This is a genomic window from Pseudomonas farris, from assembly GCF_019145235.1.
In the GTDB taxonomy this organism is placed as follows: Bacteria; Pseudomonadota; Gammaproteobacteria; order Pseudomonadales; family Pseudomonadaceae; genus Aquipseudomonas; species Aquipseudomonas farris.
The window spans coordinates 112941-170611 of sequence record NZ_JAHSTV010000012.1 but is presented as its reverse complement, the minus strand read 5'-3'; the positions used below and the strand labels follow the sequence as shown (position 1 = coordinate 170611).

Annotated in this window: 49 protein-coding genes and 3 pseudogenes (2 of these 52 cut by a window edge); 22 read left to right on the top strand and 30 right to left on the bottom strand. The window is 59.0% G+C overall.

Annotated elements, in window-relative coordinates:
* The 5 genes from KVG95_RS24135 to KVG95_RS24115 all read right to left on the bottom strand — a co-directional run.
* Positions 1 to 964, bottom strand: partial view of an ion channel gene (locus tag KVG95_RS24135; protein ID WP_217858211.1) — the 5' portion only. Its footprint begins 71 nt before the window's first position; 964 of the gene's 1035 nt are visible here — the first part of the coding sequence; it begins with the start codon at positions 962 to 964; its stop codon lies beyond the left edge, outside the window.
* 69 nt (positions 965 to 1033) lie between these two features.
* Positions 1034 to 1597 carry a rhomboid family intramembrane serine protease gene (locus KVG95_RS24130; RefSeq protein WP_217858210.1) on the bottom strand — a complete coding sequence of 188 codons (564 nt, stop codon included), beginning with the start codon at positions 1595 to 1597 and terminating at the stop codon, positions 1034 to 1036.
* A gap of 195 nt (positions 1598 to 1792) precedes the next feature.
* Entirely contained in the window at positions 1793 to 2491 is a 699-nt protein-coding gene (locus tag KVG95_RS24125) for a PspA/IM30 family protein (RefSeq protein WP_123720583.1), read from the bottom strand.
* Between the two features lie 24 nt (positions 2492 to 2515).
* On the bottom strand, positions 2516 to 3097 hold the full coding sequence (locus KVG95_RS24120) for a YjfI family protein (protein ID WP_030131197.1): 582 nt from the start codon (positions 3095 to 3097) through the stop codon (positions 2516 to 2518).
* A 332-nt stretch (positions 3098 to 3429) separates the two neighbouring features.
* Entirely contained in the window at positions 3430 to 3978 is a 549-nt protein-coding gene (locus KVG95_RS24115; protein ID WP_217858209.1) for a cysteine hydrolase family protein, read from the bottom strand.
* A 102-nt stretch (positions 3979 to 4080) separates the two neighbouring features.
* On the opposite strand from KVG95_RS24115, the pseudogene KVG95_RS24110 reads away from it, so the two are divergent.
* The 3 genes and pseudogenes from KVG95_RS24110 to KVG95_RS24100 all read left to right on the top strand — a co-directional run bounded on the left by KVG95_RS24110 (position 4081) and on the right by KVG95_RS24100 (position 7247).
* Positions 4081 to 5081: pseudogene (locus KVG95_RS24110) on the top strand (GlxA family transcriptional regulator).
* Between the two features lie 308 nt (positions 5082 to 5389).
* Positions 5390 to 6499 carry a DUF3182 family protein gene (locus KVG95_RS24105; protein ID WP_217858208.1) on the top strand — a complete coding sequence of 370 codons (1110 nt, stop codon included), beginning with the start codon at positions 5390 to 5392 and terminating at the stop codon, positions 6497 to 6499.
* Positions 6489 to 7247, top strand: a complete 759-nt coding sequence (locus KVG95_RS24100; protein ID WP_052967059.1) for an alpha/beta hydrolase family protein — start codon at positions 6489 to 6491, stop codon at positions 7245 to 7247. The genes KVG95_RS24105 and KVG95_RS24100 overlap by 11 nt, the downstream gene beginning before the upstream one ends.
* A 128-nt stretch (positions 7248 to 7375) precedes the next feature.
* On the opposite strand, the gene KVG95_RS24095 is transcribed toward KVG95_RS24100, so the two are convergent.
* From KVG95_RS24095 to KVG95_RS24075, 5 genes and pseudogenes are all read right to left on the bottom strand, one after another.
* A complete protein-coding gene (locus tag KVG95_RS24095) occupies positions 7376 to 8362 on the bottom strand; it encodes a lysylphosphatidylglycerol synthase domain-containing protein (RefSeq protein WP_217858207.1) in 987 nt (328 codons plus the stop codon).
* The gene (clsB, locus tag KVG95_RS24090; RefSeq protein WP_217858206.1) at positions 8359 to 9645 is read right to left on the bottom strand and encodes a cardiolipin synthase ClsB; all 1287 of its coding nucleotides are present in this window, start codon (positions 9643 to 9645) and stop codon (positions 8359 to 8361) included. The genes KVG95_RS24095 and clsB overlap by 4 nt, the downstream gene beginning before the upstream one ends.
* Complete coding sequence (locus KVG95_RS24085) at positions 9642 to 10439, bottom strand: endonuclease/exonuclease/phosphatase family protein (RefSeq protein WP_123720577.1); 798 nt, start codon at positions 10437 to 10439, stop codon at positions 9642 to 9644. Before KVG95_RS24085 ends, clsB begins: the two co-directional genes overlap by 4 nt.
* A pseudogene (locus KVG95_RS24080) lies at positions 10436 to 11363 on the bottom strand (DUF72 domain-containing protein). Before KVG95_RS24080 ends, KVG95_RS24085 begins: the two are co-directional and overlap by 4 nt.
* Positions 11364 to 11574: 211 nt before the next feature.
* Complete coding sequence (locus KVG95_RS24075; RefSeq protein WP_217858205.1) at positions 11575 to 12786, bottom strand: MFS transporter; 1212 nt, start codon at positions 12784 to 12786, stop codon at positions 11575 to 11577.
* A 290-nt stretch (positions 12787 to 13076) separates the two neighbouring features.
* Here KVG95_RS24075 and KVG95_RS24070 point away from each other — a divergent pair, with 290 nt between their 5' ends.
* Complete coding sequence (locus tag KVG95_RS24070; protein WP_217858204.1) at positions 13077 to 15197, top strand: mechanosensitive ion channel family protein; 2121 nt, start codon at positions 13077 to 13079, stop codon at positions 15195 to 15197.
* Positions 15198 to 15332: 135 nt separating this feature from the next.
* Here the strand turns inward: KVG95_RS24070 and KVG95_RS24065 are convergent, their stop codons facing one another.
* The gene (locus KVG95_RS24065) at positions 15333 to 19649 is read right to left on the bottom strand and encodes an Lhr family helicase (protein ID WP_217858203.1); all 4317 of its coding nucleotides are present in this window, start codon (positions 19647 to 19649) and stop codon (positions 15333 to 15335) included.
* Between the two features lie 325 nt (positions 19650 to 19974).
* Between KVG95_RS24065 and KVG95_RS24060 the strand changes: the two genes are divergently transcribed.
* A complete protein-coding gene (locus KVG95_RS24060) occupies positions 19975 to 20859 on the top strand; it encodes a sugar nucleotide-binding protein (protein ID WP_217858202.1) in 885 nt (294 codons plus the stop codon).
* Positions 20852 to 21781: an NAD-dependent epimerase/dehydratase family protein gene (locus tag KVG95_RS24055; RefSeq protein WP_217858201.1), complete on the top strand. Its 930-nt coding sequence runs from the start codon at positions 20852 to 20854 to the stop codon at positions 21779 to 21781. The genes KVG95_RS24060 and KVG95_RS24055 overlap by 8 nt, the downstream gene beginning before the upstream one ends.
* A gap of 100 nt (positions 21782 to 21881) precedes the next feature.
* On the opposite strand, the gene KVG95_RS24050 is transcribed toward KVG95_RS24055, so the two are convergent.
* The 5 genes from KVG95_RS24050 to KVG95_RS24030 form a co-directional block, all read right to left on the bottom strand.
* Positions 21882 to 22580 (bottom strand): OmpW/AlkL family protein, encoded by a 699-nt coding sequence (locus KVG95_RS24050; protein WP_217858200.1) that lies wholly within the window; start codon positions 22578 to 22580, stop codon positions 21882 to 21884.
* Positions 22581 to 22827: 247 nt separating this feature from the next.
* Positions 22828 to 23346: a DUF3299 domain-containing protein gene (locus tag KVG95_RS24045; protein WP_217858227.1), complete on the bottom strand. Its 519-nt coding sequence runs from the start codon at positions 23344 to 23346 to the stop codon at positions 22828 to 22830.
* 11 nt (positions 23347 to 23357) lie between these two features.
* The gene (locus KVG95_RS24040) at positions 23358 to 24623 is read right to left on the bottom strand and encodes an ABC transporter permease (RefSeq protein ID WP_052967068.1); all 1266 of its coding nucleotides are present in this window, start codon (positions 24621 to 24623) and stop codon (positions 23358 to 23360) included.
* A 1-nt stretch (position 24624) separates the two neighbouring features.
* Complete coding sequence (locus tag KVG95_RS24035) at positions 24625 to 25335, bottom strand: ABC transporter ATP-binding protein (protein ID WP_052967069.1); 711 nt, start codon at positions 25333 to 25335, stop codon at positions 24625 to 24627.
* Between the two features lie 134 nt (positions 25336 to 25469).
* A complete protein-coding gene (locus tag KVG95_RS24030; RefSeq protein WP_217858199.1) occupies positions 25470 to 26063 on the bottom strand; it encodes a DUF2796 domain-containing protein in 594 nt (197 codons plus the stop codon).
* A 135-nt stretch (positions 26064 to 26198) separates the two neighbouring features.
* On the opposite strand from KVG95_RS24030, the gene KVG95_RS24025 reads away from it, so the two are divergent.
* Entirely contained in the window at positions 26199 to 26546 is a 348-nt protein-coding gene (locus KVG95_RS24025; RefSeq protein ID WP_217858198.1) for a hypothetical protein, read from the top strand.
* Positions 26547 to 26665: 119 nt separating this feature from the next.
* Here KVG95_RS24025 and trxA read toward each other — a convergent pair whose 3' ends face one another.
* From trxA to KVG95_RS24010, 3 genes are all read right to left on the bottom strand, one after another.
* The gene (gene trxA, locus KVG95_RS24020; RefSeq protein WP_038981342.1) at positions 26666 to 27538 is read right to left on the bottom strand and encodes a thioredoxin; all 873 of its coding nucleotides are present in this window, start codon (positions 27536 to 27538) and stop codon (positions 26666 to 26668) included.
* A gap of 176 nt (positions 27539 to 27714) precedes the next feature.
* Positions 27715 to 28371 (bottom strand): class I SAM-dependent methyltransferase, encoded by a 657-nt coding sequence (locus KVG95_RS24015; RefSeq protein WP_217858197.1) that lies wholly within the window; start codon positions 28369 to 28371, stop codon positions 27715 to 27717.
* Positions 28368 to 28832: a YbaY family lipoprotein gene (locus KVG95_RS24010; protein WP_123359061.1), complete on the bottom strand. Its 465-nt coding sequence runs from the start codon at positions 28830 to 28832 to the stop codon at positions 28368 to 28370. Before KVG95_RS24010 ends, KVG95_RS24015 begins: the two co-directional genes overlap by 4 nt.
* 117 nt (positions 28833 to 28949) lie before the next feature.
* Between KVG95_RS24010 and nrdR the strand changes: the two genes are divergently transcribed.
* From nrdR to KVG95_RS23950, 12 genes are all read left to right on the top strand, one after another.
* A complete protein-coding gene (gene nrdR / locus KVG95_RS24005; RefSeq protein ID WP_007906838.1) occupies positions 28950 to 29414 on the top strand; it encodes a transcriptional regulator NrdR in 465 nt (154 codons plus the stop codon).
* The gene (gene ribD / locus KVG95_RS24000) at positions 29411 to 30544 is read left to right on the top strand and encodes a bifunctional diaminohydroxyphosphoribosylaminopyrimidine deaminase/5-amino-6-(5-phosphoribosylamino)uracil reductase RibD (RefSeq protein ID WP_217858196.1); all 1134 of its coding nucleotides are present in this window, start codon (positions 29411 to 29413) and stop codon (positions 30542 to 30544) included. Before nrdR ends, ribD begins: the two co-directional genes overlap by 4 nt.
* 47 nt (positions 30545 to 30591) lie before the next feature.
* Positions 30592 to 31257, top strand: coding sequence for a riboflavin synthase (locus KVG95_RS23995; protein ID WP_050681909.1), 666 nt, complete (start codon positions 30592 to 30594; stop codon positions 31255 to 31257).
* A 31-nt stretch (positions 31258 to 31288) separates the two neighbouring features.
* Positions 31289 to 32380 carry a bifunctional 3,4-dihydroxy-2-butanone-4-phosphate synthase/GTP cyclohydrolase II gene (gene ribBA, locus KVG95_RS23990; protein WP_217858195.1) on the top strand — a complete coding sequence of 364 codons (1092 nt, stop codon included), beginning with the start codon at positions 31289 to 31291 and terminating at the stop codon, positions 32378 to 32380.
* 91 nt (positions 32381 to 32471) lie between these two features.
* Positions 32472 to 32948, top strand: coding sequence for a 6,7-dimethyl-8-ribityllumazine synthase (gene ribH, locus KVG95_RS23985; protein WP_003228649.1), 477 nt, complete (start codon positions 32472 to 32474; stop codon positions 32946 to 32948).
* The gene (gene nusB, locus KVG95_RS23980) at positions 32945 to 33445 is read left to right on the top strand and encodes a transcription antitermination factor NusB (RefSeq protein ID WP_038981348.1); all 501 of its coding nucleotides are present in this window, start codon (positions 32945 to 32947) and stop codon (positions 33443 to 33445) included. Before ribH ends, nusB begins: the two co-directional genes overlap by 4 nt.
* Positions 33446 to 33463: 18 nt before the next feature.
* Positions 33464 to 34429 carry a thiamine-phosphate kinase gene (thiL, locus tag KVG95_RS23975; RefSeq protein WP_217858194.1) on the top strand — a complete coding sequence of 322 codons (966 nt, stop codon included), beginning with the start codon at positions 33464 to 33466 and terminating at the stop codon, positions 34427 to 34429.
* A complete protein-coding gene (locus KVG95_RS23970; RefSeq protein ID WP_008073949.1) occupies positions 34426 to 34929 on the top strand; it encodes a phosphatidylglycerophosphatase A family protein in 504 nt (167 codons plus the stop codon). The genes thiL and KVG95_RS23970 overlap by 4 nt, the downstream gene beginning before the upstream one ends.
* Before the next feature lie 23 nt (positions 34930 to 34952).
* Positions 34953 to 35690, top strand: a complete 738-nt coding sequence (locus KVG95_RS23965; protein ID WP_217858193.1) for a substrate-binding periplasmic protein — start codon at positions 34953 to 34955, stop codon at positions 35688 to 35690.
* Between the two features lie 234 nt (positions 35691 to 35924).
* Positions 35925 to 36542 carry a GTP cyclohydrolase II gene (ribA, locus tag KVG95_RS23960; protein ID WP_217858192.1) on the top strand — a complete coding sequence of 206 codons (618 nt, stop codon included), beginning with the start codon at positions 35925 to 35927 and terminating at the stop codon, positions 36540 to 36542.
* Entirely contained in the window at positions 36539 to 36958 is a 420-nt protein-coding gene (locus KVG95_RS23955) for an MFS transporter (protein WP_217858191.1), read from the top strand. The genes ribA and KVG95_RS23955 overlap by 4 nt, the downstream gene beginning before the upstream one ends.
* A complete protein-coding gene (locus tag KVG95_RS23950; protein WP_217858190.1) occupies positions 36958 to 37758 on the top strand; it encodes a cobalamin-binding protein in 801 nt (266 codons plus the stop codon). The genes KVG95_RS23955 and KVG95_RS23950 overlap by 1 nt, the downstream gene beginning before the upstream one ends.
* 137 nt (positions 37759 to 37895) lie before the next feature.
* Here the strand turns inward: KVG95_RS23950 and KVG95_RS23945 are convergent, their stop codons facing one another.
* The 6 genes from KVG95_RS23945 to KVG95_RS23920 form a co-directional block, all read right to left on the bottom strand.
* On the bottom strand, positions 37896 to 39779 hold the full coding sequence (locus tag KVG95_RS23945) for a TonB-dependent receptor domain-containing protein (RefSeq protein ID WP_217858189.1): 1884 nt from the start codon (positions 39777 to 39779) through the stop codon (positions 37896 to 37898).
* Between the two features lie 168 nt (positions 39780 to 39947).
* Positions 39948 to 41846, bottom strand: a complete 1899-nt coding sequence (gene dxs / locus KVG95_RS23940; protein ID WP_217858188.1) for a 1-deoxy-D-xylulose-5-phosphate synthase — start codon at positions 41844 to 41846, stop codon at positions 39948 to 39950.
* A gap of 91 nt (positions 41847 to 41937) precedes the next feature.
* A complete protein-coding gene (ispA, locus tag KVG95_RS23935) occupies positions 41938 to 42825 on the bottom strand; it encodes a (2E,6E)-farnesyl diphosphate synthase (RefSeq protein ID WP_217858187.1) in 888 nt (295 codons plus the stop codon).
* Positions 42822 to 43064 (bottom strand): exodeoxyribonuclease VII small subunit, encoded by a 243-nt coding sequence (locus tag KVG95_RS23930; protein WP_007894317.1) that lies wholly within the window; start codon positions 43062 to 43064, stop codon positions 42822 to 42824. Before KVG95_RS23930 ends, ispA begins: the two co-directional genes overlap by 4 nt.
* A gap of 360 nt (positions 43065 to 43424) precedes the next feature.
* A complete protein-coding gene (locus KVG95_RS23925) occupies positions 43425 to 44570 on the bottom strand; it encodes a Fic family protein (protein WP_201062049.1) in 1146 nt (381 codons plus the stop codon).
* A 193-nt stretch (positions 44571 to 44763) separates the two neighbouring features.
* Entirely contained in the window at positions 44764 to 45042 is a 279-nt protein-coding gene (locus KVG95_RS23920) for a hypothetical protein (RefSeq protein ID WP_217858186.1), read from the bottom strand.
* A gap of 52 nt (positions 45043 to 45094) precedes the next feature.
* On the opposite strand from KVG95_RS23920, the gene KVG95_RS23915 reads away from it, so the two are divergent.
* From KVG95_RS23915 to KVG95_RS23905, 3 genes and pseudogenes are all read left to right on the top strand, one after another.
* Positions 45095 to 47329 (top strand): McrB family protein, encoded by a 2235-nt coding sequence (locus KVG95_RS23915; RefSeq protein ID WP_217858185.1) that lies wholly within the window; start codon positions 45095 to 45097, stop codon positions 47327 to 47329.
* 1 nt (position 47330) lies between these two features.
* The gene (gene mcrC, locus KVG95_RS23910; protein WP_217858184.1) at positions 47331 to 48455 is read left to right on the top strand and encodes a 5-methylcytosine-specific restriction endonuclease system specificity protein McrC; all 1125 of its coding nucleotides are present in this window, start codon (positions 47331 to 47333) and stop codon (positions 48453 to 48455) included.
* Between the two features lie 1191 nt (positions 48456 to 49646).
* Positions 49647 to 50625, top strand: a pseudogene (locus KVG95_RS23905) (integrase domain-containing protein).
* Between the two features lie 319 nt (positions 50626 to 50944).
* On the opposite strand, the gene KVG95_RS23900 reads toward KVG95_RS23905, so the two are convergent.
* From KVG95_RS23900 to KVG95_RS23880, 5 genes are all read right to left on the bottom strand, one after another.
* Positions 50945 to 54679 (bottom strand): helicase-related protein, encoded by a 3735-nt coding sequence (locus KVG95_RS23900; RefSeq protein ID WP_225923288.1) that lies wholly within the window; start codon positions 54677 to 54679, stop codon positions 50945 to 50947.
* A gap of 180 nt (positions 54680 to 54859) precedes the next feature.
* Complete coding sequence (gene tnpC, locus KVG95_RS23895) at positions 54860 to 56407, bottom strand: IS66 family transposase (RefSeq protein WP_217858182.1); 1548 nt, start codon at positions 56405 to 56407, stop codon at positions 54860 to 54862.
* Between the two features lie 81 nt (positions 56408 to 56488).
* Positions 56489 to 56824: an IS66 family insertion sequence element accessory protein TnpB gene (tnpB, locus tag KVG95_RS29920; protein WP_058392002.1), complete on the bottom strand. Its 336-nt coding sequence runs from the start codon at positions 56822 to 56824 to the stop codon at positions 56489 to 56491.
* Positions 56821 to 57153: an IS66-like element accessory protein TnpA gene (gene tnpA, locus KVG95_RS23885; protein ID WP_225923287.1), complete on the bottom strand. Its 333-nt coding sequence runs from the start codon at positions 57151 to 57153 to the stop codon at positions 56821 to 56823. The genes tnpB and tnpA overlap by 4 nt, the downstream gene beginning before the upstream one ends.
* Positions 57154 to 57195: 42 nt before the next feature.
* A protein-coding gene (locus KVG95_RS23880) for a DEAD/DEAH box helicase (protein WP_217858180.1) crosses the window boundary here: on the bottom strand, positions 57196 to 57671 show its 3' end. It continues 1972 nt past the right edge of the window; only the last 476 of its 2448 coding nucleotides appear in the window; its start codon lies beyond the right edge, outside the window — the gene reads right to left on this strand; its stop codon occupies positions 57196 to 57198.

The following is a 57671-nucleotide window of genomic DNA, read 5'->3' as shown; positions in this document are numbered from 1 at the left end:
GGGTGGCGCCGGGCGGGTTGATCGAAGGCTGTCGGGCGCCTTTGGCGCGGTAGCCGATCAGGGTCGCGTTGTGGCGCTCTTTCATCTGTGCGTACAGATCGCCGAACGTTGCTTCAAAAGTATCGGGCAGTCTCATCAGGTATTGGGTAGCGCCTTGACCCACGCACAGCAATTCATTGATGACCACTGATGAGCCCGGATCCTGAGAGGCACGCACCAACATCTCGATGGCCATGCTCGAGGTGCATTCCAGGCTGGGCGCGTAGGCGCTGGCGAGCGCAGCGATTTCACTTTCATTGAAGTGGGCGACCACATGCCCGACAGGGCTCAGTCGATTGACCGCCAGCACGGTGGCCAGGGTCAGATCGTCTGAATGGGTTCGCACCAGGACGCGTTCGGCACCGGGAACGCCGGCCCGCAGCAAAAGCGCGGCAGAGGACAGGCTTTCGCCTTTGATAAAGTCTGCTTTGCCCGGCATGGGATTTTCTTCGAGGTCGCAATCGCAAATGACGATCAGGTTGTCATTGGAGGTTTCGTCCTGCAGCAATAATTCAATGACCCGCTCGCTGGACGCGCCTTCCCAGCCGATGAGAACAGTGTGGCCGACCTTACCGGTGAAATCGCCTTTGCCCTTCATGCCTTTTCTCCATACATCGATGACACTGCTGGTGGTTTTGCCGATGGCTGCCGTCAGCAGCGCAATGCCCCCGAGCATGACCCAGGTAGCCACGAAAATTCGTCCCGCCGATGTCTGTGGCGCGAGATCGCCATAGCCGACGGTGAGCGTGGTGGTGAGATAGAAGTAGGTAAACGTGGCGGGGGCGGTGAGGTGTTGTTCGCCCAGAAGCACCAGGCCGATATAGGCCGTGCTCAGGTGTATGCCCAGCGCAATGGCCAGGCCTGCCCAGCCGAACCGATGGAAGAAGGACGAAGCGTACGTGCGCAATAAAAGGAAAATCGACATTACATCCCTGACTCCATGGGGCTCATTCCTGACGATGTAATCGCTCTGGCGTCTGAGTGCTCAGTGCGGTTACCGGGCGGCATTAAACCTGCTGCGCGGCGTAGATAACAGTACCTTGGCTGCAATAAATCCGGCGATCGCACCAAAGATGTGCCCTTCGAAGGACATGCCTTGGCGAGGAAAGAAGCCAAAAATCAGGCCGCCATAGAGCAGGACCACGACACTGGCCGTGATCAGGTTACTCCAGCTCCTCTGGAACCAGGCGCGCGACAGGAGGTACGCCCACAGCCCGAATACCCATCCACTGGCACCAATGTGTACGCCTGCAAATCCGAACAGCCAGACCAGCGAACCGCCCAATAGAATGATGATGGCGCTGACGGCCATGAACCGGCCGAGCCCTTCGACAATGACCAGGGTGCCGAGGATCAAAAAGGCAATCAGGTTGGTACTCAGATGCGCAAAGGACCCGTGCAAGAAAGGCGAGGTGATGATACCGACCAGTCCCTGCAGTGTTCTCGGCACTAGGCCGAAGGCAATAAGGCTGTAGCCAGTCGCCGCATTGAGCAGTTGCAACGCGACCATGAAGAGGGTCACGCCTGCGATTGTCTTGAACCCCTTCAGGGCATCCATCCGTGACCTCGACTCGAAGGGCAGTGAATGCCCGTTACTTAAGCGCAACCCATGTGGGAGCGGGCTTGCTCGCGAAGGCAGTGTGTCAGGCAACATTGATGTCGACTGACACTCCCTCTTCGCGAGCAAGCCCGCTCCCACAGGTTCCGCAGCTCGGCATCAGGGAAAAAAATGCCCTTCCTGCTGCGCTGTTGCTTACTCAGCCGATTTTTTCTTCAGGCGTTCCAGAATCGCATTGGCGCTGCCTTCGTTCGGCGTGATGCCGGCTTCGCGCAGCTTGCGCTCCAGGTCGGTGCCGGTCGACGCATCGGCCAGTTGGTCCTGAGCTTCCAGTTCAGCGGCGCGTTGCTGCTGTTTGGCTTGCAGGCGGTTCAGCGTACCGACGGCGGTTTCCAGCTTGCCGTTGGCGCCGCCACTGGCGATCGAAGCACTGACCTGGGCTTTCTGTACGCTTTCACGCGCCTTGGCCATGTCCACTTGCTGACGCAGGCTTTTGATGCGGCTTTCAGCCTTGGTGATGTCTTTACGCATGTTGTCCGCGTAACCGCCGAATTCGGTGGCCTGCTTTTGCTCGACATCCAGTTCGTTGGTCAGGGTAGAAATGGCTTCGGCCACTTCCAGTGCCAGGTCTTCGCGATTGGCCTGGATCGCGGCCAGGGCCTTGGATTCCAGGTCCTTGATCTTGGCGTTGTGCTCGCTGACGCGATCAGCCGACAGTTTGTGCTTGGCCATGATGGTGACCAGCTCACGCTTGGCGTTGGCCAGCGCGCTGTCAGCATCACGAATTTCCTGGTCGAGGATGCGCAGGGCCTGTTGGTCGACGATCGATTCGCCGACTTCGTTGGCACCGCCACGCAGCGCGGTGAACAATTTGCTCCAGATGGACTGAGTCATTGGATATTTCCTGTTCCCGAAAAATTAGATGAAGAAACGTTCAAAGGCTTCGCTGGCGCGCTGGACGTTGTCGACGAGGGTTTTGACCTCGGTCACGACGTTGGTCAGGCTGGAGTCGGAGCTCAGTGCGCCGAACATGTTGTAAACGACCTGCCCGTTGGGCATCGACTCGATACCGATCGAGGACAGCGGGAACATTTCCCGGCTACGCAGAACGGCGTCATTGAATGCCGGTACGTCGTTGATGGACTCGACATCGACCAGAACGGTATCCACGATGACCTGATCGCCAACCACCGCGATGTAAATCGGCAAGCCACCGAAATCGTTCATTTCCAGCTTGATGCTGGACTCGGAGCCTTGAACGAGGGAGAGGGTGATGTCGTTCGAAACCACTTCGTCGAGGGCCTGAAGGGCGCTGTAGAGGCGATCGATATTCCAGTTATTACCTGCGCTCATGTAATTCTCCGACATGAATGAGCCAGCCAGAATCGGTTGGCGTAGCTGTTTCTCCATCTGCTTGAGCAGGCTTCGGTTTTCGGGAAGCACCCAAGTCTCGTGTTTCACATACCCGGCGGCACCCAGGCCCGCGCGCATCTGCTTCATGTAGAAGCTGGATGGTTTTTTTGCGGACGGTTTCGAGCGCTCTCCCTTTTGGCTCGCTGAATCGGTGGCAGATCCGGTAGGCGGATCTGATGGAGAGCTGCTTTTCATGATGCTGACCCCGTTGTGAAAAACTCACGCGTGAGAAACACTACAGGCAATTTTTGCGGACCTCAATAGCTCACGCGTGAGATTTTTTCGACTGTTGCACAGGTGTATGACGATAGAAGGTCATGTGGGAGCGGGCTTGCTCGCGAAGGCGGCGGCACAGTCAACATTGATGTTGCCTGATACACCGCTTTTGCAAGCAAGCCCGCTCCCACAGGTTCCTCATCTTAATCAGCCAGAAAATCGTCAGTGGACACCACACTTGCATAAGCAAAACCCAAGGCCGACATGAAGGCGGCGTGAACGTGGTCGGCCGGGACGGTGATGCCGTTGAATTCCAGGTCTCGGGTGGCGCAGGCGTCGTGAATCACCGTGACGGTGTAGCCCAAGTCGGCCGCGGCGCGGGTGATGCCGTCGATGCACATGTGACTCATGCTCCCGACCACCACCAAGTGCTCGATGCCTTGCTGGTCGAGGATGGCTTCCAGTTCGGTCTCGCGGAACGAGTTGACGAAATGTTTGAGCACCACCGGTTCGTCAGCGCGGTTGAGGACTTTGGGGTGCAGCTTCGCGCCGTCGGAGCCCGGCGCGAAGAACGGTGCGGCGTCGGAGGTGAATTCGTGGCGGATGTGCACCACCTGATCGCCGGCCTCGCGAAATGCCTGAATCAACCGTGCGGCGTTGTCCGCTGCGGCGTCGGCGCCCACCAGCGGCCACTTGCCCTGAGGGAAGTAGTCGTTTTGGATATCGACTACGATGAGTGCTTGCTTGGCCATGACTGTTTCCTCGAAGTGTGTGTTGGGTGTGGAATTAAGTATTGGCGCTGGCCCTCCGTTCGAGGATTGGCCGCACCGACAATAGAAGGGGGAAAACTGACAATGGGTGTAGAAAGGGCAGTCGCCGAACTGGGAGTGCTGATCTATCCCGGTGCGCAGATGGCGGCGGTGCATGGGCTGACGGACCTGTTCGGCGTGGCCAACCGGATCGCCGCCGAGCATCAGGCGGCGCAGCTGCCGTTGCTGCGGGTCAGTCACTGGCAGGTCGATAGCGATCAAGTGCCCGAGCGGGTCTATGACACTCATCCTGGCCCGGCCGGCGCATTGGTCGCCGTGTTGATCCCGCCCTCGATCGGAGGTTTTTCCGAGCGACAGGCGCCCCAAGAGCTGATTCGCTGGATTCGTCAGCAGCACGCCAACGGTGCGACCCTCGGCGGGGTCTGCGTGGGTTCTATACTGTTGGCCGAAAGCGGCCTGCTCGATGGCCGTAGCGCGACTACCCACTGGACCTCGGCCAAGGCTTTCGCCGAGCGTTATCCGGCGATCAAGCTCAAGGCCGATACGCCCATTGTCGACGATGGCGACCTGATCACCACCGCCGGGTTGATGGCCTGGTCAGAGCTGGGATTGCGATTGGTGAACCGCTTGCTCGGGCCGAGCATTGCCACTGGCACGGCACGGCGCGGTTTCTGGTGGTGGAACACAGCGACAGCGCGAGTGCGTGCGGCAGTAATTTTTCACCGATTCTCAACCATGGCGATGCGTCGATTCTCAAGGTCCAGCATTGGCTGCAAAGCACTGGGGCGACCGATGTCTCGTTGACGGCAATGGCCGAGCGGGCGGGGCTGGAAGAACGCACTTTCCTGCGGCGTTTTCGTGCTGCAACCGGGTTGAAACCCACCGAGTACTGCCAGCACCTGCGTGTCGGCAAAGCGCGGGAAATGCTCGAATTCACCAACGGCACTATTGATCATATTGCCTGGACCGTGGGTTACCAGGACCCGAGTGCGTTTCGGGCAACGTTCAAGAAGATTACCGGGCTGGCGCCGAGTGATTACCGGGGGCGGTTTGGTGTGTCTGCGACCGCGGCCGTGGCTCGGTAGCGAGCATCACCACAGATCTAAAAATGTGGGAGCGAGCCTGCTCGCGATAGCGGTGTGTCATTCAACACAAATATGGAATGTCAGGCCGCCATCGCGAGCAGGCTCGCTCCCACATGAGTTAGGTGGCAGGTTTGAGTCGTGCAAAATGCCGGGAGCATTGAAAGGTGTCGTGCAGAATAAAACAGGCCTTGTGCCACCGCACATTTCGCAATTGGCTGATTTAAAGACTGTTTTTCTCCAGCCGCCATTGGCCTGATCTCTGCACCTCCTTGAGCTACATTTATCAAACGCAGATTGAAGGGGAACGCATGACCCCAACAAATCGCAACAAACTGGTACTCGCCCATTCAGTGCGACCCAGTGCCTCGCTTCACGAAGTCGAAACCAATCGCGCGTTGGCCCGTTGGCTGGCGCAGGTTGTGGGGCTCGAATACGGCGGCAGTTACGACCCGCAGCTGCATCGCGGCCGGGATATTTATCTGTTGCCGACCCAAACGCTGGTGGGCGTTGCTGCCGCCCGGCAGCTGGGCGTCAAAGGGCCGGAGGACTTATGGGGCGGTTACGTCGACCACGATTTCATCTGCACCAAAGCCATCAGCCATGGATTGTTGAATCGCTATGCGTTCGCGCCCGAAGGCTGGTCGTCGTTGTTTTCCGAACGGGTACGCAGCGTCGTGCTCGATGGCCTCAGCGTGTTCTCCCTGGAGGATGCTCGCCCGGCGGCGGAGCACCTGCTCTACAGCGGTCCGATCCGCATGAAACCTATTCATGCCTGCGCCGGACGCGGCCAGGAAGTAATCAAAAGCCTCGATCAGTTCGACGCCATCCTTGCTCGCCCCGATGCCAAAACATTGTTCACCGAAGGTGTGGTGCTGGAACAAGACTTGATCGAGGTGGTCACCCATAGTGTCGGTCAGAGTTTTATCGGCGACAAAGTGCTGAGTTATTGCGGTGATCAATACTTGACCGAAGACGGTCAGGGCGAGCAGGTTTATGGAGGGTCCAATCTGTTGGTGGTGCAGGGTTATTACGAGGACCTGCTGGCGCTGGAACTACCAGAAGACACGAGGCTGGCGATCCAGCAAGCGCAGGTATTCGACAGCGCGGCCGATGAAGCCTACCCCGGTTTCTACGCCTCGCGGCGCAACTACGACATCGCCCAAGGGCTGGATTGCGATGGCAAACAACGCAGTGGCGTGCTCGAACAATCCTGGCGCCTGGGCGGTGCCAGCAGTGCTGAAGTCGCGGCACTGCAGAGCTTCGTCAACAACCCCGGCTTGCGCGCGATTCGCGTGTCGTCGATCGAAACCTATACCGATCAACCTCTGCCGGCCAACGCCATTGAGGTCTACCGCGGGCCAGCGGAACACAGTGACTTTCTTCTCAAGTACGTAACGGTCAAATCCTATGACGGCTAGAAGCGAAACCATTCAGATCGACATCGACGATGAACAGATGAGCGGAACCTTCCTCAGCCCCAAATCGAAAGTCCCGGGTGTGCTTTTCGTTCATGGCTGGGGCGGTAGTCAGGAGCGCGACCTGGAGCGCGCCAAAGGCATCGCCGGGTTGGGTTGCGTGTGCCTGACATTCGACTTGCGCGGCCATACTGGCGGGACCGGTATTCCGTTATCTCGGGTAACCCGCGAAGACAATCTGCGTGACTTGTTGGCGGCCTACGACCGCTTGCTCGCCCATCCGGCGCTCGACACGTCGGCGATCGCCGTGGTCGGCACCAGTTATGGCGGTTATCTGGCCTCGATCCTGACGTCGTTGCGACCGGTGCGCTGGCTGGCGTTGCGGGTGCCGGCGTTGTATCGAGACGACTTTTGGCACACACCCAAGCGTGAGCTGGACAAGCTCGATTTGCGCGATTACCGCAGCACGCGGGTCAGCGCCGACAGCAATCGCGCGCTGCATGCCTGTTCGCAATTTACCGGGGATGTGTTGCTGGTGGAGTCCGAGACGGACGCCTATGTGCCCCACGCGACCATCATGAGTTACCGCGCGGCGTGTCAGCAGACCCACTCGCTGACTCACCGGATTATCGACGGTGCCGATCACGCCTTGAGCGAGCCTGTCTCACAACAGGCGTATACCAGCATTCTGGTGGGCTGGATCACGGAAATGGTGGTGGGCGAGCGGTTGAGCATTATTCAGTCGAGTTAGATTTGCAGTGTTCTTGCGATCATTCGCGAGCAAGCCCGCTCCCACATTTGATCCGCACTGCCTGTCTAAGCGCTATCAATGTGGGAGCGGGCTTGCTCGCGAAAGCGGCATCCGTTTCAACCAATCTCTCAAGAAGGTTTCTTCTGGATCCGCAACGACTTCGCCTTGGCTTCCACCACCAGGTACATCACCACGGTAATCAGCAGCGGCAGGAGGAAATAGATCGCCCGATAAGCGAGCAACCCCGCCACCAGGCTTCCTCGTGAGGCCTCGTGTTGCAGCAACGCCACGAACACCGCCTCCAGCACGCCGAGCCCGGCCGGAATGTGGGTAATAACTCCGGCAAAGGCGCTGATCAGCAACACGCCAAGCACCAGCGGATAGTCCAGCTTGCTCGGCAGCAGGGTGAAGATTACCGCCGCCATCAGCGACCAGTTGAGCGCGCCGAGGGCCAGTTGCAGGACCGCCATGTGCAGCGACGGCAGATTGATTTCCACGCCGCGAATTGACCATTGCCGTCGCCTGGAAAATCGACAGGCTGCCAGATAACCCGCGCTTATCAGCAGTAATAACACGCCCACGCCTTGCAGGGCGCCGCTGCTCAATTTCCAGCCTGGGGGCATTCGCACCAGTCCGCTGCTGAACACTGTGCCGGCAATCACCATGTAGCCGAACCAATTGGTCGCCAGGCTCAGCCCGAGGATTTTCGCGATGTTGCTTTTGCTCACGCCGAGCCGCGAATACAACCGATAGCGCATGGCGACCCCGCCGACCCAGGCGCTCAGGTTAAGGTTGAAGGCATAGCTGATGATGCCCACTGGCAGGATCTGCCGCCAGGTCAGGTCCTGTCGAATATAGGTGCGACCGATCAGGTCGAAACAGGCGTACACCAGAAAACTCAGCAGCGTCAGCCCGGACGCGATGATCAGTGTGCGCACTTTAAAGTCGGCCAACGTATCGAACACTTCGCCCCACTCGATGCGTTGGGCAAGCATCGTGAACAGCACAATCAACGCCAGAAAAAACAGCATCGTCAGCGGCTTTTTCCAGCGGTGCCAGTGGGATTTTCGCGGCGTGTCGGAGTGAGGCGCAGGCTGCGCTTCAGAATGCCTCATGCCTTATCGCTCCCGGTCGGATGGATGAAGGGTTTCAGGCGCGGTTTATGCGCCGGCAGCCAACCGGCCCAGGCCGGGAAATGCCGCAGGACGTGAAACACCAGAAAACCGATAGTCATGTGCCAGATCCGCCCGCGAGGCGCCTTGTCCGTCGACATGACCTTGCAGTGGTTGCTGCTCAATTCGTCGAGACGCTCGAACAGGTCACGGTTGAAGGCGCGGTCGCGGATCAACACGTTGGCCTCCAGGTTCAGGGACAGGCTCAGCGGGTCGAGGTTACTTGAACCGACGGTGCTCCAGTCCTCGTCGACCAAGGCGACTTTGCCATGCAGGGGACGGTCGCAATATTCGTAAATCGCTACCCCGGCCCGCAGTAGATAATCGTAGGTCATGCGCGCGGCGAGCCTGGCCACGCGCAAATCCGGCTGGCCCTGAAGAATCAGGCGCACCTCGACCCCTCGCCTCGCCGCGTTGCGGATCTCCCGCAGCAGCCGATAGCCTGGAAAGAAGTAGGCGTTGGCGATGATCACGCGATGCCGGGCGCCGCGCAGTACTCGCAAGTACACCTCTTCGATATCGCCCTGGTGTTCGGCATTGTCGCGATACACCAGCCGTACCTGACCATCATGATCGCTGACCGCCAGTTCCGCGCGCCTCTGTCTGCGGCGTTGCCACCAGTATTTGGCCCGGGCCGGGCGACCGCTTTGCAGCAAGGCGAAATGATGAATATCGGCCACCGCCGGGCCTTGCACTTCAACCGAATAATCCTGTTTGGCTTCAGGGCCGAAGTCGGCCAAATGGTCGGCGGAAAAGTTGATTCCGCCGAGGAACGCAATCGTGCCGTCGACCACCACAATCTTGCGGTGCAGGCGGCGGAACCAGTTGGTGCGGATGCCAAAGTGACGCGGGGCGGGGTCAAATATTTGCAGGCGCACACCTGCATTGCTCAGGGCCGCGAGGAACTCCGTACTCAATTCGCCACAACCAAAACCGTCGAGGCTGACGGTGATGCGCACGCCGCGTTGAGCCGCTTCAATCAGGATTTTTTGCAGCTCATTACCGACCTTGTCCTCGAACACAATGAAGGTTTCCAGCAGGATTTCACTCTGGGCCTGACGCAGCACTTCAAATACCCGTGGAAAGTATTCCTCACCGTTCTCCAGCAATTGGACCCGGTTGTTACGGTGCCAACCGTATTCGATATTAACGACCGCCGGCTCACGCACGGGCGGAGGTGCGGAGACGTGTTCGATCGTGGTTTTTTCCATCAATGGGCCGGTCATAGCTCGATCTCCACCGATAGCGGTGCATGGTCGGAAAGGTGTGACCAGGGGCGTGCCGCCAGTACTTGCGGATGGCTGGCCTTGAGGTTGCGCACGTAGATGCGGTCCAGGCGCAACGCCGGCAAACGCGCCGGGAAACTACGCGCCGGTTTGCCATGCAGCTCGGCAAAGACTTCACGCAAGCCGCAGGGCTTGAGCAGCGCATCAGCGCGCAGGCGCCAATCATTGAAGTCGCCGGCGATCACCACCGGGGCATCCTCCGGCAACTCTTCCAAACGTTGGGTCAGCAGCTTGAGTTGTGCCGTGCGGTGACTTTCGCGAAGCCCCAGATGGACGCAAATAGCATGCACTTCCCGGCCATCGCCGGGCATCCGTAACACGCAATGCAGGATTCCACGGTTCTCATGGCCGTGGATGGAAACGTCGAGGTTGTCGTGGCGAATGATCTGGAATTTCGACAACAGCGCATTGCCGTGATCGCCCGCTGGATAGACCGCGTTGCGCCCATAGGCAAACTGCGGCCACAAGGTATCGGCAAGGAATTCGTACTGGGGCATCGCCGGCCAATTGAGGTAGCGCTGCGGGTGATATTCGTGAGTGCCATGCACTTCCTGCAAAAACACCACATCGGCGGACACACTGCGTACTGCTTCGCGCAACTCGGGCAGGATGAAGCGTCGGTTGAGCGCGGTGAAACCCTTGTGGGTGTTGACCGTCAGCACGGTGAAACGGCTCACGGCGCTGATGATGGGTTGCTGTTCATCCGTTGTGCCGACCGGTTCGGGAACGCTCATGGCAGCACTCCTTCGGCAACTGGCTCACCGGGGACGGTGGCAAGGTCCTTGTCGAGATGGAAACGCTCAAGCAGGCGGCGGGCATCGAAGGGCGCCCGGACTTTGATGTCGTTATCGAAATAGCAGAACACTTCCCGGGATCTGCGTGTCTTGGGTTTTTGCCGGGGCGCGATCAATTGCGGATCTGCCGGTTGCTGTCCGTGATACCAGGCATCGATCCGGTCGCCCCAGCGTTTCAGCGCTTGTGGGGTGTAACCGCTGGCGTAGAGTTCTTCGGCACCGTGCAGGCGCAGATAGACGAAATCGCTGGTGAGGTCTTCGCGATACGGCCATTTGCCGGCGGTATCAGCGATGACCAGCGCGGTGTTGTAGCGTTTGAGCAGCCGGACGAAGGCGGGATCGACAAAGCTTTCGTGGCGAATTTCCACGGCATGGCGCAGCGGTTTCTTGCCGTAGGCCTTCATGCTGGCGTGACCGTTCAAACGCGGCTCATGCTGGCGGGCGAGGGCGGCGGCTTGTTCCGTGTCGTGGGGTAATTGTTCGAGAAAGCTTTCGAACAATTCCGGGTCGAATTTGAAGTTGGGTGGAAACTGCCAGAGGATCGGGCCGAGTTTTTCCTTGAGTTCCAGCACCCCCGGAGGCAAAGAAATTCGCCAGCGGCTTATGAATGTCTCGCAAGCGCTTGATATGGGTGATGAAACGCGGCGCCTTGACGCTGAACACAAAGCCCGCCGGGGTTTCGTCGTACCACTGGGCATAACGCTCGGGCCGTTGCAGGGCGTAAAACGATCCATTGATTTCGATGCTGTTCACTGCCCGTGAAGCGAATTGCAATTCGCGCTTCTGGGTCAGCCCCTTCGGGTAGAACTCCCCCCGCCAAGGCGTGTAGCGCCAGCCTGAAATACCAATATGAATCGCCGCCATGTCGCCTCCCGTCTATGTAGCCCTCGGACAGCCTCTGTCTTTTGATGACTGCCGGGGGGGCGAGAAAGTTTCGACGGGGCTACGGACGGTAAAACTCAAAAACACCATAAATCAAATGTGGGAGCGGGCTTGCTCGCGAAAGCGGCGGCACATCCAGTATTGATGTCACTGACACACCGCTTTCGCGAGCAAGCCCGCTCCCATAGGTTGATCAATGCCCGACGACGATCCGGGCCGAGCCTTCAGCCGATTCGGCATACACAGGGCCCAACCGGTCAAGACGCCCACTCCAGGCGGTCAGTGCCAGTGCGACCAAGACCACCAGGCCGCCGATCCACGCGGTATGAATCAGACCCATGTGCGCCACGATCAAACCACCGCCCCACGCCCCACCGGCAATGCCGAGGTTGAACGCCGCAATGTTCAGGCCCGACGCCACGTCCACCGCATTCGGGGTGTGATGTTCGGCCTGACGCACCACATACACCTGCAGGCCTGGCACGTTGCCGAAAGCGACGGCGCCCCAAACCAGCACGGTGGCCAGGGCCAGCCATGGATTGCCAGCCGTGAAAGTCAGCACGAACAACACGGCGGCGAGCAGGGCGAAGATGATTTTCAGAGCGCTGATCGGGCCGTGCTTGTCCGCCAGTTTGCCGCCCCAGATGTTGCCCACGGCCACAGAGATGCCATACACCAGCAATACCAGGCTGACAGTGCTGGCGCTGAAGCCGGAAATATCCTGAAGAATCGGCGCCAGAAAGGTGAAGGCAATGAACGAGCCGCCGTAACCGACCGCCGTCATGGCATACACCAACAGCAGGCGCGGCTGCTTGAGCACCTGCAATTGCTGCAACAACGAAGCCGGTTTGCTGTGGGCAATGTTTTTCGGCACGTAGAGCAGGCTGCCGATGAAGGCGATCACACCCAATGCAGACACGGCGAGGAAGGTTTCACGCCAGCCGAAATGCTGACCGATAAACGTCCCCAACGGTACGCCAGTGACCAGCGCCACGGTCAGGCCGGTGAACATGATGGCAATCGCGCTGGCGGCTTTCTCCTTCGGCACCAGGCTGGTGGCGATGATCGAGCCAATCGAGAAAAACACCCCGTGGGCCAGGCCCGTGACGATCCGCGCAATGATCAGCGACTCGTAGCTCGGCGCTTTCCAGGCCAGCAAGTTGCCGAGGGTGAACAGCACCATCAACGACAACAGCAGCAATTTGCGTGGGACTTTACCGGTGAGGGCGGTCAGCACCGGCGCGCCGATGGCCACGCCGAGTGCATACAGGCTGACCAGCAGACCAGCGGACGGCAGGCTGACACCAAGGTCGGTGCCGATGGTAGGTAACAAGCCAACGATGACGAACTCCGTCGTCCCGATGGCGAAAGCGCTGAGGGTCAGCGCGAGCAAGGCAATGGGCATGGCTGCAACTCCGGGCGGATTGATTGATGGAGCGCAGTGTCGGGGTTTGGGTCGTGCAGAAAAATACAGGGATGGGCATTTGATATTTGCGCGGAGGTCAAATATCGAGTGGCGAATGAAATATCTGAGAGAAATCGGTTCGCAGGTTTTGGGGGCGCTTCGCACCCCAGCGGGGGCAAGCTCTCTCTCCACAGTGAACCGCATCGGCGGGCTATCTTGCGGCCAAAACCGAACTTGGCCGCCATTTGCCAATCAGTTCCTTACAGACCCTTGTGAAGGAGCTCCGCGTTTTGTTCAAGTTCAAGACCGCGATACTACTGGGGGCGTTGCTGTTTGTGGGCAGCAACGAACTGGAAGCCGCCGCGTTGCCAGGCGTTCCCACTGCAGCTGAAGAGCCCGCCAAGGCTGAGCCGCTGGTCCAGGGAGGCCTGCTCGGGGCCATCAGCTCCAGCATCGACGACGTTCAGGACAAACTCGATCTCAACCAAAATCTGGTGGATGCCTGGCGTCTGCGCGCTGATCGGGCGGCGGATGAAGTGGACAAACTGGTGAATCAGCCCTCGTCCCGTTCTTCCTGGGGCGTAGCCGCTGACTTCCTGTTGTTGTCCGGTGTGTGGCTCGGCACGTTTGCCTTGCTCACGGTGCTCGGCGGCATTCTGGCCAGGCATTTGAACCTGGGCCGTTGGTTGCGAACGCGCGAGCGCAGCCAGGACCTGCTCAAGTATTTGATGCCTTTCACCTTGCCCGCCGTGATCTGTCTGCCGCTGACCCTCTACGTCAGCCATTTCCTGCAGGCTTCGGTCGGTCGCGCCCTCGCGCTGTGTTTCGCCTACGCCACCAGCAGCGGCATTTTCTCGACCTCGATGCTGCTCTGCGTGATCGTCATGTTCAATACCGGTCATAAGCGCCCGGCGGTGCAGATCATCCGTGACTACTGCCCCAGACCGCTGTTCATGATTGGCTTCCTCGCTGCGCTGAGCGATGCCTTGACCAGCCCGCAGATCGCCCGGCAATTGGGCGGCAACATCACCAGCAGCATCGCGGTCTTCACTGGGCTGTTCGCGTCGATCATCTTCGGTTTGCTGGTGATTCACCTGCGTCGTCCGGTGGCGCATCTGATCCGTAACCGCCCATTGACTCAGCGCCTCAAACAGCCCTCATTGCAAGAGTCCCTGCGAATCTTTTCCGGGCTCTGGTACTGGCCGATCCTGCTGATGGTGCTGGTCTCGGCGATCAACCTGATCGGCGTCGGCGAGGACAATCAAAAGGCCCTGCGCTGTGCGTTATTCACCACCGTGTTGCTGATCGCGATGGTGTTTCTCAGCACGATTTTCCAGCACTTGTTCAAGACTCGCCGGGCCGAAGCGATCCAGCGCAGCAGTGCTTACAAGGAGCGTTTTCTCAGCTTGCTTCATGCCTTGCTGCGCATCGTCATGGCCGTGGCGTTCATCGAAATCCTCGGGCGAATCTGGGGCGTGTCGCTGTTCGAGTTTGCTGAACGCAACTCCGTGGGCCGAGCGATCAGTAATTCGTTAAGCAGTATCGGCATGATCTTTCTGGTGACGTGGTTGCTCTGGGTGGTGCTCGACACCGCGATTCAGGAAGCCTTGAAACCGCCGGTCAGCAAGCGCTCGGCGCGTCAGCCGAGCACGCGGGTGAAAACCATCCTGCCGCTGCTGCGCAATGCGATCAAAATCATCTTGGTGGTGATTTGCGCGATCACCACCATGGCCAACCTGGGGATCAACGTCGCGCCGCTGCTAGCCGGTGCCGGGGTGGTCGGTCTGGCGATTGGTTTCGGTTCCCAGCAACTGGTGCAGGACGTAATCACCGGGTTGTTCATCATCATTGAGGACACCTTGTCGATCGGCGATTGGGTGGTGCTCGATTCCGGCCACGCCGGCACTGTCGAAGGCCTGACCATTCGCACCCTGCGTCTGCGCGACGGCAAGGGCTTTGTGCACTCGGTGCCGTTCGGCCAGATCAAGGCCGTGACCAATCAATCGCGGCAGTTTGCATTTGCATTTTTCTCGGTGCAGTTCACTTACGACACCGATGTCGACAAGGCCATAGAACTGATCCGCGAGGCCGGGGATTCGATTCGTGACGATGCGTTTCTCAAGTACAACCTGCAAGGGCCGCTGGATGTGTTCGGTGTCGACAAAATGGACCTTAACGGCGTGGTGTTGACGGCGCAGTTTCGTACCGTGTCGGGTGGGCAATATGCGGTGAGCCGGGCGTTCAATCAGCGTTTGAAAAAGCTTGTGGATAACAGCCCATGGGTGCATTTCGCGCAGACTTATCCACAGCAGGTTTTGATCCCCAAAAGGCATGTGGATGAGCCAGAAGATGATGGGCCGACGCTGGAGGAATCGCCGGTGTTGTTGCCGGATCAACCGCGAACCCAATGATCTTGTTGGTTGTGATGGCCTCTTCGCGAGCAAGCCCGCTCCCACATTTGATCTGTGTCGGAGCGCGGTTTTGTGATCGACACAACATCCCCCGTGGGAGCGGGCTTGCTCGCGAAGGCGCCAGGCCAGACAACATCAATGCCGGATCAGTTTGTTACGCACCTCGCCACTGGCCTGCTGATCCAGCTCCAGCCAGAACTGCTGCTTGCCAGCGATCTCGGCAGCGGCCGGTATGCCGTCGCGGTACACCAGTCGATTGCTCGCCAGCGCCGGTACTTTCGCGCCTGGCAACAAGGTGCCGGCAAGGTTCAGCGGATCCACCCCACACACCGCGATCAGACTTCCGTCGTGCGGTCGCCGCCGGACTTCGCGCAGCAACGGAATCGCCTCAGGGAGCGCAAATTGCTCCCCCGCCAGACCACTGACAAACCGCCCGCCACGAATCTCGCCCCGGGCCTCGAGCCGATGGAATGTGCGCAGCAATTCCCGCCAACTCGGCAACCAATCCGCCTCACGCTCCAGCAAGCGCCAGAACACCACGCCATAACGGCGCAGCAAGGTCATGGCAATGTGTTCCAGGGTTTCGCTGGGCGTAGGCGCTGGTCGTTGCTTATCCACAACCGGGGCGGCAGCACCGCGGCGCAGCAAGGCCCAGCGTCCGGCATCGTCCATGCCGCCGACAAATGCTCCGCGCCCGCGTCGGTTGCTGCGATTCTGGCGTTTGCTGGCCGGGGTAATCAGCGCCCGCAGGCCGGCGAAGCTGTCGGCGTTTACCAGTCCGGCACCCACCAGTTCCTGCAAGGCGATTTCCAGTTCCGAGCGCAGCAGATGGGCTTCGTGAATCAGCTCATCGAAAAACAGTGCGCCATGCTGGCTGAGCGCTTCATGGACTTTCTGTGTTTTGGGCGACAGTTCGCTGACCGGCGTCTGCTCGGTCAAGCCGCTCCACAATCCGACCTGACTACGCGGCAGCAACAGAATCGGCGTGCTGCGCAATGCCGTGCTGGCGCTCTTGTTGCGCGTGGTCAGTCGGGTCCAGATCAGTTTGCCGCTGCGGCATAACTCATCCAGCCAGCTCGCCGAGTAGTCTTTGATACGCGCCGGCAGAATGTCGCTGTCCCACGCCGAAGCAGCGGCGGGGTAGCCTTCGAACTGGCTGATGATCGCCGGCAACACCGTGCGGCCCTGGGCTTGGCTCGCGCTGGAAAGATGCTGCCAGTCGAACAGAAAACGCATGAAGTCCTGCAACGCAACCGGCTCGATTTCCCGTCGCAGTCGTTTGACCGTGTAGCGATGAATCCGCGCCAGCAGATGCCGCTCACACCACTCGTCATCAGGGGCGCCAGGGGTGAATTGCCCGCGCAGTACATAGCCTTCGCGCTCCAGTTGCGCCAGGGCCTGAGTGACTTGAATCGCCGGTAGACCGAGAGGTTCAGCAATCGCCTTCAGCGGCAACGGACCAAACGCGCTGAGCCGTGCGCGGATCACTTCCAGCACCGCTTCGTCCGGCTCCCAGGTTTCATCGAAACCGGGCAACGCCTCCAGCGGTGGAACCAATGTGGCTTGTGGATAAATCGCCCGCAGGCAAGTCAGTCGCTCCAGCGCGAACCATAGCGATTGTTCGGTATTGATTTGCAAACGGCTGGCGCGGCCACTGTCGGCCAAGGTGTTCAGCCACTCGAGCCAATTCGGATTGGCCAGGGCCTCGGTATCGGAGATGCACGCCAGGCTCATCAGCGCTTCATGCATTTCATCAATGCCGGTTGGCGTTGGCCAGGCCTCTTCACGCACCGCAGTAATTGCCTCGGCGTCCAGCGCACCGAGATCGTCGGTGGATTGCGGATCGCTCCAGCGGCGGTTGAGCACTGCCTGAGTGCGGCGCTCTTCCAGCGGCGCATCGTCGAGAAAGGTGTAGGGGCGAGCGCTGAGAATCTCCGCCGCCAGTGGCGAGGGCGCCGGCAAATCGCGGCTGACCAGGCGGATGTCGCCCTGTTCCATGCGCCGCAATAATGCCAGCCAGCCTTCGCTGTCCATGGCTTCGTGCAGGCAATCATCGAGGGTTTGTTCCACCAGCGGATGATCAGGAATCTCGCGCTCGCCAGCGAGGTTTTCCACACAGGCGATCTGATCGGGAAACACGCTGGCGATCAGGTCTTCGCTTTTCATCCGCTGGATCTGCGGCGGTACTTTGCGTCCACCGCTGTAGCGCGGCAGCGCCAGGGCGACCCCGGCGTTCCAGCGCCAGCGCACACCGAACAGCGGCGCCTCAAGCACCGCTTGAATCAAGGTATGTTCGGCACTGTTGCTGTGCAGATAACGCCAGACATCCTCCAGCTCGAAGCTATGACCGGTGGACAGCGACAGCACGATGGCGTCCTCGCTGGCGGCGGCTTGCAATTCGAAGTTGAAGGTGCGGCAGAAACGCTTGCGCAGGGCCAGGCCCCAGGCGCGGTTGATGCGGCTGCCGAACGGCGAATGGATGATCAGTTGCGTACCGCCGGACTCGTCGAAAAACCGCTCCATCAGCAGCGTGTCTTGCGACGGTAAGGCGCCGAGGGTCTGGCGTGCCCGGGCCAGGTAATCGACCAATTGCTCGGCGCTGGCGAGGTTCAGGCCGAGGGTGTCGGTCAGCCAGTCGACGGCCGGTTGCAAGTTGCCGGGTGTGGCGCCGAGCCGCTCATCGAGTTGCGCTTGCAGGCGTGCCACGGCGAACGACAGTTCATCACTGCGCCCGGGTGCTTCACCGAGCCAGAACGGAATGGTCGGCGGTTGCCCCTGAGCGTCTTCGACCCGGACCTTGCCGGTTTCGACCCGCAGGATTCGATACGACGTATTGCCCAGCTGAAAGATATCCCCGGCGATGCTTTCCACCGCGAAGTCTTCGTTGACGCTGCCGATGTTCAGCCCTTGAGGCTCCAGCAACACGCTGTAGTCGGCGTTGTCCGGAATCGTCCCGCCACTGGTCACGGCGGTCAGCTTGGCGCCCCGGCGGCCGCGCAGGGTGCGGCTCACGGCGTCCCGGTGCAGGTAAGCGCTACGAATACCCAGACGCCCGTTGTACCCCTCGGCGAGCATTTGCAGCAGTGCCTGATAGTGTTTTTCGTCGAGCGAGGCGTAAGGCGAGGCGTTGCGCAGCATGTCCAGCAGCGCCTGTTCCTGCCATTCCTGGCAGCTGACCTCAGCGATGATCTGCTGGGCCAGCACGTCCAGCGGCGCTTCGGGGATCTGCAACGTGTCGAGTTCACCACGGCGGACGCAATCGAGCAGGGCGGCGCATTCGATCAGGTCGTCGCGGGTGGTGGCAAACAACCGGCCCTTGGGCGTGCCGCCGACCTGGTGCCCGGAGCGGCCGACTCGTTGCAGAAACCCGGCAATCGAGCGTGGCGAAGCGATCTGGCACACCAGGTCGACATCGCCGATATCAATCCCCAATTCCAGCGAAGCAGTGGCGATCAGCACTTGCAGCTCGCCGCGCTTGAGGCGTTGCTCGGCGTCCAGGCGAAACTCTTTGGCCAGGCTGCCATGGTGGGCCGCCACCGCGTCCTTGCCGAGGCGCTCGCTCAAGTGTCGACTCAGGCGTTCGGCCAGACGCCGGGTGTTGACGAAAATCAGCGTGGTCCGGTGTTCACGGGCGAGGGCGGCGAGTCGGTCATAGACCAGTTCCCAGACGTCATTGGCCATCACCGCCGACAAGGGCACGGGCGGCACCTCTATATCGAGGTCCCGTGGGCGGGCGTGGCCGATGTCGATGATGTCGCAGTCGCGATCACGGCCGACCAAAAAGCGCGAAACCGCTTCGATGGGTTTCTGCGTGGCGGACAAGCCGATACGCACCAGCGGTTGCGAGCAGAGTGCTTGCAGACGTTCCAGGCTCAGGGCCAGATGACTGCCACGTTTGCTGGCGGCAATGGCGTGGATTTCGTCAACGATCACCGTGTGGGTGGTGCCGAGCATTTGCCGGCCGGAGTCGGAGCCGAGCAGCACGTAAAGAGATTCCGGGGTGGTCACCAGAATGTGCGGCGCGGTTTTGCGCATGGCCGAGCGCTCTTTTTGCGGCGTATCGCCGGTGCGCACGGCGGTGCTGATCGGTACGTCGGGCAGGCCCATCACCCGCAACTGTTCGGTAATGCCGGCCAGCGGGTTTTGCAGGTTGATCCGGATGTCGTTGGACAGCGCCTTGAGCGGCGAAACGTAGACCACCAGGGTTTCGTCCGGCAGGCCGTCCGGACTCTCCAGGCCACGATGGACCAGATCGTCGAGCACGGCCAGAAACGCGGTGAGGGTCTTGCCGGAACCGGTGGGCGCAGCGATCAGGGTCGAGCGGCGCTGGCGGATCAACGGCCACGCCCGGGCTTGGGCGGCGGTGGCCGTCGCGAAGGTGTTGCTGAACCAGGCGCTGACGGCGGGGTGAAAGCCTGCCAGAGCAGCGTCCGTGGGGATGGGCAGATTCATGGGGTAATTTATGCGGGTGGGGGCGGGAAGTTGCAAGTACCGCTCAAGTCCTCTGTCGGCTTTAGGGCCCCTTCGCGAGCAAGCCCGCTCCCACAGTTGAACAGTGTCGGTCACAAAATGTGAGTACACAGGAGATCCAATGTGGGAGCGGGCTTGCTCGCGAAGGGGCCAGCAGGGTCAACCCAATCCGACGGAACTACACTTTACGGATGACGGTTGCGCACTAAACCCGCAAAATGCAACGATTCCGGCAACTATTGACGAAATCGCCTGCGGGCGCTGTCGATAAAGCCATCGTTCCAATCAGACTGGGCCTGCTGACTCTATGCGAATGCGCCTTATGTTACTGGGCGGCGGAAATGCCCTTGGGCAGGCGCTGATTCGCCTCGGTGCGGAGGAAGACATCGGTTTCCTCGCCCCCCGCCCACCGCAAGACGGCTGGGACGCCGCGAGCCTGACGCAACTGCTCGACGATACCCGTCCGGATGCGTTGATCAATCTCGCCTACTATTTTGACTGGTTCCAGGCGGAGACCGTCAGCGAACAGCGTCTGGCCGGGCAGGAGCGAGCCGTCGAACGGCTGGCCGAGCTGTGCCAGCATCACAACATTGTGCTGCTGCAACCGTCGAGTTATCGCGTGTTCGATGGCTCCCGGGCGACCGCCTACAGCGAAAAAGACGAACCGGTACCGCTGGGCCTGCGCGGCCAGGCCTTGTGGCGAATCGAGCAAAGCGTGCGCGCCACTTGTCCGCAGCACGTACTGCTGCGTTTCGGCTGGCTGCTCGATGACAGCCCCGACGGCACCCTCGGGCGATTCCTGAGCCGGGCCGAGAAAGCTGAAGAACTGTTGATGGCCGATGATCGTCGCGGTAATCCGACGCCGGTGGACGATGCCGCCCGGGTGATCATTTCGGTGCTCAAGCAACTCGATTGCTCCGCGCCGCTGTGGGGCACTTACCACTACGCCGGGCATGAGGCGACCACGCCGCTTGCACTGGGGCAGGCGATTCTCACCGAAGCACGCGCCCTGCATCCGCTGGCCATTGAGGCACCGACCGCCCAGGCTCACGCCGCACGGCCCGACGCCGCTGAAGAACCGCAACACGCGGTGCTGGCCTGCAAGAAAATTCTGCACACTTTCGGGATCAAGCCCCGCGCCTGGCGCGCGGCACTCCCGGGCTTACTGGATAGGTTTTATCGCCATGGCTGACGGCCCTGTTTTAATCACCGGCGGCGCCGGTTTCATCGGTTCGCACCTGACCGACGCCTTGCTCGCCAAGGGTCACTCGGTGCGCATTCTCGATGACCTCTCCACCGGCAAACGCAGCAACCTGCCGCTGGACAATCCCCTCATCGAACTGATCGTGGGCGACGTCGCCGATGCCGCACTGGTGGCGCAGGCGATGGTTGGTTGCAGCGCTGTGGCGCACCTGGCTGCGGTGGCCTCGGTGCAGGCTTCGGTGGATGACCCGGTGAAGACCCATCAGAGCAATTTCATCGGCTCGCTGAATGTCTGTGAAGCCATGCGTCAGACCGGCGTCAAACGAGTGCTGTACGCGTCCAGCGCAGCGGTCTATGGCAACAATGGCGAAGGCGAGTCGATCGACGAAGACACGCCCAAGGCACCGTTAACGCCATACGCGGCAGACAAGTTGGCGAGCGAGCATTACTTCGATTTCTATCGTCGCCAGCATGGTCTGGAACCGGTGGTTTTCCGCTTCTTCAACATCTTCGGCCCGCGCCAGGATCCGTCCTCGCCGTATTCCGGGGTGATCAGTATTTTCAGCGAGCGCGCGCAGAAAGGCTTGCCGATCACCGTGTTCGGCGATGGCGAGCAGACTCGGGATTTTGTCTATGTCGAGGACCTGGTGGACGTGTTGGTGCAAGCCATCGAGAAGCCACAGGTCGAAGTCGGCGCGGTGAATGTCGGCTGGAATCAGGCGACGACCCTCAAGCAAATGCTTGCAGCCCTTGAAGCGGTGGTCGGCAAGCTGCCGCCCGTGAGCTACGGCCCGGCGCGCTCCGGTGACATCCGCCATTCACGCGCGAATAATCGGCGTTTACTGGAGCGGTTTACCTACCCACAGCAAACACCGATGAGTGTAGGCTTGGCGCGGTTGCTGGGACGATAGATCGTTCCCATGCTCCGCGTGGGAATGCAGCCAGGGACGCTCCGCGTCCGGTGAGGCAATGAAAAAGGCGCCTGTCGAGGCGCCTTTTTTTGCAGCGGGTTTAGAACTTGTAACCCAAACCCACCATGTAAATGAACGGGTCCACATCAACGTCGACCTTGGCCCGGGTGCCCGGTGCGACGGCGTTGTTTTCCACGGTCGCGGTGGTGTCGATGTCGATGTAACGTACTTGAGCGTTGATCATTACATTGTCGGTCAGCATGTAGTCGGCACCGACCTGCCAGGCCAGACCCCAGGAGTTATCCGCCTTGAAGTTGCTGAAGCCATTGGCGGCGGCTTCGCTGCCGACGTGCTCGTCGTAGATCCAGGTGTAATTGATACCGCCGCCGATGTACGGCTGGAACGCGGACTTGGCGTCCAGCGGGTAGTAGACCAGGCTCAGGGTTGGCGGCAGGTGTTTCAGGGTGCCGAGTTTGCCGTTGGCGGCGCCGAGGGCGGTGCCTTTGAGCTTCACGTCATGCTCGAACGGCGAGGCCGCGAGCAATTCGATCCCCAGGTTGTTGGTGATCATGTAGGCGAAGTTCAAGCCCAGTTGCGTGTCGCTGCTCATGGTGGCCTTGCCACCCAGATCGGCGCCCTTCAACGGGCCTTGATCGACCTTGACGCTGGAGCTGTCGGCTTCCGGGTTAACGGTGATCGCACCGGCCCGAACGATGATGTCACCGGCGGTGTGAGCATGGGCGAGCGGGGCTGCGAGCGCGAGGGCGAACAGCGAAGCGCAGAGCAAGGACTTGTGCATGGGAGCTCCAAAGGACGTTAAAAGTGTTCGATGTCCAATGGTAGGGATCCAACTGATACGGTCTTTTGACTCAGCTCAATGAAACAGTGATGGCCCTGTTTTTTGCGCAGCCTTCGAAGGCCCCTTCGCGAGCAAGCCCGCTCCCACAGGGATCTTCTGTGAATGCAATATTTGTGAACAACAGAGAACACTGTGGGAGCGGGCTTGCCCGCGATGGCGATTGAACAGACAACACAGAACTGCCGGATCATTCCGGCAATTCATACACATAAATCTTGTCCGCCTCCATCTGATACCCGGCATCCGCCAACTCGCTGGTGGACGCTTTCACCTGTAATGCACCTTCGATCCAGTACGGCTGATACAGCTCATCAAGCTTCACGCCGACTTCGCTTTTGACATGCACGATCTGGTTCGACGGAGGCGGCGGTACGTGGATGCAGGCGCCGAAATACGGCACCAGCAGAAACTCCGTGGTGCGGCCTTCTTCACTGACTTCCAGCGGCACGATGTACCCCGGTAAACGAATATTCTGGCCGTCGAGGCTCTTCACCACCGGCGCGTTCGGCATGTCCTGCTTGGCCGCTGGAGCCGATTCTGCGGATAACGCATCGCTCATCTTCGACAGGTCATGCAGCGGCGTCATGTTCGGCACTTCTGGCGCAGCATCCGGCGGGATCATTTCCGACCAGGTCAGGTCCTTCGGCTCGGCCGCCCACAACGGAAGGGCAACCAGCATCAATAGCGCAAGCACAGCGCGGGGCATCATTAATGTCCTCATAGTCGGATCGACAGGCCATCGGCCAAGGATTGGCGATACGCGCGCCAGGCCGGCACGCTGCCCATCAGCAGCGCGGCGATCAGGATGCCACCGAGCAGCGTCCATTCATATTCGCTCGGCCAGGCCAGTGGCAAGTAAAGGCCGTAATTCGCCTGCACGTAACCCTGAGCTGCGGCAATGCACACATACAGCAACGCCACACCGGCAATCACTCCGGACAACGCCAGGGCAAAGGCTTCCAGCACCAGCAAGGTCGCGATGTGCCACGGCCGAGCGCCGACCGAGCGCAGAATCGCCATCTCGCGGCGCCGTTCATTGAGGCTGGTGAGGATCGCCGTGAGCATGCCGATCAACCCGGTCAGCACCACGAACAGAGAGACGACGAACAAGGCTTTTTCCGCCGTGCTCATCAAACTCCACAGCTCTTGCAATGCCACGCCCGGCAGGATCGCCAGCATCGGCTCGCCACGGAATTCATTGATCTCCCGTTGCAGCGCAAACGTCGAAATCTTGCTGTTGAGGCCGAGCATGAACGCAGTGATCGCTTGTGGCGTCAGGTCCATGTTGCGCGCCTGATCGGCACTGATCCGACCATTACCGCGCGCCGGCACGCCGTTGTGCCAGTCGACGTGAATCGCCTCCATGCCGCCGAGACTGATGTGCAGCGTGCGGTCCACCGGGGTGCCGGTGCGTTTGAGAATGCCGACCACGGTGAACGGTTTGTCGTCGTGTTTGACCAGGCTGATCACCGCCACGCCATGGGCCAGCACCAGTTTGTCGCCGAGCTTGTAATGCAGCGCATCGGCCACTTCGGCGCCGAGCACCACTTCGAACGGATCGCTGGCGAAGGCGCGACCGTCGGCCAGTTCGAGGTGCTGTTGATGGCCGTACTGGTAATGCTCGAAGTACGCCTCGGTGGTGCCCATCACCCGGTATCCGCGATGAGAATCGCCGAGGGACATCGGGATCGCCCACTTCACTTTCGGGTTGTTGGCGAAATGTTCAAAGCTGTCCCAGCGGATGTTGTTGGTGGCGTTGCCGATGCGGAACACCGAATACAACAGCAGGTTCACCGAACCGGAACGCGCGCCAACGATCAGGTCGGTGCCGCTGATGGTGCTGGCGAAACTGGCCTTGGCTTCGGTGCGCACCCGCTCCACGGCCAGCAACAGGCAGACCGACAGGGCGATGGCGAATGCGGTGAGGATCGCGGTGAAGCGACGGTTAGCCAGGCTGGCCATGGCTAGACGAAACAAATACATCTCAGACCTCGGACGGGGTGGCGGCGCGATTGAGATCGGCCAGCGACAGGTGGCGATCGAACAGCGGCGCGAGACTCTGGTCATGGCTGACAAACAACAGGCTCGACCCGGCTTCGCGGCATTCGGCGAACAGCAGGCGAATGAAGTTCTCGCGGGCGTCGTAGTCCAGCGCCGAGGTCGGTTCGTCGGCGATCACCAGTTCCGGCTGACCGATCAGCGCACGCGCGGCGGCGACCCGTTGCTGCTGGCCGATGGACAGCGAATCGGCGCGGCGGCTGAGCAGGCTTTGATCGGTCAAACCCAGGTGGGCGAGCAGGGTGGCTGCCGCCTGATCGACACTGCCGTGACGCTGTTTCGCCCGTTCGGCCCGCAGCTTGGAGAAGTGACAAGGCAGCTCAACGTTCTCACGCACCGAGAGAAATGGCAGCAAGTTGAACTGCTGGAAGATGTAGCCGGTGTGATCGACGCGGAAGTGGTCGCGTGCGCCGGCAGAAAGCTCGGTCAGTTCCTGGCCGAGCAGGCGAATGCTGCCGTGATCAGGCTTTTGCACGCCACCGAGCAGGCCCAGCAGGGTGGTCTTGCCGCTGCCGCTGGGGCCTTTGAGGAACAGGGTTTCACCCGGCATGAGGCGAAACGCCGGGATGTCCAGCAGCGGCGGATGACCGGGCCAACTGAAGCCCAGGTCGGACAGTTCGATGAGTGCTTGGGTCATGTGAAACCGGTCAGGTTGGTGGTGAACCCTGTGGGAGCGGGCTTGCTCGCGAAAGCGGTATTTCAGTCACATCATTGCTATATGTGCTGCCGTCTTCGCGAGCAAGCCTGCTCCCACATTGGATTGGTGTCGGATCAGAATTTCAGGGCGGCAGCCTTGGCCGTCACTTCAACCCCTTGCTGCCCGCTCGGACTGATCAGTTGTACCTGAACTTTCTGGGTGGCCGGGAATGTGTTGAAGATATTCGCCAAATCCAGGGTCTTCAGCGCGCCCGGGGCCGAGCAGCTGAATTGGTAATGGGCATGGATCTCGCTGTGATCTTGGTGATGTTCGTGACCGTCCTTGGCGTCTTCTTCGTCATGGTCATCGGCATCCGGCTTGTCACCGAACAGCGGGCTTTCCAGTTCCTGAGTCGCGACCACGCAACCGGCGGCTTTCGGCAGGTTGAACAGCACCAACGGTTTTTCCAGCTGCGCGCGGACGACGGCGACTTTGGCCTTGTCGGCGTCGGTGGTGGCGGCGTGTTCGAAACCCACCAGGTTCATCGCCGGGCTTTCCAGTTCAAGCTCCAGAGTCTGGCCATCCAGCGCCGCGTTCAGGCGACCGACGCCATGTTCGTGGGCGCTGAGGCTGCCATGTTCATCATGATCGTGATCATGCTCGACCGCCGCATGGGCGACAGCCAGCGGCAACAAGGCAAACGGCAAAGCGAGCAGCAGACGGCGCATGGCGGGTCTCCGAAAAGTAAAATGAAAAATTTGTTATGTAATCTTATAACGAAAGCGCCGAGAGTTTGACCGTCTGCTTGGCGTTGCGCAAGACCCATGGGAGCATGCGAGTCAGGTATGTGCAGGAGCAGACTTATGTTGCGAATACGCGGAAGCATCGGCGACTGGCCGGTGGATTTGACCCTGGAACTGGATGAGGGCGACTGGGCACAGCTCGGTGCGCAGTTGCAGGCAGCAAAACCCGAGGCGAGTGTTGCGCCCGCCAAACCGGTGAATCAGGACGATGCGCTGTGGCAGATCGCCCAAGAGTTGCTGCGCAAGGCCGGGCAATTGAGCGGGCCGGATTTGCTGGAGCAACTGGAAGGGCTGACCGGCAGCGCTGCGGCGGGCAAACGCTTGTTGGTGCGCTTGCGCCACTGCGCAAACGTCAAAGTGGTGAGCGGCGGGGATACGCCGCTGTACCACTGGATCGAACCAGCGTAGGAATCGGGTTCACACGGCTGGATCGAGTAAGCCACAAAAAAGATCGCAGCCTTCGCCAGCTCCTACACGGGATTTGTATTCCCCCTGTAGGAGCTGGCGAAGGCTGCGATCTTTTGATTTTAATAAAGCGCAGCAAACAACTTGCGACGGTACGTGGTCACCAGCGGGTGATCGTTGCCCAGCAGTTCGAACACCTGCAGCAAGGTCTTGTGCGGCAAGCCTTCGCTGTAGCTGCGATTGCGGATGAACAGTTTCAGCAAGGCATCCAGCGCAGCGTCGTATTGCTGGCGGGCCAGTTGCTGGATCGCCAGTTGATAGACCGCCTCATCGTCCTGCGGATTTTTCGCCAGACGCGCTTTCAGGTCTGCCGCATCCGGCAAATCCCTGGCCTGACCGAGAAACTGGATCTGCGCCTTGGCGCCGGCCAGCGCAGCCTTGTGCTCATCAGTCTTGACCGCGTCGAGTACGATTTGCGCTTCACCCAGTTCGCCGCGCTCAGTGAGGCAGCGGGCATATAGAATCAGCGCCTTGGCGTTGGTGTTGTCTTCCGCCAGCAGCACTTTGAGCGTGGCTTCAGCGTCGGCGTAACGGCCTTCATCAAACAGCGCCTGAGCCTGTTCGAACGGGTCGGCCGCAGCGGGCGGCGGCATTTGCACGTGGGGTTCGAGCATCGTGCGCACAGCCGATTCCGGTTGTGCACCGGCAAAACCGTCCACTGGCTGACCGTCCTTGAACAGCACCACAGTCGGCAGGCTGCGAATGCCGAAGCGCGCAACAATGTCCTGCTCGATGTCGCAATTGACCTTGGCCAGCAGCAACTCGCCCTGATAGCTCTCGGCGATGGTTTGCAGCATCGGCATCAAGGCCTTGCACGGCGCACACCATTCGGCCCAGAAATCCACCAGCACCGGTTTGTGAAAAGAGTTCTCGATCACCGACTGGTCGAAATCGGCAGTCGTGGCGTCGAAAATGTACGGCGTTTCCTGACTCATGGGGGATCTCGTAAAAGCGTGAATGTGGTCACTATAAGGCTTGGCGGGGGGCTGCTGAAAGTCGTAACGTTGATCGTTCCCACGCTCTGCGTGGGAATGCCTCAATGGACGCTCTGCGTCCGCTTTGGGACGCGGAGCGTCCCGGGCTGCATTCCCCACGCGGAGCGTGGGAACGATCATGTCCGGGTGGAATGGTAAAGGCTCACATACCGAAACTCTTCAGGTTCGGCCAGATCCGGCAAGGTCATCGCTTCCAGCATTTCAATGCGCCGATACAACGGATGGCGAAAATCCCTCACGCGCGAATCCGCCACCAATGCTTCCCAGCCACGGCTGAGAAACTCGTCGAGCAACGGCAGGTTTGCCCGGTCGTACAACACATCGGCCACCAGAATCAGATCAAACCGATCGGCCTCGGCGAAAAAGTCCGTCGAGTAGCTGAGTTGCACGCCATTGAGTTCGGCATTCGCCCGACACGCGGCAATCGCCAGCGGGTCCAGGTCACAGGCCACCACTTCCAGTGCCCCGGCTTTCACCGCCGCAATCCCGGCAACCCCTGAGCCGGCGCCGAAATCCAGCACCCGTTTACCTTCGACCCATTGCGGGTGCTCGGCGAGATAACGAGCCACGGCCAGCCCACTGGCCCAGCAGAAACTCCAATACGGCGGCTCGTGGAGAATCCGCCGGGTTTCTTCCGGGCTGAAGGCACGGTCCATGTTGTCGCCGTCGATCAGCCAGAGTTTCAGCTCGGTGCCGGGTAACTCACAGGCTACAAGCTGTGCATCGCCGAGCAGTTCACTTAACGCCTGTTGCAGGTCGAGCGGTGCAATCATGGCGCTTTGACGAACTGCAGCTGACCCAATGCCTGGGTGGTTGGCTGTGTGATCATTTGCGCCGGCAGATGCAGAATCAACTGCCCGGACTGGCTGGCGCGGCCGCGAAGCTCGACGCGGGCGCCGGCCGGAAAGGATTCAGGGTTGAAACGCAGGCGAAACGGCAACACTTGATTGGTACCGATCAGGTTGGAACTGGCGAGCAATAGTTGCGGACGATCCTTTTCGTCGATCACCAGCAACGCCAGTTCGACTTCGGCACCGGCCGGCACGCCCTGCAGAGTGCCGCTCAATTCACGTTGATATGCCGGCAGGGGGCCGAGCTCGGCCGACGCCTTGGCTTTCTTCTGCGCCTGTTGCGGTGCAGGGCCGGGCGTTGGCGGCTGGGGCTTGGGCGCATCGCTGCCACAGGCCACCAACAGGCTGAAAAGACTGAGCAAAATGAGTGGTCGTAAAGACATTGGCTGCTCCAGCAAGCGAAATCCATATACAGCCAGTCTGTATACCGCAAACCCTATGGCTTGTCTTGCCACGGGGATGCGCTACCATGGCCCTCCCATTTTTTGTTGCCTGCCACCATGCACTGTCCCTTCTGCGGTGCCAACGACACCAAGGTCATCGACTCGCGTCTGGTCGCCGAGGGCGAACAGGTGCGCCGCCGGCGTGAATGCCTGGCCTGCGGCGAACGTTTCACGACGTTCGAAACCGCTGAACTGGTGTTGCCGCGCCTGATCAAAACCGACGGCAGTCGCCAGCCGTTCGACGAAGAAAAACTCCGTGCCGGCATGCAGCGGGCGCTGGAGAAGCGCCCGGTGAGTGTCGAGCGCCTCGAATCGTCGCTGGTGCACATCAAACACAAGCTGCGCGCTACCGGCGAGCGCGAGGTCAAATCCCTCGTGGTTGGCGAACTGGTGATGGCCGAGCTGAAGAAGCTTGATGAAGTCGCCTATATTCGCTTCGCTTCGGTGTACCGACGCTTCCAGGACCTCAACGAGTTCCGCGAAGAGATCGATCGCCTCGCCCGTGAGCCGGTGAAAGAATGACCACACCTCCCGAACAAGCCATCCTCGACGCGCATTACATGGCCCGAGCCCTTGAACTGGCGCGCAAAGGTCATTACACGACGCATCCCAACCCCCGGGTTGGCTGCGTGGTGGTGCGTGACGGGCAGATTGTCGGCGAAGGCTGGCATGTGCGCACCGGCGAGCCCCATGCCGAAGTCCACGCCCTGCGCGCCGCTGGCGACAAGGCGCGGGGCGCCACGGCTTACGTGACCCTCGAACCTTGCAGCCACCACGGCCGCACGCCGCCTTGCGCCGATGCGCTGGTGAATGCCGGTGTGGCACGCGTCGTTGCGGCGATGCAGGACCCGAACCCGGAAGTCGCCGGTCGCGGTCTGCAACGTCTGGCCCAGGCCGGTATCGCCACTGAAAGCGGTGTGCTGGAAGGCGAGGCGCGCAAACTCAATCAAGGCTTCCTCAAACGCATGGAACACGGCTTGCCGTTCGTGCGGGTCAAGTTGGCGATGAGCCTGGACGGTCGCACGGCGATGGAAAGCGGCGAGAGCCAGTGGATCACAGGTACAGCGGCGCGTTCGGCGGTACAGCGTTTGCGCGCCGAGGCCAGCGTGGTGCTGACGGGTGCCGACACGGTACTGGCGGACAATGCGCGCTTGACCGTACGTGCCGACGAGTTGGGTCTGGACGCTGAACAAACCGCGTTGGCCATGAGCCGTCCGCCGCTTCGCGTGCTGATCGACGGTCGCCTGCGGGTGCCGCTGAATGCACCGTTCTTCAAGGCGGGGCCGGCACTGGTCGCCACGTGTGTCGCGGTGGAAGAACAGTACGCCAACGGCCCGGAATGCCTGATCGTGCCGGGCGACGATGGCCAGGTCGATCTGCATCAGTTGCTGGTCGAACTCGCCAACCGTGGCGTCAATGACGTGCTGGTCGAGGCCGGCCCGCGATTGGCTGGCGCCTTTGCCCAGCTGGGGCTGGTGGACGAATTCCAGATCTTCATCGCCGGCAAGTTTCTCGGCTCCTCGGCCCGTCCCTTACTGGACTGGCCACTGGCGCAGATGAAAGACGCGCCCGAGCTCAAAATCACCGAAATTCGTGCGGTTGGCGATGACTGGCGAGTCACTGCCATCCCTGCGCCATCGGCGAGCGTATAATTCCCGGCCATTGCTCTAGCGCTGGCCCTGTTCTCGAGGAGGACTCCATGTTTACCGGCATCATCGAATCCATCGGCAGTATTCGCGCATTGACCCCAAAAGGCGGAGATGTGCGGGTTTACGTAGAAACCGGCAAGCTCGACCTGAGCGATGTAAAGCTGGGCGACAGCATTGCCGTCAATGGCGTGTGCCTGACCGCGGTTGAATTGCCGGGCAATGGCTTTGCGGCGGACGTCAGTCGCGAAACCCTCGACTGCACCGCAATGAATGATCTCAAAAGCGGCAGCCCGGTCAACCTGGAAAAAGCCCTGACTCCGACCACTCGCCTCGGCGGGCACCTAGTCAGCGGTCACGTCGATGGCGTGGGCGAAGTGGTTGCCCGCACGGAAAATGCCCGCGCCGTGGAATTTCGCATCCGTGCCCCGAAAGACCTGGCCAAGTACATCGCCCATAAAGGCTCGATCACCGTCGACGGCACCAGCCTGACCGTGAACGCAGTCGATGGCGCCGAATTCTTGCTGACCATCATTCCGCACACCCTGAGCGAAACCATCATGGCGTCGTACCAGCCTGGTCGCCGGGTGAATCTGGAAGTCGACTTGCTGGCACGTTATCTGGAGCGCCTGTTGTTGGGCGATAAGGCCGCAGAGCCGACCTCCGGCAGCACCATTACTGAAAGCTTTCTGGCCCAAAACGGCTACCTCAAATCCTGAAGCTCAAATTTCGAAAGAAGGGGGGTGCCTTGTGGCGCTCAATAGCATCGAAGAACTGGTTGAAGACATCCGCCAAGGCAAGATGGTCATCCTCATGGATGACGAAGACCGCGAGAACGAAGGCGACCTGATCATGGCGGCCGAGTGCTGCCAGCCTGAACACATCAACTTCATGGCCAAGCACGCCCGTGGCCTGATCTGCATGCCGATGAGCCGCGAGCGCTGCGAACTGCTCAAGCTGCCGTTGATGGCGCCACGCAACGGTTCCGGTTTCGGCACCAAGTTCACCGTGTCCATCGAAGCCGCCGAAGGCGTTACCACCGGTATCTCCGCAGCCGACCGTGCGCGCACCGTGCAAGCCGCTGCCGCCAAAGACGCCAAGGCTGAAGACATTGTCAGCCCCGGCCACATCTTCCCGCTGATGGCCCAGGCCGGCGGTACGTTGTCCCGCGCCGGCCACACCGAAGCTGCCTGCGACCTGGCGCGCATGGCCGGTTTCGAGCCGAGCGGTGTGATCTGCGAAGTGATGAACGACGACGGCACCATGTCCCGTCGCGCTGAACTCGAAGCGTTTGCCGCCGAACACAACATCAAGATCGGCACCATTGCCGACCTGATTCACTACCGGATGATCCATGAACGTACCGTTCAGCGGATTGCCGAGCAGCCGCTGGACAGCGAATTGGGCCAGTTCAACCTGGTGACCTATCGTGATTCGGTAGAAGGCGACGTGCACATGGCCCTGACCCTGGGCACCGTGTGCGCCGAAGAGCCGACGCTGGTCCGGGTGCACAACATGGACCCGCTGCGTGACCTGTTGATGGTCAAGCAACCGGGCCGCTGGAGCCTGCGCGCCGCCATGGCTGCGGTTGCCGAGGCTGGCAGCGGCGTGGTGCTGTTGCTCGGTCACCCGCTCGATGGTGACGTGTTGCTGGCGCACATTCGCGAAACCGCCGACCACACCGCGGTGAAAAAACCGACCACCTACAGCATCGTCGGTGCCGGTTCGCAGATCCTTCGGGATCTGGGCGTGCGTAAAATGCGCCTGATGAGTGCGCCGATGAAATTTAATGCGATATCCGGTTTCGATCTGGAAGTTGTAGAATACGTGCCCTCCGAATAATGACCGGCAATTTGCGGGCCTGTATTCGCGGTTAACACATCACTGAGGGACGCGTAGAAAACGCGTCCCGGCTCTTTAAGAGATCTAACGAATGACCCTGAAGACCATCGAAGGTACCTTCATCGCCCCTAAAGGCCGCTACGCTTTGGTAGTGGGCCGTTTCAACAGCTTCGTGGTTGAAAGCCTGGTCAGCGGTGCAGTTGATGCCCTGGTTCGCCATGGCGTGAGCGAAAGCGACATCACCATCATCCGTGCGCCTGGCGCCTTCGAAATCCCGCTGGTTGCGCAGAAAGTCGCTCAGAAAGGCGAGTTCGCGGCAATCATCGCCCTGGGCGCAGTCATTCGTGGCGGTACTCCGCACTTCGAATACGTGGCGGGCGAATGCACCAAGGGCCTGGCCCAGGTGTCCATGGAGTTCGGCGTACCGGTCGCTTTCGGCGTACTGACCGTTGATTCCATCGAACAAGCCATCGAACGTTCCGGCACCAAGGCCGGTAACAAAGGTGCTGAAGCTGCCCTGTCCGCTCTGGAAATGGTCAGCCTGCTGGCGCAGTTGGAGGCCAAGTGATTAGCGACGATAGCGATCGTTTCAACCCGCGCGATCCAAAGCCTGCGGATGCCGGCAAGCCATCGAAAAGCGTCAAGCGTCGCGAAGCCCGTCAGCTCGCGACTCAGGCGCTGTACCAATGGCATATGGCCAAGCAGTCGCTGAACGAGATCGAAGCGCAGTTTCGGGTCGATAACGATTTCAGCGATGTCGACGGCGCCTACTTCCGTGAAATCCTGCATGGGGTTCCGGCTCAAAAGGACCGGATCGACGCCGCACTGGCGCCATGCCTGGACATCACCATCGAAGAGCTGGACCCGGTTGAACTGGCGGTTCTGCGCCTGTCTACCTGGGAGCTGCTCGAGCGCGTTGATGTGCCGTACCGCGTTGTGATCAACGAAGGTATCGAACTGGCCAAGGTCTTCGGTTCCACCGACGGCCACAAGTTCGTCAACGGTGTGCTCGACAAGCTAGCCCCGCGTCTGCGTGAAGCTGAAGTGAAGGCGTTCAAGCGCTAACCAGCGCTTGAATTTGCGATGGGCGAGTTTGAGCTGATCCGCAATTTCTTCGCCGCCGCGCCTTGTGCGCAGGGCGGCGAAGGCGTTGCTCTGGGGATCGGCGACGACTGCGCCTTGCTGGCTGTTCCCCCAGGGGAGCAGTTGGCAATTTCCACTGACACGCTCGTGGCCGGTGTGCATTTCGCAGACCCCTGCGATTCGTTTCTGCTCGGTCAGCGCTCGCTGGCTGTGGCTGTCAGTGATCTGGCCGCCATGGGCGCCACCCCCATTGCCTTTACCCTTGCCCTGACTTTGCCGACGGTGACCACCGATTGGCTGGAAGCCTTCGCCCGTGGTTTGAACCTCATGGCGCAACATTGCGGTGTGGCGCTGGTGGGTGGCGATACCACCCGCGGGCCGCTGAGCCTGACCATGACCGTATTCGGTCGGGTGCCGGCCGGTCTGGCGTTGACCCGCAGCGGCGCACAGCCGGGCGATTTGCTCTGCGTGGGCGGAGAGCTGGGTAACGGCGCGGGCGCGTTGCCGCTGGTGCTCGGCCAGCGGATGGCTGACGCGGCCATCGCTGATCCGTTGCGTGCCCATTACTGGTCGCCGCAACCGCAGCTGGGTCTGGGCATGGCGTTGCGCGGCAGGGCTACTGCGGCACTGGACATCTCCGACGGCCTGCTCGCCGACTGTGGGCACATTGCCCTGGCATCGAAAGTCGGGATTCAGGTAGAGCGCAGTAAGCTGCCATTGTCGAAGGCGCTGCTGGCCTTCCTCGGTCAGTCTGGCGCTGAGCAAGCCGCCCTGAGCGGCGGTGACGATTACGTGCTGGCCTTCACCTTGCCGCCCGCCGAGTTGCCATCGTTGCTGGCGGACGGCTGGCCAATCCACGTGCTTGGGCGAGTTGTAGCGGGGCAGGGCGTGACACTGCTGGACGCCGACGGACACGACATCACCCCGCCAATCCGGGGTTATCAACATTTTCGGGAGACACCGTGACAGATCATCCCAAACAGGTCCCGGCGGAGTTCGTACCGCCGTCGGTCTGGCGCAACCCTTGGCATTTCCTGGCGTTCGGCTTCGGCTCGGGCACCCTGCCAAAAGCGCCGGGCACCTGGGGTTCGTTAGTGGCGTTACCCTTCATTCCGTTGTGGCAGATGCTGCCCGACTGGGGCTACTGGCTGATGCTCGGCATCACCATGCTGTTCGGCTTCTGGCTGTGCGGCAAGGTCGCCGATGATTTGCGCGTGCACGATCACGAAGGCATCGTCTGGGACGAAATGGTCGGGATGTGGATCACCCTGTGGCTGGTGCCGGAAGGTTGGTATTGGTTGCTGGCGGGGTTCCTGATGTTCCGCTTCTTCGACATCCTCAAGCCTTGGCCGATTCACTGGATCGACCGGCATGTGCACGGTGGCGTCGGGATCATGCTCGACGACGTGCTGGCCGGCGTGTTTGCGTGGTTGGCAATGCAAGGGCTGGTGTGGTTTTTCGTCTGAGGCGTCAAGTGAGAGAGCTGAGGATGGCGCAACGCGGGTTGCTGCTGATGGTTTTCGCAGTGTTTTGCTCCCTCGCCCGGGCGGAGGATGCACCGACGATGCCATCGGTGATTCATCTGGCCAGCGAAGCCTGGGAAGACTACACCGCCGCCGATGGTCAGGGTTTGGGCTGGGACGTGTTGCGCAAAGTGTTCGAGCCGGCGGGCGTGAAACTGGATATTCGAACCGAGCCGTATACGCGCGCCATAGGCCTGGCGCAGCGTGGCGAAGTGGACGCTTGTGTCGGTTCTTATCGGGAGGAGGCGAGCGACCTGCTTTATCCTCGCTGGAATTTCGATACCGATCATATCTACGCATTGGGCTTGGCCAGCAATCCGGCGCCGACCCTGGATACCTTGGGCATCTACCGATTGGCCTGGGTACGCGGCTACAAATACCAGTCGTATCTGCCCAATGTGCAGCGCTATAACGAAGTCATACGGCGTACAGGTATTTTGTCGATGCTGACTCACAATCGCGCCGACTACTACATCGATGCGCTGACCGAAGTCGATTACGTCGTTAGCCGAGCCAAGGACCCGTCGCAGTTTCGTCGCACGCATATTGCGGAATTGCCGCTTTACCTGTGCTTCTCCAATACACCTCGGGCTCGCACGTTGATGGCGCTGTTCGATCAGCGTATGGAAGTGCTGGTAAAAAACGGCCAGCTGAAACCGATTTTCGCAAAGTGGAAACAGCCGTACCCGTTTGGCACAGAGTGAATACGGTCAATGTGGGAGCGGGCTTGCTCGCGAAAGCGATATATCAGGCTACTCATATGTTGAATGTGAGTCCGCTTTCGCGAGCAAGCCCGCTCCCACAGGGTCATTGGCTTGGTCTCTTGATCAAACATTTTGATCGTTATGCCCCATAATTCAGCCTAAGCGTCTGCAGGAACGTGCTGTTACAATGCCGCCTCTGCGAATCTTCAGTACATATAGATCAGGAGCACACCGGTGCCTGTCGTTTTTGTCGCCGCTTCCAAGCTGCCAACGCCTTTTGCGCAATTCACCATGCATGGCTTTCTCGATGAAGAGAACGGGCGCGAGCACGTAGTACTGAGCCTGGGTGAGTTCGCCGATGGTGCTCCGGTACTCGGCCGGTTGCACTCCGAATGCCTGACGGGTGATGCCTTGTTCAGCCAGCGCTGCGACTGCGGTTCGCAACTCGAGGCCGCCTTGCAGGCGATCGCCCGTGAAGGCCGTGGCGTGTTGCTCTACTTGCGTCAGGAAGGTCGCGGCATTGGTCTGCTGAACAAGATCCGCGCCTATGAATTGCAGGATGGCGGTGCCGACACCGTTGAAGCCAACGAGCGTCTGGGTTTCGCCGCCGACCAGCGCGACTACGCTATGTGCCTGCCGATGCTGGAGCACCTGGGCGTGAAGGCCCTGCGTCTGATGACCAACAACCCACGCAAGGTCAAAGCCTTGACCGACATGGGCATCGTGGTTGCCGAGCGCGTGCCGTTGCACACCGGGCACAACCCGCACAACAAACTCTACCTGGCGACCAAGGCCAGCAAGCTCGACCATATGATGGGCAACGAACATCAGGGCGAGGTTGACCGGGCGTGACCCGCGGTCAGGTACGGCGGCGACTCTCCGTCAACTGGTGGCAATACCTGGCGCTGGCCTTGGTGCCGCTGTTCGTGATCAATGGTGTATTCGGTCAAAGCGAGGCGATTCTGCCGGTGCTGGCCATGCCATTGTTCATCGCCGGTGTGGCCTCGATGTTTGTCAGCCTGAAGTTCTTTGGCGGCTACAAGCACGCACTGATCGCCACCCAGAAAGCCCTCGACACCCCTGAAGAACCCGATGCCTGGATCGCCCTGGCCGCAAAACGCCGCACCGCGTTTCTGGCTGCCGGCCTGCCCGCCTGGATCGGTGCGCTGGCGGTATTCGTCGGTCTTGAAGCCGTTCCATTGGTGCTGCTGGCGCTGTCGACCACGGTGCTGTTCTATCTCTACCGTATCCCGCGTCAACTCGGCTGATGCGCAGTGTCTGGCTGGCGGTGTTGCTGCTGGCCGTCAGCGGCTCGGCGACTGCGGTCGAGCGGGTTGTCAGTCTGGCGCCGTCGCTTTCTGAAATTGTCGTTGAGCTGAACTCGGCTGACCTTTTGGTCGGTGTGCTGGATGCCGGCGAACGTCCCGCTGAACTCAAGGACATTCCTTCCGTTGGCAGCTACGGCCAGTTGGACATGGAACGACTGCTCAGCCTCAAACCCGATCTGTTGCTGCTCTGGCCGGGCAGTGTGGGGCCGGCCCAGCGTGAGCAGCTCAAGCGGCTGAACATTCCCACCTTTGTCGCCGAACCCCACAACCTCGAACAACTTACCGCCCAGATTGAAGTGATCGCTACGCAACTCGGTAGAGCGGAGCGTGGCGTTTCATTGGCCGAAAATCTGCGTCAACGACTCGATTCCCTGCGCCAGCGCTATCGAAGGGACGAGCCCTTACGGGTGTTTTACCAAGTCTGGGACCGGCCGCTGTACACCGTGGGCGGTGGGCAGATTATCAGCGATGCGCTGGAGGTGTGCGGGGCGCGCAATGTGTTTGCCGACCTGACGCAGCCTGCACCGCAGATCAGTGTGGAGGCGGTGTTGCAGCGCAATCCCGAGGTGATCCTGGCCAGTGACCAGGCGCAGCTCGATGCTTGGAAAGCCTGGCCTCAGGTGACGGCGGTGGCGCAGGGGCAATTGCTGCTGGTGACGGACAAAGGCCTGGAGCGGCCGAGTGGGCAGATGATCGAAGCGACTGCCAAGTTGTGCCGAGTGATCGCGCCGGACCGTTGAGACCGAGGTGTCTGCTTCGCGAGCAAGCCCGCTCCCACAATGATCTGTGTCATGCACAAAATGTATGTCTGCACGCGATTAACTGTGGGAGCGGGCTTGCTCGCGAAGAGGCCAGATCAAACACAGCAAGTTTCAGCTTAGAGCTCCGGCGTCCAGGTCACCCCGAACATCCACGCCCGGCCTTCCTCGCGATACCCATACTGACTGCCGTCATGGCTGTACAACGTCCGGCTGTAGCCTTTGTCCAGCAGGTTATCGACCTTCAATTCCAGCTTGATCTCGCGATTCAGCGCCCAACTGCTGCGCAACCCCAACAACGCATACCCGCCTAACGGCTGCTGATTGTTCTCGTCGTCATAACTGCTGCTCACCGCTTGCCAACTAGCCCCGAGGCCGAGCCGGTCGAACTGCCGATCCAGATCCAGGCTCAAAGTCCGTCGTGCACGACGGGCGAGGGTGTGGCCACTGTCGCGATCCCGTGGGTCGATGATCGCTACGCCGAGGTTGCTCTGCCAGCCGAACAGCTCTTGTTTCAAAGCCGCTTCAAAACCGTTGATCCGCGCCGAAGCGACGTTCGCCGGGCGGTTGTTGCTGCCGAAAATAATCGCGTCTTCCAGATCGGTGCGGTACAGCGAGACTTCCAGGCGACTGTTCTGCGTCAGCTGACTGCGCCATTGCAGCTCATAACTTTTCGAGGTTTCGGGCTTCAAGTCCGGGTCGCTGAAATCCGGGTAGTACAGGTCGTTGAAGGTCGGCGCGCGGAAGCCTTCGCTGTAGGTGAACAGCACATCGTTGTCCGGGTTCAGCGGCAGGGTGAACGTGCCGCTCCAGCTGTTCTGGCTGCCGAACTGCTGGTTCTGGTCGCGACGCAGGCCCAGTTCGGTAGAGAAACTGTCGGCCTGATAGCGATGCTGGATAAACGCTGCGCGGTTCCAGCGGCTGTCTTCGTCGAACGATGTGCTGCTGTTGATACGGTCTTCGTACCAGTCGCCGCCGAGGATCAGGCTGTTGCGCTCATCCACGGTCAGGTCGTTCTGCCAGTTCACCGAATCGCGATAGGTATTGAACACGCTGCGCTCGTCGCTGAGCTTGTCGAGTGTCTTCTCACGGTTTTCGCTGTGGCCGAGCTCGACGCGGGCTTTCCACCGGTCATTGATCCGCGCGTCGACGTAACTGCTGACGCTGCTCACAGAAAACTCGCTGTAGGGCTGCTGCTGGACCGATTCGAAGGTGTTCATGTCGAAGCGGCCGAACGGGTTGTCGAATGCGCTTTTGCCCTGATTATCCAGTAGATTGGCGCCGACTTCGATGTCGTCGGTGAGGGCGTGACTCAGGCTTAAACTGACCGACTTATTGCGGTATTCATCGTGATCGCCGTCGCTAGGATAGGACTCATGGGTGCGATTGATGCCTGCCGTTTCATCAAGGCTGGCACCGAGATTGAAGCGGGTCTGCGCGTCGCCGCCGGACAATCCGAGGCTGCGCTCCCAGGTCTGGTTGCTGCCAACCCCAACGTGCATGCGTGGTTGCAGGCCTTGTTCGTCGCCACGGCGGGTGAAGATCTGGATCACCCCGCCAATCGCATCGCTGCCGTAAATTACCGAGCGCGAACCACGCAGCACTTCCACGCGCTCGACCTGTTCGATGTTGATGTGCTGCAGGTTGCTGTCGCCGGAGGTCGAGTTGCCGATGCGCTGGCCGTCGACCAGCACCAGACTTTGCGCCGACTTGGTACCGCGAATGTAGACCCCCGGCAGACTGCCGCGCCCGCCGGTTTGCCCGACCTGTACGCCCGGTACGCGGCGCAGCAAGTCAGTGACGTTGCTCGGTTGCAGACGATCGATGTCGTCGCGGGTGAACACCGTGTTGGCAGCGCTGCTGTTGTTGCGCGCTTCGACCTGACGGTTGGCGCTGATCAGCACGTCCGGCAGTTTCAGGGCCTGGTCGCGTTCGAAGGTGTCGGCCAAAAGTTGGCCGGCCGGCAGGAGGGTCAGTGCCAGGGCGAGGCGGGGGAGTTTCATGGGCAGTCCGTTGGCGCTTTAAAGCGAATACATTTTTGAAGGTTGCACAAACCAATGTGGGAGCGGGCTTGCTCGCGAATGCGGTGTGTCAGTCAACATTGATACCGACTGATACACCACATTCGCGAGCAAGCCCGCTCCCACAGGGTTTTGCATGTAGCTAGAGGATTAGATGTTCAGCAGTTGCAGGCGCTGACGCACCGCTTCTTCGATCCCAACCTCATCCAGCCCACACTCCGCCAGCATTTGCGCAGGCTTGGCGTGCTCGACGTAGATGTCCGGCAAGCCCAGGTGCAGCACCGACTTGAGGATGTTCTCGCGGGCGAGGAACTCACTGACCGCGCCACCGGCACCGCCCATGATGGCGTTCTCTTCGATGGTCACCAGCAACTCGTGGCTGCCGGCGATTTCGCGAACCAGTGCTTCGTCGAGCGGTTTGACGAAACGCATGTCGACCACCGTCGCATCCAGCTTCTCGGCGACTTTCAGTGCCTCGGCCAGTTGCACGCCAAACACCAGCAGGGCGACTTTGCTGCCCTGACGGCGGACGACACCCTTGCCGATTTCAATCGGTTCGAGGTCTTTAGCGATCGGCGCATTCGGGCCAGTGCCGCGCGGATAACGCACCGCCGCCGGGCCGTTGTACAGGTGGCCGGTGCTGAGCATTTTGCGCAGTTCGTTTTCGTCGCTTGGGGTCATCACCAGCATGCCGGGGATGCAGCGCAGGAACGACAGGTCGAAGCTACCCGCGTGCGTCGGGCCGTCTTCGCCTACCAGACCTGCGCGGTCGATGGCGAACAGCACGTCGAGGTTTTGCACCGCCACATCATGCACAAGCTGGTCGTAAGCGCGTTGCAGGAAGGTCGAATAGATCGCCACCACCGGTTTGGCGCCTTCGCAGGCCATGCCGGCGGCGAGGGTCACGGCGTGTTGCTCGGCAATCGCCACGTCGAAATAACGCTCCGGGAAGCGCTCGCTGAACGCCACCAGATCGGAGCCTTCCTTCATCGCCGGGGTAATCCCGACCAGACGCGGATCGACTGCGGCCATGTCGCACAGCCATTCACCGAACACACCGGAATACTTCGGCCCGCCGGCTTTCTTCGGCGCGGTGGCCGGAGCATCCACAGGTTCGAGTTTGGTGATGGCGTGGTAACCGATCGGGTCGACTTCCGCCGGGGCGAAGCCTTTGCCTTTCTTGGTGACCACGTGCAGGAATTGCGGGCCTTTCAGATCGCGCATGTTGCGCAGGGTGGCGATCAGGGTCGGCAGGTCGTGGCCATCGATCGGGCCGATGTAGTTCCAGCCCAGCTCTTCGAACAGCGTGCCGGGGACCAGCATGCCTTTGGCGTATTCTTCGGTACGACGGGCGATTTCCCAGGCGCCAGGCAGGCGCGACAGGACCTTTTTGCTGCCTTCGCGCATGCTCGCGTAAGTGCGGCTGGAAAGGATTTTCGCCAGATAGTTCGACAGCCCGCCGACGTTGCGCGAGATCGACATGTCGTTGTCGTTGAGGATCACCAGCATGTTGGCGTCCACTTCCGGCGCGTGGTTCAGCGCCTCGAAGGCCATGCCCGCGGTCAGTGCGCCGTCGCCGATCACCGCGATCGCCTTGCGATCACTGTGTTGCAGGCGGGCGGCAATTGCCATACCCAGCGCAGCGCTGATCGAGGTGCTGGAGTGGCCGACGCCAAAGGTGTCGTACTCGCTCTCGGAACGACGCGGGAAGGCGGCAACGCCGTCCTTCTGGCGCAGGGTGCCCATGCGCTCGCGACGGCCAGTGAGGATTTTGTGCGGGTAGGCCTGATGACCCACGTCCCACACCAGCCGGTCGTCCGGGGTGTCGAAGACGTAATGCAACGCGATGGTCAGCTCGATGACGCCCAGGCCGGCACCGAAATGCCCACCGGTCTGACCGACCGTGTAGAGCAATTCCAGGCGCAATTCATCGGCCAGGGTTTCCAGCTCGGCTTCGCCTAACCGGCGCAGGCCGTCCGGCGTGTTGGCACGGTCGAGCAGGGGCGTGGTCGGGCGCTTGCGGGGAATCTCATGAAACGTCGTGGGCATCAGGCGAATCGTTATAGGTATAAAAGATGCGGCAGTTTACCTGATGCATCGCCCCCTGCCCACGCGTTGGTTTTTTTTGGCGGATACGCCGTCAGCTGCGGCGATCGACGATGTACCGGGCCAGATCGCGCAATGGCTCGGCCGCCGCGTCAAACGGTCGCAGCGCATGCAGGGCCTGGTCGCGCAGTTCCAGGGCGTAGGCCTTGGCCGCATCAAGACCGAGCAGGGCCGGGTAGGTCGGCTTGTCCCGGGCGATATCGGCGCCCTGGCGTTTGCCGAGGGTTTCTGTGTCACTTTCGACGTCAAGAATGTCGTCTTGGACCTGAAATGCCAGGCCAATGGCCTGTGCATAACTCTGCAGGGACTTCAGTTCGTCCTTCGCGGCATGACCGCTGGCCAGGGCGCCGAGCTTGACGCTGACTTCGATCAACGCGCCAGTCTTGTGCCGATGCATGTATTCAAGGGCTTTTTGATCGAGCTTCAGGCCCACTGAGCCGAGATCGATGGCTTGCCCGCCGACCATGCCCGCCGGGCCTGCCGCCAACGCCAGGGCGCTGACCATCTGCAGACGGGTGTCGGCGTCGCAACTGCTCAGGCGCGGGTCGAGCAGGGCGCTGAAGGCCAGGCTCTGCAAACCGTCACCGGCGAGGATTGCACAGGCTTCATCGAATTTTTTATGCGTAGTCGGCTGGCCGCGACGCAGATCGTCGTCGTCCATGGCCGGCAAATCATCGTGCACCAGCGAATAGGCGTGGATCAGCTCCACCGCACAGGCCGCGCCGTTGGCTTGCTCGGCCTTGCCGCCCAGCGCTTCACATGCGGCATAAGCCAGCAACGGGCGCACACGCTTGCCGCCGTTCATCACGCTGTAGCGCATGGCTTCGTAGAGGCGGGCGAGTTCAGGGCTCGGAGGGCTGAACAGGGTTTCCAGTGCAGCATTGACGCGAGCCTGGCTGGTCGCCGAATACGCCGCAATCATTCTGGCTGATCCGCGTCGAAGGGTTCCTCGGCCAGCTCACCATCACGCTCGAGCAGCACTTGAACCTTCTGCTCGGCCTGAGCCAGCGCCGCCTGGCAATCGCGGGTCAGACCGATGCCTTGCTCGAAAGCGGTCAGCGAGTCTTCCAGCGACAATTCGCCGTTCTCCAGACGCTCCACCAGCGTTTGCAGGTCAGCGAGAGATTGTTCGAAATCCAGTGCAGCTTTTTTGCGGGCCATGGCGGCTATTTCCGGTTGACGTTAAACCGGCGCGACACTAGCAGACATAGGGGTTATGGGCAAATGAGCGGGGTGTTTTGGCCAACGCGTTTTGGGCGTCAATGCGACCGTTGTGGTGAGGGGGCTTGTCCTAAAGCCGGCAAGTTAAACCATTTCAGCAGCGACGCACTCCTTGTAGCAGCTGCCGAAGGCTGCGTTCGGCTGCGAAGCAGTCGTAAAATCAGAGATTGCGGTACGTCAGGCATACGGCATTAGCCGGATTCACGACTGCTACGCAGCCGAACGCAGGCTTCGCCAGCTGCTACAGATCGCATTACGGCTTAACTCGCCGGCATTAGGGCAGCGCAGTGTCGATCATGATTAATGTGTTGAGTCATCGGGATAGCTGATTTGATATCGAGTACTGCGCCCGCCGCCGGGCAGGCGTTTCAGGCAGCCCTTCTCCAGCAGTTCGGCCAGATGACGGGTTGCGGTGGCTTTGGAAACCTTTGCCACTGCCTGGTATTGAGCGGCGCTGATGCCATTATCGAAACCTCGTTCCCCGCCATCGAGCAAGCGATTCAGTACTTTGGACTGCTCGGCCGACAGTTCAGATTCCCGATGCGCCTGCCAGAAACGCGCCTTGCCCAGTACCGACTCGATCCGCGTCATGGCTTGCTGCAAACTGCGCAACAAGGTTTGCAGGAACCACTCCAGCCACTCGGTGATATCCAGCGTGGCTTTCTGGCTGGTTTCCAGCACTCGGTAATAGCCTGAACGATCATCCAGAATACTCGCCGACATGGCGTAGAAACGGATGGCCTGAACCTCACCCTGAGCCAGGGCCAGATCAGTGATCGTTCGCGTCAGGCGACCGTTGCCATCGTCGAAAGGATGCAACGTCACGAACCAGAAATGCGCGACGCCGGCCCGCAGCAAAGGGTCGAGGCCGACCTGATTTCGGCTGGCTTCAAACCAGGTCAGGAAGGTATCGAGTTGTCGTTCAAGACCAAGGCGAGGTGGCGCTTCGAAGTGAACGGTCGGCCTGTCGAGTCGCCCTGAAACCACTTGCATGGGCTCGTCGCCGCGCAGGGCACCGACACGGATCGACCGGGCGGCGAAATCAGTGTCTTGCTCAGGAAACAGCCATTTATGCCAATCCAGCAATCGCACCAATGTCAGTGGTTCAGCGAAATGCCGGGTCGCGTCGAGCATCAATTGCGCAAGGCCCTCACTGCGCTGGCTCACCTTATCGCCATCGACCAGGTCCAACCCCAACCGTCGCGCCAGAGAAGAGCGTACGGAGCCAACATTCAGCTGTTCACCCTCGATAGCGGACGAGGTCACGATGTTCTGCAACAACGCATCCAGTTCGTTTTGCGCGCTCAACGAACTGCCTACCGAACTGGCCATCCCCATCAACCGACCCTGCGCCTGAACGCAGTCGCGCAGAAGTGGCGCCAAGCGCTCGGCTTGCCATTGGAAATTCGGCCAATCAGGCTGCTGCCAGATCCAGTGAGGTGCCATGGAGTCGGTACTCTTGGAATGAGTGAGCCGATTAAAAATGCTATTCGGCTCATATAGTGAGCCGAATATGACGCCTATTCGGCTCACCGTCCAGTTGTCGGACAGCATGTGGCCTCACGTGCGGCTGCGATCGAATCGCACAGCATGGGTTGGCTGCAGTTCAATGCGGTCAAAGTGTATTCAGGATTGATTTTCAGGCATTAAAAAGCCGGCTTGTGGTTAGCTTTTTATCGATGTAGGTATTTGAAAAATAATAAGTTATGGTTTTTATAAATCCTTCTGCTCCCCCATTTGTTCCCCCATTTTTTGGCGTTTTTCCCTGATTTTTCTCCGGCAAAGACCGGCTTTTTTTGAACCGGGTTTCCTGATTTTTTTGTTGTTCGAATTGAGTGATCGAACTTTCCTGATGCGTCTTCAAAAAACTGAGTCGATACTGCCATTTTGCTACCCGTCGAGGGATACTCAGCCACAATTGTCAACACCTCGGTGGCATCAGCTCCCTCGCAGCGATTAAAGGGATTTACATGACTAATACATCCAAAGGAACCTCTGCTCAGCCCGTTTGGTTCGTCGGTGCAGCCTATGGAAAAACGGATGACCAGACGCAACGATTTCTGAGTGAAGGGATCTGGGAAAATGGCTACAACGACAAGCACCTGGACCTTGTCCGGAGCATGCAAGTCGGCGAGCGCATTGCAATCAAATCGTCCTATACCCAGTTACACGACCTGCCGTTCGATAATCGAGGTAATCGAGTTTCGGTTATGGCGATCAAGGCGATCGGTGTCATCACCGAAAATCGCAATGACGGTAAGCAAGTCAGTGTTAGTTGGACGCCGCTTCAGCCGGGACGTAAATGGTTTTTTTACACCCATCGGGGCACCATCTGGCGTGTAGTGCCTGGCGACTGGAAGAACGATGGGCTGATTGCCCTAACGTTCGACGATGCACCTCAAGACATTCAGCGTTTTTGCAACGCCCCATATTGGAGAGCGCGCTTCGGAAGCCAAGGGGCAGGTCTCGAAAAGTTTGCCTGGACCCGTTTCTACATGGCTATTGCAGATGGACTGCTTGAGTACCGACACAACCGAAAAGCCTTGGTGGCAGGACTGCAGGAGATATCAACCCGAGTGGCAGCACTTGGTTACCTTCACGCTGATACCTATCCAAATGGAGAGCGCGGCTTTGTACGGGATATTTGTCCGTTCACCGTAATGGGGGCGTTCAACCGGCAAACCACGGAGATAAACCGTCAAACCATCGCGGCTGAGATAGCGAAATTTCTGGGTGTAGATCAGTCGGTGCCCAAATCCTTTGAAGGTGTGCCGGTGCTGCACAACTTGAAGTCCTGGTTCTTCCCTCCGGAGAATAAACGCGATGCTGATCATGTCGATTCCCTATGGGATACTTTTGCGGCTGCAGTCGTCTACGCCGACAGTGAAGGAGATCAGGGCGAGGTGGCGCGAGCGGCTTTTGCTAAAGCCTTCGAGAACAGCAATGGGCGTCTGGGTGTCGCCTGGAACCTGACGATGGGACTTTACTGGGCCAGGCCCTGGGCCCTACTCAGTCTCGATGAGCTCTCCAGGAAGTTCATCAGGAACACGCTGGCCATTGCTATCAATACGAATGGTCCGAGTAAACGTTGTAACGCTTTGGATTACCTCCAGGTGACAGATATCCTTGAACCTCGATTTCAGGAGCCCTCATATCCTGCCCACTCCTTCCCCGAGTTGTCACTTCAAGCGTGGAGCTTTGAGCCTGAAGTAATTCTGGATAACGACGAAGAGCTCCAAGAAGAATTAAGCGCGGACGAAGCGTTGGAGGTAGGTGGTGTCGAAGAAACGATCGTCGTCTATTCGGCTATACCGGCCTATACCTTGGACGACATACTCATAGAAGGTTGCTTCTTAGAGTACGTCGAGCTGGAAAGCATGCTTGTTCGTTTGCGTGAGAAGAAGAATCTCATTCTTCAAGGCCCGCCCGGTACAGGCAAGACGTGGCTGGCCAAGCGGCTGGCTTTCGCATTGATTGGCTCACGAGACATCAAGAAAATCCGCTCGGTGCAGTTCCATCCGAACCTGTCCTATGAAGACTTCGTAAGAGGTTGGCGTCCTAACGGTCAGGGCGGTCTTGCCTTGGCTGAAGGGGTTTTCATGGAGGCAATCAAAGCCGCACTGAAAACTCCCGATTCGACTTTTGTAGTCGTTATTGAGGAGATTAATCGGGGTAATCCGGCGCAAATATTTGGTGAACTTCTGACTTTGTTGGAGGCGGGTAAACGCACTCCGAGCGAAGCGCTGGAGTTGAGCTATCCAGACTCCGACGGCAATCGAACCTCTGTGCATATTCCTGAAAACCTCCATGTTATTGGTACCATGAACATAGCGGATCGATCACTGGCTCTGGTCGACTTGGCTCTGCGGCGTAGATTCGCGTTCATCGGGTTGACCCCGAGGTTGGGTAATCGATGGCGCAAGTGGGTGATCGAACAGGCTGGTGTCGATGCACGACTGGCGCAGGACATCGAACAGCGAATGGCTCAGCTCAATGCCAAGATTGCAGAAGATGATAGGCTCGGTCAGCAATTTCAGATCGGCCATAGCTACGTAACGCCGAGCAATTTACTTGAAGCGGGCACCACGCGAGACTGGTTCATTCGAGTGGTCGAAACCGAAATCTCTCCGTTGCTTGATGAATATTGGGCGGATACACCTGCCAGAGCAAAAGAGGCGGTGGCAAATCTTTTGTTGGGTTGGTGATATGACTGACTTGACGCAGGGGGGCGCGCCGCAAGCCTTCGAGAGAACTGTCGGCCGTATCCCCGTCAGAAATCTTTGGCTTCTGATGCTGTATGCCTCGGATCTTTACCGGACACTCGGCCAAGCCAGGACTGCGAGTGAAACCATGCCGGATGAGCTGCCTCGCTTGGTTGGCGAGATCCTGGTCAATGCCGTCGAAGCTCGTATGCGACGGCACCTAGGGCTTGGTTATCAGCATAGAGAAAAAACCCTCAACCGAGTTCGCGGACGAATTGACGTTCTGACCACCGAGCGCAGGCAGTTGCTGATGCGCGGTCAGATAGCCTGTCGGTTTGACGAGCTGACACTGGACACTTCGCGTAATCGCTTCGTGCGCGTGGCCTTGGAGAAGCTCTCCAGGCTTCTATACCAGCACCCCGTCGGCAGACGCTGTCGACAACTAGCGCAGCGCATGACCGAGATGGGGGTGTCTGATCAGGGGGTGAATCGCTCGCAGATCGACCTTGATCGATTTGACGCGCACGATTCGGCGGAGCGTCTGATGGTTTCTGCTGCGAAACTGGCCTACGACATGGCATTGCCCAATGAGTCTGAGGGCAAGCATTTTATGCAGCAGCCTGAACGGGAGGAGATCTGGGTGCGTCGTCTGTTTGAGAAGGCAGTGGCAGGCTTTTATCGTGTGGCGCTGACGGATGGGTGGATCGTACGGCCTGGTGTAAAATTAAAATGGTTTTCTAGCGATCGTACTCCTGGTCTAAATTCGGTCCTCCCGCAGATGACCGTTGATATGATTCTTGAAAACTTGGATTTGGGGCAGCGGATGGTGATCGATACCAAGTTCACGTCCATCTACACGAAAAGTAATTACCGAGACGAGACTCTGCGTAGCGGTTACCTCTATCAGATTTACGCGTACCTTCGCTCACAGGTCGCTGACTCGGACATCCTCGCACAGAGCGCCAGCGGATTGCTGTTGCACCCTGCCATAGGTGAAACAGTCGATGAAAGTGTTGTCATACAGAGACACTACATCCGCTTTGCGACGGTGGATCTTGCTGCGAGCAGCAGAGAAATTCGTGAGCAACTGCTGAGGATGATAAAACGGGATCCACGTTGCACAGCTTGATTTTTCTGTATGGGAAGACTCAGCTTCTGCTGAGCCTACCTAGCCGGGGGGCTTACTCAGTTAGATGCAGCGGTTTTTAGACTGTCCGAGTTGCTTGCTTGGTTAATACACATATCGATCACGGATTTTTTTTGTGTCTCATCTTTCGCGAGGTTCACGAGCGCGATGCATTGCTCGACGCATTATGCTGCAACGACAGCGAGCGGTGATGGCCTCAGTTGGATATTTCCACTCAATAGGTTGGGGGCAGGGAGGTGACGATCACCACCCTAAAAATATCCGTGGCGCATCAAAACGTGGATAAGCCTTTGAAATCACAGCAGTCCACCCTTCAGCACGGGTCCATCCAAGCGGGGCTGCAAAGCCGCCCTGCTTGGATGGACCTCATTTAAAAAATCTAAAGCCCACGCAAACTGTCTGTGGAAAACCACTGATTTCCACCGGTGGATAATTTCATCCACAGCCGCAGAATTCCCGAAAATTCGAACCTTGACCCGAATTATCCACAGGAGTAGAAAAGATTGGGCAAAGCGCTGTCGTTGACAGCAACCCAGGTAGCCAGAACCTTCAAGGCTACGCCACACCTGGTGGTTCTCCCAAAGTGCGATTAGCGTCCGGCGGCTCGCACGGTCACAGCGATGTGATGGATGCCTACTGCGGCAACTCATCCCCTTTCATAGCTGCCCTGCAGCAACCTATCCGCTTGGCCATTTCACTGCGCCAACCTGCGCCCGTCTCTTTCTCCCGGAAAGAGACGGGCGCTCCTACCGCTGCTGCAGCCCAACTCGTACAAGGCTTTGCGGCAATTCCCCTCGTGACAATCGGCGTGACAAACACCGAAGTCACCGGCAACAGCGATGCCGATGATGGTGCCGCAGTCCAAGGAATGGACTGCACCTGACTGACAGTCAGGCATGCCCCGGTCATCGCCTCACTGCCTTCACCTGACTCAGGATCTCGCAGCACCGGTTTCGTCAGCCAGTGCAGCCTCCACCCGCCCACCTCTTCGGAGGTGCTCAGGAGGCCAGGTCATGAGATGCCCAAGCTCCCAGTCGTAAAGAGCCGCCAGTCCCGCGTTAGTGGACAACCCTCACAGGTCGCAGGGGCCTTGATCCCTGATAACACTCAACATTCTTGGCGGGATGACGTGAGGAAGGTTTTAAAAGATTTGGCTTCGAGAGGAGTTGGATCATGGCATTGGTCGGTAGACGGGATGGGCGCAATTTTGGCTATGGCCGGCAATTGAGCTATGCGGGGCCGCAAGCGCTGAAAGATCTGTTTGGCGGTGGGCATTACGGGACGGTCAAAGCACATAGTGATCGGTGGCAGGCGTTTGTACGCTGGTGTCGGTCGGAGGATGGGCCAGGCGTCAACGATGCGCGACAGATTGATCGGCAGACCTTGCTGGACTACACCGAGCATCTGCGCCAGCAAGTTGAATACGGTGCTATCGCCATCGCCACAGCGCAAAATCGGTTGTCCAGCGTCAACCGGACCATGGCCGCGCTTCGCGGTGATCAATATGTGAAAGTGCCGAGCCCGAGCAAGGCGTTAGGAATGCGGCGCACTAGTGTTCGTCATTCAGTGCCACAAGGCCAAGACCCCGAACACATGAATCAGATCGTCGACGCGCTCTGCAAACACCAAATGCCGCGCGCGGCGGCCATCGCTCAGTTGGCGAGAGCCACCGGCATGCGCTTACGCGAGGCCATCTTGGCCGACCTTCCGCGCCTGCAATCTGAAGCTGAGCATCTTGGGAGGATTAACATCCAAGAGGGCACCAAAGGTGGTCGCTCAGGCGCGTCAGCTCCTCGTTGGATTACGGTAGATGATCATATTCGTGACGCTGAGGTTTGCCGAACAAGTCTCGCCCGAGGGTAGCCACAACCTGCTTGCACCGAACGAAAGTTACCTCGACTTCCTACAGGAAATCGTTCGTCCCGCACGGGGCATCCTCCATCAGCACAACCTCAAAGGCTTCCATGAGTTGCGCGCGGTCTATGCATGCGAACGCTATGAGCAAATCACTCACCATTCCGCGCCCATCAATAGCGGTCGTTGCTACCAACTTTACCGACACCGTGATCAGTCGGCCCGAGCACAGATCAGCTACGAGCTGGGGCACGGCCGTATCGACGTGGTATCGGCTTACATCGGTGGTCGAGCATGAGCACGGCATTCGATATGGAGCTGTTCCTGGCGGGCGTCCTGAGCGGGTCGCATGCCACGCGCCAGCGTCAATGTCTGAGGACGTCGACTTAAAGATAGTGTTGGATGAGTCACATCCATCGAGTGCCTCGGCTCAGAAGCGAAATATCAGCCAGTTGAAGGCGGAGGTTTACGGCTTTTTGGCCTTTTCAGCTGTGCCCGGTGCTTGCGCACCGGGCACAGCTGAAATCTCCCAGTTTCTGTGCGAAGGACATTCCCAATGTGCACATGGTCCTCCAGCCATTCCTCTGCACGTTGCACGCCCTTTGCGTGTGTTTTGGTTAGCTAACTACCACACTCATGTATGTAGGCCAATCGCCGCCAGGGTGCATCTGAGCAGACTTGTATTTTTCAAGCATTTGCAGCGCTTGGTTCTCATGATCAGCGCGGAAGTTAAAACTCATCTGATCTCGATAAGGCATCTTGCCTCTCCAGTAACCCATTCCTTGATCTAGGAAGATTTTGCAACGTTTGCCAGATACCCAATCTACCGTGATGACCCTTCCATGTTGAATGTCTTTGTTTCGATCTTTGATTTGAATCTCTGGCGATATTGAAAACTGGCTGCCCAACCAAAGCTTAAGGAGGGCGTCTTGGTCGTTAGCGTGCATCCAGTCGTGGCTAATTTGGCTACTAAATTGATCTCCACTTGGTGCCAGGGTCTGGATGCGGAGGGACTCAAGCTTTTCGTTTCTAAAGAAAGCGAGAAAGCCGCTTAGCAACATCAACGACCATGGGGACTTCAAATAGCGATCGGAATAGCTAACGACCGACGCTTGGTCGGTGGCGATTAGGTCGGCAAGTTCGGGAGCGTGATTCTCAATAAGAGTTGTGAGCCGCTTATTCAAGCTGTTGATAGGTCCATCGAGTTCACTTGTGATTTCGATGACCCGTGCATCTTGCTCTCGTTGTTGCCAGCCCTGAGTCTCAATCGACTCGCCAAAGCAAGGAGGCTCGAGGTTGCTGCCCGCCCAGACTATTCCATCGCTGGTGTTCAGCCAGCCTGCTCCCGGAATCGCGGTGGATGGATCGCTACTGAAGAGACTCTTGGTGCCCGTTCTGGAACGAATTTGGGCTATCAAGTATGGCTTTTTCCGAGAGCTAGATTCGTCCATCTCCTCAAGCTCAACGCCAAAATTAGCGAGGTCAAAAAGGGTGTTTTTCTTTTCTTTGCTTAAGGCGGCACCCGAAGGAATTGCCAGCTTCACGTTTAGTTTGTCAGCAATAGCCCAGGTCAAGATCTTTTCGCGAAAGTAGGGGTGGTCCAGGTCCCAGTCCTCTACGTCACCTCTCACTATCAGCAAAATGGAGGTACTGCCATCGTTTCGGTCTGCCGAATTGATCGCTGAACTCAAATAGCGGATTGGACCGGTTGAACAATAACTGGCATCTAGTACATCCCCAAACTCATTCGGCAGGTCGAGGTGTTCGATTAGGCCAGACTCCGTCAGCCACGCCATGGCGCGTTCACGGTCTAGCTCCTCTCGCTCAACTCGGCTGTCTTGGCCTGCTAGGCAGTGTGAACAGACGTTTTCACAGTTAACAGGGCAGTGCAGTTTCCCTAATGTTTTTCGCAACAACTCGGCGGTGTCACCTAAGCCGGCCATTACAAACCCCGCGCCCCCGCTCACCTCGTCAAAAAGTTGGATTACGGTTCGCCCTTGTCCGCTTTCGAGATCGCGATCAAGGCGGAAACCGAACCCCATTTCGGTACTGGCGATACCTAACAGCTCGGCGATTACGTCGCGGATAGCTACGGCAAGGGTTGTTCCTATGGTTTGTTCAGCAATGCTGTCCCCGAGCCACATACCCGTCTGAGGACTTCTCAAATAAAGCTCCATTACATCAGTGCGAATTTGGTAGCCGAGAAAAAGGTTTGGTTTAACCGCTGAGCCTGGGCAGTCGAAATCTTTACGACTGCCAGTTATACCTCCCACAGGACGGTGGAGTTGATCAGGAAGCAGGCTTCTAGGAATGTCTCCTGATGCGAGCATTGAATCTGCGCGTCCGCAGGTCAAACACACGGCATAACCTTTCTCGTTTTCGCCGGAGGAGTGGTGAAACACGCTGCCTTCGTGGCCAAATCGGACAAAGCCACAACGTTTGTCGGGCAGCGAAATCGTCTCACCAGTCAGTTGAATACGAGGCCGCTCAACCCTAATAAATTTCTGTGAGGTGATGTCGTTTGTGGTGGCTTCGTAGAAGTCCGTTACAAAGCCACCAGGGCGGAGCACTGTTCGACGTCCGTTGGGCTGAATTGCATGAGCGCAATGTGAGCACGTCAGCTCAGAGCTATTGGCATACGCGTTTTCGATAACACCTGTGGCACCACAGTTTGAGCATCGCCAAGCGATATCAAATTTCTGCGCTTCGTTCACTTGGCCTGACGCATGCCACTGCAAGCTGACCCCAGCAGAGCGATAGACACGTCCATCGATTACGACTTGCGATCCTGGTGCATATTCGCGAATTGCAATGTTTAAGCCGCGAGAAGGTAGCTCCTTGTTGTTGAAAATACTGTCTTCACGACTTTCAAGATGATTTCGTTGATGCTTGAAGTCCTCAATGTTGTAAGTATTGAGTGTCACTACATCCGTAGGGAATCCATACCCGGGAAGGAATGCACGGGCCGCTAGATCTCGCAGCAAGTATTCACCTTCGTGACGCTTTTTCTCTAGCTCCAGCGCTTTTCTGTAAGGCTGATCTGTTGCAGCTTGTAGCTTGGAGTTGAGTTTTTGAGACTCTTCGAGCCATCGTTCTTCGAGGCTGCGTACGCCTTCCTGCGTTTCAGTGGAGATTGAGCTGATCAAGCGCCCGTCTAGACAGGTCCCACTGACAAGACGTTTGATCGGATCTGAAAACTCTTCCGGACAGCTTGCCAGCCAACCCTTGAATTGCTGGCAGGGTGAGTCGTCGCTGCCAAAAAACCACTGGAGGGTGAGCCTCGTCCGGTCTCCGTCACTATTGGTTTTGGACTTTAGAAAAATCGACAACAGCAGCGAGTTCACATGCCTTTGAACAATGCGGGAAGAGCTCAGTGTGATGGTGGGGGCTGGAATAGCTGTGACAAACGGCCATTTAGGCTGTGCAAAAGCGCGCTGATTATGAGGGTCAGCTTTACATAGGGTATATGCAATGGCACGGGCCTCACTACGTCGCCCCGCACGTCCGGCGCGCTGTAAATAATTGGCGGGGTGCGGCGGTAAATTGTTCATTACTACGGCAGAAATACCGCCGATATCAACGCCCATTTCCATGGTCGTGGAGCAGTTGAGTACGTTGACATCGCCCTTTTTAAAAAGCTCCACATAATCATCGAGTCTTTGGGCTGACTGCTGAGCCGAATGCTCTGCGGTTCGATAGTAGAATCCGCCTTCCACAGTACGGTCGCTTATATCGCTCCAAAGATTCTCCGATCGTAGGTGCTGAATGACCGGGTCTTGTAAAACTTGCTCGCGAATCTGTAACTGTTTAGCCACGGGGCTACCGTCTATTTGGAGAGTGGCCAGTGAGGCAAGTTGAATCTTCTGACAGCGGTAGTCCTGCGGGCGCAGTTTCATCGGCAGATAGGGGGTCAGTCCACGAAACGTCGAATCGAAAATGCGGTGTGTTATGGGGCAGACCCAACCCTCTTCAGGTAGCGAAAAACTTAGGGTTTCTAGCTTTAGGCGATGACCTGGGTCGGCGGACTCGAGGATGTGCGCATGCGTAAGGGCGACCCATGCAGCTTCTAACCAGGTGTTGATTTTGTCCGCATCCGTATTGATTGTTCGATTCAATCCGATTGCCTGCTCAAGCAGCTTTACCAGCCGATGCGGATTGCCGGATTTAATTTGAGGCCACTTCTTAACCGTTGTGCTTTCTTCCATCTCGCTTTTTGGAGAAAACAGCGATTTGGGAGTAAATCTGCTGCCCATCCAGGACTGCATGTCACGATCCATGTTTATAAAGGTGTTCTCGCGCACGTAAAAATCAAGTGCAACCTTAAGAAAGTCGTGCCAGTCCTCCAGAGTCAAGCTGGTTTCACTGCCCGAAAACGGTCCGGTTGCAGGTACCCCTCTAGTGGCAGTCCACATCGGGGGGGTAGAGGTAATCTCTTTCAGACCTCGGTAGGTAACTTTGACCAGGCCTAGAGTTTCTGTACTGTTTTGATTTTTTGGGCGTCGGTATGCGTCCGGGCATCCCGTCTTGCGTAACTAAACCGGTTGCCACCTATGCGGCAGCAGCTCCGCAATATCACTCGCCCGCTGCGTCGGCAGGCGCGTGAGGACGTCCTTCAAATAAGCATACGGATCATGCCCGTTGAGCCGCGCCGACTGGATCAAACTCATGATCGCCGCCGCGCGTTTACCGCTGCGCAGTGATCCTGCAAAGAGCCAATTTTTGCGACCCAACGCCCACGGTCGGATTTGGTTCTCGCACCAATTATTGTCAATGGGTACGGCCCCGTTATCGAGATAGCGCGACAGCGCCGTCCAGCGTTTGAGGCTGTAATCCAGAGCTTTGCTTATCGCCGAGCCGTCGTGCACGATCTGGCGCTGGGCGATCATCCAGGCATGCAGAGCATCCATCACCGGTACCGCTTTTTCTTGCCGTATTAGGCGGCGTAAATCCGGTTCAAGGTCGCGGACTTCGCTCTCGATTTCGTAAAGCAACTGGATGTAGCGCAAGGCCTGTTCGGCGAGCTGGCTCTTGTTGGTGGCGTGCAATTCGAAGAACTTGCGGCGCGCATGGGCCATGCAGCCGATCTCGGTGACGCCGAGTTCAAAGCTGGCCTTGTAGCCACCAAAATCGTCGCAAACCAGCTTGCCCTTCCAGCCTTGCAGGAAGTTACGTGCGTGCTCTCCGGCGCGGCTGGGGCTGAAGTCGTAAACGACCGCCGCCAAGTCCGAGAACTGGCTGGTGGCGTAGGCCCAGACATAGGCGCGATGGGTTTTCTTTGCGCCCGGCGTAAGCATCTGCACCGGCGTTTCATCGGCGTGGATTACGCCATGTTCGAGAACAGCATCGCGCAGGGCATCGACCAGCGGCTGCAACTGCACACCACAGTTGCCGACCCATTGCGCCAGGGTCGAGCGGGCGATGGCCAAACCGGCCCGACCAAAAATCGACTCCTGACGATAGAGCGGTAAATGGTCGGCGAACTTCGCGATCATGACATGGGCCAGCAGGCCGGCGGTTGGGATACCTTTGTCGATGACCTGCGCCGGAACCGGTGCCTGGATCAGCGTTTCGCACTGACCGCAGACCCACTTGCCACGGATATGACGCTCGACGGTGAACACGCCCGGCGTGTAGTCGAGTTTCTCGCTGACATCCTCGCCGATACGCTTGAGGGCGCAGCCGCACTGGCAGTGGCTGTTGTCGGGTTCGTGATGGATCAGGGTGCGCGGAAACTGCGGCGGCAAGGCGGTACGTTTAGGTTTTTGCCGAGCCTCGGTCGAAACGGGAGCGGGTTGCAGCGCTTCAAGTTCGGCTTCGATGGCTGCGATGTCAGTATCGATCAGGTCATCAAGCAGGCTGGCCTGATCCGGGCTCAGTTGCTCGCTGCGCTTGGCAAACTTGAAGCGCTTGAGCTGCGCGATCTCGTGGGCCAGTTTCTCGTTGACCGTTTTGTGATGATGGATTTGCTTACCCATCGTCTCGACTTTCTGATCGAGATTCTCGACACGCTGCATCAACTGCGCCGCCAGAGCGCGCAGTTGTTCAGGGGTTAAGTGGTCGAGATTAGGAAGCGAAGTCATGCCGCCGATTTTGCCAGAACAGCCTAAAAGCGACGATAGGCTCATCGGACAATTGCACGGCCTGGCTGGTCGTGGCAGGCGTTATATGATGGAAATCGCGCTGCCTGGCCCAACTCTTTGCCAAGGCAAACCCAGCACCAGGGCATGCAGTTGTTCGGCACCTAATTCCATCTGAGAGCCGTGTCTAGAACCCGGCCAGAAGAACTTGCCTTGATGCAGGCGGCGCGCCGCCAGCCAGATACCTAACCCGTCGTGCACCAGCACTTTCATGCGATTGGCGCGGCGGTTGGCAAACAAATAAGCACAGTGCGGCTGCGCCGCACCGAACACGGCGACCACACGCGCCAGAGCGGTTTCGGTGCCGGCGCGCATGTCCATGGGCTCGGTGGCGAGCCAGATGGAGTCGATGCGGATCATCGCAACAGGTCTCGAAGAAAGGTCGCGCAGGCAGCCGCGCTTTCGGTCGGCCAGTTCACTTTGACAGTGCCACGCGGGTGTGGGATTTCAACGCAGATATTCGATGATGCAGCTTGCGAATTTGCTCCGGCTAGCTGCATGGGTAACGGAATAAAAGCAGGTTGCAGCTCCGTGTTTTTTTGCGTTTGCACCCGAATCCATTTGTGGACAAGGTTCGCGTTGAGGCTATGGCTCAGCGCGACGCTGGCAATCGAGGCGCCGGGCTGGGCGCACTCTTGAATGACTTGGACTTTGAAGGATCTGGAGTAGGAACGGCGTTGTGGTTGCATGAAATACCCGCTTAAAAGGCTAGAACTGGTGCCCACTTAAATTTAAGTGCACACCATGTCTTGGCTTTGCAGGGGTGGGTAGATGACTTGGCCGGACGGATACGGGCGTCGAGCAAATTCCCGAGCTAAGAGCAAGCGAGCCATGGTTGCACCACCTTGGCTTCCGTCAAAAAGAACGGGATTGGCGTAGCGGTTATAACGCAGGATTGACTGTTCAACATCTTTAGACGCAGCTAACTCCTGAACCATGTCCCCCCAGTCGACACTGGCGACTCGCTTTTGTGGGGAGCCGCCGGAGCGTAATGCATTCGCTTGTCTACGAAGTTCTGCGGCCATTACACCCATCCCCAATTTTTCCAAACCTTCCGCTTGAACCATCAGCTCCGTGAAATCACCAGTGGGAACATCTTTAGGTTCGGCATCAGCCTTAGCCTGGGCATTTCGTAACGTCTCAAACACCAAACCACGCAGTCGCGAACGCTCGGCCTCTTGTTGCATTCGTACCGCCATGCGGGCAG

What these genes read in the sequence shown, in the direction of transcription:
- KVG95_RS24130 (WP_217858210.1), bottom strand. Translation starts at nt 1,597, where the DNA reads ATGGATGCCCTGAAGGGGTTCAAGACAATCGCAGGCGTGACCCTCTTC.
- KVG95_RS24125 (WP_123720583.1), bottom strand. Translation starts at nt 2,491, where the DNA reads ATGACTCAGTCCATCTGGAGCAAATTGTTCACCGCGCTGCGTGGCGGT.
- KVG95_RS24120 (WP_030131197.1), bottom strand. Translation starts at nt 3,097, where the DNA reads ATGAAGCAGATGCGCGCGGGCCTGGGTGCCGCCGGGTATGTGAAACAC.
- KVG95_RS24115 (WP_217858209.1), bottom strand. Translation starts at nt 3,978, where the DNA reads ATGGCCAAGCAAGCACTCATCGTAGTCGATATCCAAAACGACTACTTC.
- KVG95_RS24105 (WP_217858208.1), top strand. Translation starts at nt 5,390, where the DNA reads ATGACCCCAACAAATCGCAACAAACTGGTACTCGCCCATTCAGTGCGA.
- KVG95_RS24100 (WP_052967059.1), top strand. Translation starts at nt 6,489, where the DNA reads ATGACGGCTAGAAGCGAAACCATTCAGATCGACATCGACGATGAACAG.
- KVG95_RS24095 (WP_217858207.1), bottom strand. Translation starts at nt 8,362, where the DNA reads ATGAGGCATTCTGAAGCGCAGCCTGCGCCTCACTCCGACACGCCGCGA.
- clsB (WP_217858206.1), bottom strand. Translation starts at nt 9,645, where the DNA reads ATGACCGGCCCATTGATGGAAAAAACCACGATCGAACACGTCTCCGCA.
- KVG95_RS24085 (WP_123720577.1), bottom strand. Translation starts at nt 10,439, where the DNA reads ATGAGCGTTCCCGAACCGGTCGGCACAACGGATGAACAGCAACCCATC.
- KVG95_RS24075 (WP_217858205.1), bottom strand. Translation starts at nt 12,786, where the DNA reads ATGCCCATTGCCTTGCTCGCGCTGACCCTCAGCGCTTTCGCCATCGGG.
- KVG95_RS24065 (WP_217858203.1), bottom strand. Translation starts at nt 19,649, where the DNA reads ATGAATCTGCCCATCCCCACGGACGCTGCTCTGGCAGGCTTTCACCCC.
- KVG95_RS24060 (WP_217858202.1), top strand. Translation starts at nt 19,975, where the DNA reads ATGCGAATGCGCCTTATGTTACTGGGCGGCGGAAATGCCCTTGGGCAG.
- KVG95_RS24055 (WP_217858201.1), top strand. Translation starts at nt 20,852, where the DNA reads ATGGCTGACGGCCCTGTTTTAATCACCGGCGGCGCCGGTTTCATCGGT.
- KVG95_RS24050 (WP_217858200.1), bottom strand. Translation starts at nt 22,580, where the DNA reads ATGCACAAGTCCTTGCTCTGCGCTTCGCTGTTCGCCCTCGCGCTCGCA.
- KVG95_RS24045 (WP_217858227.1), bottom strand. Translation starts at nt 23,346, where the DNA reads ATGCCCCGCGCTGTGCTTGCGCTATTGATGCTGGTTGCCCTTCCGTTG.
- KVG95_RS24040 (WP_052967068.1), bottom strand. Translation starts at nt 24,623, where the DNA reads ATGTATTTGTTTCGTCTAGCCATGGCCAGCCTGGCTAACCGTCGCTTC.
- KVG95_RS24035 (WP_052967069.1), bottom strand. Translation starts at nt 25,335, where the DNA reads ATGACCCAAGCACTCATCGAACTGTCCGACCTGGGCTTCAGTTGGCCC.
- KVG95_RS24030 (WP_217858199.1), bottom strand. Translation starts at nt 26,063, where the DNA reads ATGCGCCGTCTGCTGCTCGCTTTGCCGTTTGCCTTGTTGCCGCTGGCT.
- KVG95_RS24025 (WP_217858198.1), top strand. Translation starts at nt 26,199, where the DNA reads ATGTTGCGAATACGCGGAAGCATCGGCGACTGGCCGGTGGATTTGACC.
- trxA (WP_038981342.1), bottom strand. Translation starts at nt 27,538, where the DNA reads ATGAGTCAGGAAACGCCGTACATTTTCGACGCCACGACTGCCGATTTC.
- KVG95_RS24015 (WP_217858197.1), bottom strand. Translation starts at nt 28,371, where the DNA reads ATGATTGCACCGCTCGACCTGCAACAGGCGTTAAGTGAACTGCTCGGC.
- KVG95_RS24010 (WP_123359061.1), bottom strand. Translation starts at nt 28,832, where the DNA reads ATGTCTTTACGACCACTCATTTTGCTCAGTCTTTTCAGCCTGTTGGTG.
- nrdR (WP_007906838.1), top strand. Translation starts at nt 28,950, where the DNA reads ATGCACTGTCCCTTCTGCGGTGCCAACGACACCAAGGTCATCGACTCG.
- ribD (WP_217858196.1), top strand. Translation starts at nt 29,411, where the DNA reads ATGACCACACCTCCCGAACAAGCCATCCTCGACGCGCATTACATGGCC.
- KVG95_RS23995 (WP_050681909.1), top strand. Translation starts at nt 30,592, where the DNA reads ATGTTTACCGGCATCATCGAATCCATCGGCAGTATTCGCGCATTGACC.
- ribH (WP_003228649.1), top strand. Translation starts at nt 32,472, where the DNA reads ATGACCCTGAAGACCATCGAAGGTACCTTCATCGCCCCTAAAGGCCGC.
- thiL (WP_217858194.1), top strand. Translation starts at nt 33,464, where the DNA reads ATGGGCGAGTTTGAGCTGATCCGCAATTTCTTCGCCGCCGCGCCTTGT.
- KVG95_RS23965 (WP_217858193.1), top strand. Translation starts at nt 34,953, where the DNA reads ATGGCGCAACGCGGGTTGCTGCTGATGGTTTTCGCAGTGTTTTGCTCC.
- KVG95_RS23950 (WP_217858190.1), top strand. Translation starts at nt 36,958, where the DNA reads ATGCGCAGTGTCTGGCTGGCGGTGTTGCTGCTGGCCGTCAGCGGCTCG.
- KVG95_RS23945 (WP_217858189.1), bottom strand. Translation starts at nt 39,779, where the DNA reads ATGAAACTCCCCCGCCTCGCCCTGGCACTGACCCTCCTGCCGGCCGGC.
- dxs (WP_217858188.1), bottom strand. Translation starts at nt 41,846, where the DNA reads ATGCCCACGACGTTTCATGAGATTCCCCGCAAGCGCCCGACCACGCCC.
- ispA (WP_217858187.1), bottom strand. Translation starts at nt 42,825, where the DNA reads ATGATTGCGGCGTATTCGGCGACCAGCCAGGCTCGCGTCAATGCTGCA.
- KVG95_RS23930 (WP_007894317.1), bottom strand. Translation starts at nt 43,064, where the DNA reads ATGGCCCGCAAAAAAGCTGCACTGGATTTCGAACAATCTCTCGCTGAC.
- KVG95_RS23925 (WP_201062049.1), bottom strand. Translation starts at nt 44,570, where the DNA reads ATGGCACCTCACTGGATCTGGCAGCAGCCTGATTGGCCGAATTTCCAA.
- KVG95_RS23915 (WP_217858185.1), top strand. Translation starts at nt 45,095, where the DNA reads ATGACTAATACATCCAAAGGAACCTCTGCTCAGCCCGTTTGGTTCGTC.
- mcrC (WP_217858184.1), top strand. Translation starts at nt 47,331, where the DNA reads ATGACTGACTTGACGCAGGGGGGCGCGCCGCAAGCCTTCGAGAGAACT.
- tnpC (WP_217858182.1), bottom strand. Translation starts at nt 56,407, where the DNA reads ATGACTTCGCTTCCTAATCTCGACCACTTAACCCCTGAACAACTGCGC.
- tnpB (WP_058392002.1), bottom strand. Translation starts at nt 56,824, where the DNA reads ATGATCCGCATCGACTCCATCTGGCTCGCCACCGAGCCCATGGACATG.
- tnpA (WP_225923287.1), bottom strand. Translation starts at nt 57,153, where the DNA reads ATGCAACCACAACGCCGTTCCTACTCCAGATCCTTCAAAGTCCAAGTC.